Source organism: Nostoc sp. (genome assembly GCF_036916975.1).
In the GTDB taxonomy this organism is placed as follows: Bacteria; Cyanobacteriota; Cyanobacteriia; order Cyanobacteriales; family Nostocaceae; genus Nostoc.
The window spans coordinates 1-57,671 of record NZ_JBALFF010000093.1; the positions used below are offsets into that span (position 1 = coordinate 1).

Sequence of the window (57,671 nt, forward strand, 5' to 3'; positions counted from 1 at the left end):
CTGCCCTTACTGCCCTTACTGCCCTTACTGCCCTTACTGCCCTTACTGCCCTTACTGCCCTTACTGCCCTTACTGCCCTTACTGCCCTTACTGCCATGCCCTTACAACTGGCGATATAATGTTGTACCGCATCTGAATGGGAAGCGCTGTAATTCTAGTTCCCCTTCTCCCATCTTTGGGAGAAGGGGTTAGGGGATGAGGGCTATCAGGGGATGACGGCTATCAAGGTTTTTGCACCTGACGGGATGCTCCGATTTTTAAGGGTGTCACTAGGCAACAAGAACTTATTTAAAGTTTATTGGAAGGAAATTCCGAAATAGGCAATTTAAGAGTTGTATTTAAAGCATGTAACTTAATTTAATGCAAACAGACTACATAAATTGCAAATTTACTATTTCAAGAAAATAGTTTTAAAAAATACTTGGTTTACTGCCATTAGCATGATTGGTCTGTAATATTCACCCAATTTATTCAGATAATCATCCAAAAAAATAGATGGTGCATCTTTCAACTCCCGTTAATCACTAATCAGCAGTATTTTCTACATTGGAACCTTTCCTATGATCGCCCTAACAAAGACATTAGTAAAAACAGTAGCTGAACCACAAAAGCTAGATAGTATTGATTTACATGACTCGAAGCGAGCGGATTTTTTGCAAGAAGTAATTGAAGGTTTAGAAGACGGTATCTTAATTTTAAGCCAAACTGGTGAAGTAGTTCATGCTAATGCATCGGCTCGTCGTGTTTGTTATCAATTTAATCAAGGCAACTTCAACCAAAATTTTGTCCCTCCAGTCATCTGGAATCTTTGTGAATCGTTATTTAATAGTCGGTATTTGTTTTCTGATAAACTTCTCATTCTGTCGGATGAGATTGTCCTTGATAAGTTTAATATTTTTCGGATTAGGGTGAGACTGTTAGATTTAGAGGGGTTTGAAGTGCCTTGCTTATTGGTGACTATAGAAAATCAATATGAATCTCTGAAAAATGTAGCACTCACTGAAGTTAAAAAATTTGACCTAACGCCGCGAGAAGCTGAAATTTGGTTTCTCTATAGAAGCAATTACAGCTACAAAGAAATTGCTACTAAGCTTTACATCACTATAAACACCGTGAAGAAGCACATGAAAAATATTCACACCAAGCGCCAAGCAAATATGTCTTATGGTTGAATAGTACCCAGAAGTGTTGAATAACAATTTTGCAAGCGATAATTCTTATTCAATGAGTGCGGAATTAGGTTGCCAAGCGTTGCCGAGGTACGAATTATTTAACGTGTTACTCTCTAATTTTTATCCAAGTTTTAATTAGGGAGAGTCAGGACTTTTTTGCAGGCGTAACAAGCTATTGTAAACCTGCCGTTTTAAGATATTGTTATTTTGTAATTCTATAGTAATCTTGTTGAACTGATCAATGCTCAAACCATTATCTTGGACAATTTTTTGAGAGCGGTTACAGTAATTCACTGCAATATCTTGAGCCTTCCGGGGAAGACCATTTATGCTGTTAGAGTCGTTGCAAACAATCTTGGGAATTTCTCCATTACCAATAAGTTTTTTAATTTCTTCAAAGGCATTTTGACGGGCTGGTTCCATTGCTAGCACGGCTTGAGCGTAGCTGTCGATTTGAGTATTGTTAACTATTGGTGTTGGAGTTTGACCATAAGCTTTTGAACTCAATAAAAAAGCGTTGGAAATTACACCCACAGTGGCGATCGCGCCGAAAAAGAATGATTGGGAAAGGATTCGCTTTCGGCTAGATCGGGAAAATAAATCAGAAATGTTATTCATAATAGTGTGTGACACAGAGCTACATCAGGGATATTATAAGAACGTTGAATTATTTTCGGAGTTGGAAGTTCCAGCAACTGCTCTAATACATCAAGCTTTTATATTTACTTGTCAATTCCCTCGGCATAATTGACAAAGTTCGATGACTTTAGTCTGGAGTGTTGGGATTTCTGATGCTCCTTGCTTGAGACTCACTTCTAATTCCAGTAATAGGGGTAAGCAAGAGATTAACTGTTGTACAGAAAGAAGCTTGATTTCTTGCTGTAAGAAGTAGATCCGTTTGGGATTACCGATATCAGCAGCACTAGCGATCGCTTGTTGATTGCGCTCCCCACTTTCTATCATAATCTTCACGCACAGCCATGTGCGAAATTGTCCAATCAATGTGGCAACTATGCGTAATCCCGGCTCGGAAGCATTGCTCAAATCTGCCAGTGTCGTCAAAGCTTTAGGTGTATCTCCTGTTCTGATTGCTGCCGCTAATTGTAGACTATTTTGGGTAGTATTTCTTACTAACTTGGTAACAGTATCTGTGTCTAAAGGCTTGTTGCTACCTTGGGCATATAGCCGCAGTTTCTCTAACTCATTGTAGAGCAACCGTGTATCATTTCCTACAGATTCTGCCAACAACTGGGCAGTATTGGCAGTTAGTTTTACGCCCACAGTCTGAGCAGCTTGATTAACAGATTGCACCAGCAATTCGGTTTTCCAAGGGGGAATCAGGGGAAATTCTCGGAATTCGGTAGCAAATTGTTTTAACAATTTTGTGGATTTGAGGCGTTCATCTGGCTTGTTGCGGCTGGTGAGCAATAAAAATGAGTTATCGGGAATGACTCTTAGCGATCGCACCAGTTCTGCTAACACATTCTCAGGACACTGCTGGCACAAAGTAGTATTTATCAGCCATACCAAGCGCCCACCAGCGCCAAAAGTGGGTGTCATGACCTGATTTAACCCCTGGATAGCAGCATCAGCTTGATCTGGGGTGAATGCAGTGTAATTAAAACTAATCCATTGGGGATCGAGGACGCGATCGCGCAGCATAGCGATCGCCTTTTCCATAGAAAAATCATCCTCACCCCAGTAAACATAAATTGGCATAGACTAACCTCGTACTACATGAGGGAGGGGCATAGGGCATTGGGCATTGGTGAAGAGTTAATATTTATAACTCCTAACTCCTAACTCCTAACTCCTAACTCCTAACTCCTAACTCCTAACTCCTAACTCCTAACTCTCCACTCCCCACTCCCCACTTTCCACTCCCAAAATTAAATACTTTTAAAATCATTCTGTTAATCAAGGCAATTTTCCCTAAAATCTATCAAGTGAGAGCATGAGGCTATGAAGATTGGACGACAACTATCAAACTTACTTAAATCGGTTAGCACGGCTGACGCTGCCAGAAGCCTACAGATCCCAAGTCCAGCATATCCAGGAATCTTCTAAATTTCAGCCAGATTCTGGGTTGAGACAAGCAGCGTCCTTTCCTGGCTATACGCTAATTACCCCGCCAGCAGGAGAAGAATCGCAAAATTCTGCTTTCTATGACAAATTACAGGCTTACCAACAGGAACTTTTGCAGTTGCCTGTAAGCCGTGATTTGATTGTGCCTCTACCTCCTGCTAGCTTCCATATAACTTTAGCGGATTTAATTTGGGACAATGCTTACCTTGACGCTTGCGAAAAAAATCCCAAATTTGACGAAGAGTTACACTCATGTTTAGCAGAAACCTTTCAGCAATATCAACAATTGATGACAAACAGGAGTCATCCGATTAAATGGCAAATGCTGGGACTGATACTGATGCCAAGGGCTGTAGCCGTTTGTTTAGTACCAAAAGATGAAGGTTGTTACGAGGAAATTATTAAATTTCGCCGAACAATTTATCAAAATCCCAAGTTAATTGCTTTGGGTATTGAGCAGCATTATCACTTTACAGCCCATGTTACATTAGCCTATTTTGGGGAGGTTTCATCTGACTTAGACCGCACAAATTTCAGCACCATGCTTTCTCAATTGAATGATCAATGGCTGTTAAATTTGCCAGAAGTTTTGATCAATCGCGTCGAATTGCGAAAATTTGAGAACATGACAAGCTATTATCGTGAACCAGACTGGCCGGCTTTAGATTTCTAAGTCATTAGTTGGTAGTTAGTAGTTAGTAGTTTTGACTCACTGACTACTGACTACTTATTATTAGTTATATCTTCCTGAAAATGAAACATTTTCTAAATAATTTAGAATTAAAACATATAGATTGCCAATGCTCTAAATAAAATCTTCAGCCTAAAATTCCGGTTGCTGATAAACAAGATAAATAGCTTCTAAAAATACATCAGGTGTAACAGCTTCTGGCAAGTTTTCTAAATTAATAATGTCTTTAACTTGCTCGGCTAGCTTTAGAGATAGTGATGCTCTTGCCTTTAATGACATTGCACTACGTCTTTGTAAATACTCACGAATCACAGCAAAATCATCTGGCATCAATTGCGATAAATCAGCACTTTCGATTAACTGTTCATGAAGTCCTTTTGCTTGTTCGGAAATTGTCAATGTCGCAGATGCAGTAGGTGTTTGGGCTTGAATTACAATTGTGCCAGCAGCCAAATCACCTAAACGCTTTTCTCGACGACTCAACATAATTAAAAAAGCGCCAATAAACAAAGTTTCATCAAAGGGTCGCAGTACAGCCCGTAGCGTTGCTTGTTGTAACCCGATGAGTCTACCATCATCTCGAACCACGCGAATTTTAGCAACCCGTTTACCAGGGGTTTGTCCAAACCATAAAGTTTCAAAAATTACAAAATATCCTACGTAAATAATAAAACTAGCAAGAAATGCGATCGCTATCAACCATAAAGTCACTGCGGTACCGAAAATATCTACCCAAAAATCTCCTAACAGGGCTGAAACGATAGACCAAGCTAGGAAAAATGCCACTAAAATCACAGCCAAAACGTGATAATCAATGAGCAAAGCCCAGGCACGATTTCCGATTCCAGCAAGAGTGAATTCTAATTCTACGCTTTCTGGAGTATTAAATTTAACATTATTGAACAGGTGCATAGTCGTTTTTATACTGGGGTCTAAATTTTGCGATCGCGTAACTTCAAGCCTAACCCTTCACGACGACTTCGCAGGTCATAGTAAATAACAGCTTTAATTGCTTGCCAGAACGGTACTACTAATGTGGCACTTAATAAAGTTAGAACTAGGCTTACAAGAAAAGAAAGTATGGCGTAGGTCAAGTTTTCTTTGCTCAAAGGTTTTAAATAACTCTGAATAATACTGCTTACAATACTAAATGGCAGTTGAATCGGTAGCGTAATTAAATAAGAAATAAATAAAATTCCTACAATTCGCCATCCCTGTCTTTTTGTTAAATCCCAACTGCGGCTAATCGTTGATATACTATCTACATTGTCCTCAATAGCCAAGGGAATTTCAACCACGAAAAACCGAGCCTGTAACCACAGTAAAAATGTAAACAAGACTAAGATTGAAATGATTGTTAACAGTAATCCAATAAGTATAAAAGCGGAATTTGAATTATTGCTAATTGCCGCACTTGTAGCAAACAAACCGATAGTCATTCCCCAAAAAATAGAAAAAGGAATTATTAAAACAACTATCAAAGCTGTCCCAATAGCAAACATTATTAAACCCAAGATTAAAAATTGCCATAGGCGAGAATTTACAACACGGCGACTCTCTTCAACACTTTCCGGTTGATTCACCAATTCTCCAAAGGCTAACCGCGAGATCATTGCTAAAATTGATGCACATTTCGCCCATCCATAAATCGGCACTAATGCCCAGATATAAGCAGTTAATGCCAGTTTTAGATACAACTTTAGATGAGAACGATACAGTCGCATTCCTGCACTCACTACATTCCCAATACTCAGTGGTTGTATAGGACTGGAAGATCCAAAATTTTCAGACATAATGGCAAATTTAAATTGAAATTACGGAAATGAATTTGAAGCTATCTTAAGCTAAGTTAAACTCAGTGTTCCTAAAATTCATGAATATTCAACGTTGGATTGCGCGACGAGAACCAAATTGGCAGCGTTTGGATGCCCTATTAAGGCAGATAGAAAAAAAAGGGTTAAAGTCCTTAAGGGCAGCAGAAATTAGAGAGTTAGCGAGTTTGTATCGTTCAGTAGCGGCAGATTTAGCCCGTGCTCGCACTCAGCAAATCGGTAATACTTTGATCCAAAGTTTACAATCTTTAACAACTCGTGCTTATACGCAGATTTACCAAGGTTCGCGGCGACAGGAATGGCAGGCAATTTTAAAATTTTACCAATGGGGATTACCATCTGTAGTTCAGAAAACATTTGCATATATTGCTACTGCAACGGCGCTGTTTCTACTGGGGGCATTAGTGGCTTGGTGGTATTCTTGGCAAAACCCCAGCTTTATGCCTTTGATCGTACCTGAAAGTTTGATTACCAAGGTGCGAGATGAGCATAAATTGTGGATGGGGTCAATTGTCGGCGTTGAACCTCTGGCATCTAGCAGTATTATGATCAATAATCTGTCGGTGTCCTTTGGGGCTGTTGCTGGTGGCATGACTGCTGGGTTATACACAGCCTATTTGATGGTATTTAATGGCTTATTGATTGGTGCGGTTGGTACTTTAGTGGGTCAAAATAATCTGGCTTATCCTTTTTGGGCGTTTGTGTTACCGCATGGTTCCTTGGAATTACCCGCCATTTTTTTTGCTGGGGGTGCAGGATTTTTATTAGCAAGAGCAATTTTATTTCCTGGTAAATATCGGCGTGGGGATGCACTAAAATTTTACGGTTCTCAGGCGGTGCAGCTAGTATTTGGGATTGTACCAATGTTGGTTATTGCTGGTGCGATCGAAGGCTTTTTTTCGCCTAATCCCAGCGTACCTTATGCAATTAAATATTTAGCAGGCATAGGATTATTTATACTTTTGGTAATGTATTGTAGCCGCAAGCAAACATAAAATAATTTAGATGTTGGCGGATTGGTAAATTGAAAAATATTTTAGAATAAGGTAAAAACTAACGATGTAAAAAAAGATTATAAGTTGAAGCTAGGATAATCATGGTACAAACATCAAATAAAATATTCAGCCTAGAAGAGTTTCTCACATTACCAGAAACTAAACCGTATTGCGAATACATAGACGGTAAAATAATTCCAAAACCTATGCCTCAAGGAAAACATAGCACTATTCAAGGAGAACTCTGTCCCACAATCAATTCTGTTATCAAAGTCCAAAAAATAGGTTGGGCTTTTCCAGAATTACGTTGCACTTTTGCAGGACGTTCTATAGTTCCTGATGTCGCTGTATTCTCTTGGGCAAGGCTTCCTGTAGACGAGAATGGTGATATTGCTAATACATTCGCCGCAGCACCCGACTGGATAATCGAAATTCTCTCCCCCGAACAAAGCCATACAAAAGTTACAAAAAAAATCTTACACGCTCTCAATCACGGGACTCAAATGGGTTGGTTAATTGACCCTGATGAGCGATTCATTGCTGCTTATCCTGCAAGACAACAACCTCTACCTTTTGAGGAAATTGAGTCTATTTTACCAGTGCCAGAATTCTGTCAGGGTTTACAGTTGACGGTAGGTGATATTTTTGGATGGTTAAAGGTGACTACGTAACAAATATTTAGTTCAAGTCAACTTACTATTTTTACACTGAAATATGCCAAGACGCACAAATGATATGCCAAAACGCATCATCACCGAACTATCTGATGAACAAGAGGCAATGCTTCCTATTTATAGAGACAAGTGGCGCTCGATACAAATATCAACTGAATCAATTAAGCAAGAAAAAGTCGCAGCAGTAATCAAAGCTGCTTATGCGGTGAGTGATTATCCTGAGCCTGAGATATTATTCTATAGCAGTCCTATGACGGCAATTGAGAAAATTCTTACTATTGAGAACTTTAAGGCGTATCTAGGGCGCGATATCCACATGAAATTTCTTAAAAGAGTAGAACATCACCTTATACATGGAATAAGTCAACAACTTGACGAGCATCTCTTTATCAGGTTGCGGAACCAAGTTCAACACCCTGAATTTCCGTACTACTCAACTCATAGTCATCCACTAGTTTCATACTTTCCGTACACAGGAAGATGTCTGAAACATCAACTAACTGTTGATATCGAGAAGCTTGAACTAGAATTTACTGATATTGTATACTTTACAAACAACCTCACTACACCAGCAGAACGGGCAATTGGGGGTTGTATGTTAGATTTTTGTATCTCAGTTCTTGAGCTTCAACATGATAAGAAAAAATGGAATGTACTTAAAGACTTGATGCAGCATTGTGGTTTGATGTTCCAATTTGAAAAGGTTTGTATAGTCTGCGATCGCCCTTGTAAGTTGTCTTTTGACGAAGAAAATATGCTTCATGCTGAAGGGGAACCTGCCCTTCAATTTGCTGATGGCTATAGTGTTTATGCTTGCCACGGAAGACATTCTTATGAAGAAGAACGAGAGCGATATTATGAGGAAAAAGATTCTGATTCTGTGTAGATGCACAGTATAGTTTACTGATTTTTGACTATTTAAATTAAACATAAAGTTTTCATCAGCAACCTAGACTACTTAATCAAATCTCAAGAAGCAAAAAATATTTAAAATTAATATTTAAACACATTTTAATTATTTCTTTATCATTTGTTAAATAAAATTTAACTATAAAAAATGTAGCCTATCTAAGGCTGAAATAACAGCAGTAAAATATTCCTTTAATCAGGGTTAATATGATTTTTTCGACCACCATCTTGAATCGTATCGTCGCTACTTCAGTGGTGACAACTTCTATTGCACTTAGTCCATTTTTAGGTGCGATCGCACAAGCTGAAACTTTGAACGGTGCAGGAGCAACTTTTCCGGCTCCGCTTTACGAACGCTATGCTCGTGAAGTAAAAAACAAGTATCCAGACTTGAGAATTAACTACCAAGCAATAGGTAGCGGCGGCGGGATTCGTCAAGTCACTGCTGGAACCGTTGACTTTGGTGGTAGTGATGCTGCAATGAAAGATGATGAAATCGCTAAAGTCAAGAACGGTGTAATTTTAGTACCCACAGCAGGCGGTGCTGTTTCGGTTGTTTACAATGTTCCAGGTGTTAATAATCTCAAATTATCCCGCACTACACTACCGGCAATTTTCTCAGGTCAAATTACCAAATGGAATGACGCAAAAATTAAAGCTGATAATCCGGGTGTCAATCTACCAAATCAAGCAATTAAATTTGTTGTTCGCGCCGATGGTAGCGGTACAACTTTCATTTTTACTAACCACTTAAGTGCTACTAGCGGTTATTTTAAAGGCAGAGTTGGAGTTAACACTGCTCCCAAATGGACTCTGCCAAATGTCCTCAAAGGCAAAGGTAACCCAGGCGTAGCTGCTTTAGTATCTCGTACTCCTGGTTCTATTGGTTATGTTGAATATGCCTACGCTGTCAAAAACAATTTGAAATCAGCGCTGATACAAAATAAGAGAGGAGAATTTGTTGCTCCTTCTTTAGAATCTGCAAACGCAGCTTTATCAACTGTCACCTTCCCAGACAACTACCGCGTTTTCGTAGGAGATCCAGGACAAGGTTATCCCATCGTCGGTCTTACCTGGATTATGGTTTACAAACAGTATGCTAATGCTTCTAAAGCTGATGCTATTAAGAAATGGATTAATTGGGTATTGAAAGATGGTCAACAGTATAACGATGACCTTAACTACACCAAAATTCCATCTGATGTGGCAAATCGGGTACTTCAGACAGTGAATAACTCTGTGAAGCCTTAATTTACAATTTTTAGGACTTATCCATCAGAGATCCCCCCAACCCCCTAAAAAAAGCGGGCTAAAAGTCTCTTCAAGTTGGGAGTATCCCAATGAGTGCTTAAATCTTTTCCCTCACCCCCAGCCCCTCTCCCTTCAGGTGGGAGAGGGGAGACATAATTCTAGTTCCCCTTCTCCCATTTTTGGGAGAAGGGGTTAGGGGATGAGGGCTATCAAGGGAATGGCACCTGACGGGATGCTCGCCTTCAAGTTCTCCAATTAATCGGGGAATCTAAAACTTTAGGAAACTAAACGAGTAGTTTTAAAACACGCTCTAGGGTGAATCAAAGTTTTAGGTTTTCAATGCCATACGGTTCAGTTAAGGCTAAAACCCTTTGTGAAATTCCATTTTTTTAACGAACCACAGAGGCGCAGAGAACACAGAGAGAATAAAAAATGCTTAACTGAACTGTATTGGCTTAAGCCCTTGATATTACTACTTTACTCTCCTAATAGTTTGAGTTAAAACTCACTCTACTAGTAATAACAAAAATCTATTTAATTGATTTGTAATGGCAAATTCATCAGATGATTTAAATCTAGGCGATGAAAATTTCAATCTTACAGCTATTGGCGGCACAAATCTCTGGTTTGACCAAGGTTTTACACGGCTAGTATACTTTTTTGCCGTGATTACTGTTGCAGTGCTATTTTTGATGAGTTGGGTAATTTTGCACGAAGCTTTACCAGCCATTAAGCAGTTTGGATTTGGGTTTTTGTGGGGTCAAGATTGGGATACAGGTAATCAGATTTTTGGTGCATTACCCTATATTTATGGAACTTTAGTAAGTAGTGCGATCGCTATTTTATTCGCTGTCCCAGTTGGAATAGCAGTAGCCTTAGTCACGAGTGAAAATTTCTTACCTTCATCGCTGCGAACAACCTTAGCATTTGTTGTTGAATTAATTGCAGCAATTCCCAGTGTGATTATTGGTTTGTGGGCGATTTTTGTCTTTATTCCAGTTCTAGAACCTCTGCAAAAATGGCTAGCCAGCACTTTTAAATGGATACCACTATTTAATACAGAAGACCCTTCTGGGACTAATATGTTGACTGCTGGAATTATTCTAGCCATCATGATTTTGCCCACAATGGCAGCAATTACTCGTGATGTTTTAATGGCTATCCCTAAAGAATTACGTAGCGCATCTATGGCTTTAGGTGGTACTCGTTGGGAAACAATTTTTCGGGTCTTGCTACCATCTGGATTTTCGGGAATAGTGAGTGCAGCAATGCTCGCCTTGGGACGTGCTTTGGGTGAAACAATGGCTGTCACTATGGTGATTGGTAACTCTGCTCAAATCACTGCTTCTTTACTCAACCCAGGTTATACAATTCCCTCTGTATTAGCTAATGAATTCGCCGAAGCAGAACCGGGTTTACATATAGGCGCTTTAAGCTATTTGGCGTTGATTTTGTTTGGGTTAACTCTAGCTGTAAATATTGGCGCTGTCCTCTTGGTTAAATGGGTTGGTAGGAAAAATAAATAGCAATTTTTTAATAGAAATACCTCAATTTAATAAGACATTTATCAATCAAAATTAATAAAAAACATGAGTGGTTATATTCAGTCTGAAACTGATGAATCTTTGGCGAAAGAATTATGCAGTCCTCTGGCAAGAGAGCGAGTAACATTTACTTATGCAATGAATGCGATCGCCTTTGGTTTTACAGGTCTAGCACTCATTCCTTTATTATCAATTTTGTGGGAAATTTTCGTTCGGGGAATATCTGGATTGAAATCGGAAATGTTTGTCAAAGCAGTTATTGATAATGGCTTTGGCAATGCCATTTTAGGAACCATAATTATGGTGATAATTGGTGCTATTTTAAGCATTCCTACAGGGATAATGACAGGAATTTTCTTGGCAGAATTTGGTCAAACCAACTCAATCGCTAGTATTGTTCGTTTTATCAGCAGCATTCTAACAGGCGTCCCTTCAATAGTTGTAGGCGTATTCGCTTACGGTGTAATAGTTTTGGTAACTAAAGGATTTAGTGCGAGCGCAGGTGGTTTTGCTTTAGCCGTAATTATGCTACCTGTAATTATACTGACAACAGAAGAATCCTTAAAACTGATTCCCACATCTCAACGTCTAGCCTCTGCTGCTTTAGGCGGAACTCGCTTTCAAACTACCCTTCGCATTGTTGTTACTGCTGCAATTCCTGGAATTACTACAGGCATTTTATTAGCTGTAGCTCGTGCTGCTGGTGAAACAGCACCCTTAATTTTTACTGCTTTATTTAGTCTAGATTGGTCAGAAGGATTGTTAAGTCCCACAGCTTCCTTACCAGTATTGATTTTTAACCTCTACAACGACCCAGACCCGCAAAAAAACCAATTAGTCTGGACTACTTCTATAGTTCTACTCGGCTTAATTTTATGTGTGAATATTTTCTCTCGCTTAGTCATTAGGCAAAGAAGATTGAAGTAAAATAATTTTTTATATTGTTTTGCATTGTAGCAAAGCATGACCTTACGAATTACGAATTAGCATGAGTAACTTAATCCCAGCTATCAAAGTTAAAAATATCAGCTTTTACTATGGCACAACAAAAGCGATTGAAAAGGTGTCAATAGATATTTATCAAAAGCAAGTAACTGCAATTATTGGCCCTAGTGGTTGTGGTAAATCTACCTTCATCAAAATTCTGAATCGCATTAGCGAATTAGAAGGTCCTGTGAAAGTTGAAGGAGATGTAGAATTTTTTGGTCAAAATATTTATGCTCCTCGTGTCAACATCAATCGGTTACGCCGCCAAATTGGTATGGTGTTCCAAAAACCGAATCCTTTTCCCATAAGCATTTACGAAAATGTTGCCTACGGGATGAGGATAGCAGGCAGGTATTCAAAATTAGAATTAGATGAGATTGTGGAATCTGCACTTAAAAGCGCTGCTCTTTGGGATGAAGTGAAAGATAAGTTGGATAAATCAGCATTAGGGCTTTCTGGTGGTCAACAACAAAGATTATGTATTGCCCGTGCTTTAGCAGTCAAGCCAAAAGTTCTGCTAATGGATGAGCCTTGCTCGGCTCTTGACCCCATTGCTACCATGAAAGTTGAAGAACTGCTCCATAGTTTGCAGTCTGAGTTGACAATTGCGATCGTTACCCATAACATGCAGCAAGCCGCTCGCGTCTCTGATTTTACGGCTTTCTTCAGCACCGATGAAAGTCGCATAGGTCAAATGGTTGAATTTGGCGCTACAGAACAAATTTTTAACAACCCACTAGACACCCGTACCCGCGACTACATTTCAGGGCGTTTCGGTTAAGTCCTCACGTTAATATAAATCTTTACTAACAGCTTATCTGCTGTATGGCTACTGTATAACTACGTAATTCCCATGAATATCTCCTTTTGACGGTAACATAGTGAAACAGCGTTGCTGATTTGTACTACTTTACTTCGTCAACTTTTATTTCACACGTTTTGAGAATATGAGTAAACTAACTCCAGCCATCAGAGTCAAAAACTTCAGCTTCTCTTACGACACTCAAAAGATAGTTGAAGGCGTGTCAATGGATATTTACCAAAACCAAGTCACGGCAATTATTGGTTCTAGTGGTTGTGGCAAGTCTACTTTTCTGAAATCGTTAAATCGCATGAGTGAATTAGAAGGAGAACTGAAGGTTGAAGGAAAAGTAGAATTTTTTGGACAAAGTATTTATGAGCGACGTGTCAACATAAATCGCTTACGTCGTCAAGTCAGTATGGTTTTTCCCAAGCCAAATCTTTTTCCTATGAGCGTTTACGATAATGTTGCATACGGGGTGAAATTAATTGGATGGCATCCAAAAGTAGAATTAGATGGAATCGTTGAATCTGCCATCAAAGCTGCCGAACTTTGGGATGAAGTGAAAAATAAGCTGCACAAATCTGCTTTAGAGCTTTCTGGCGGCCAACAGCAAAGACTATGTATTGCCCGTGCTTTAGCAGTTAAACCGAACGTTCTGTTAATGGATGAACCTTGTTCAGGTCTTGATCCTGCTGGTAGTATGAAAGTTGAGCATCTGATCCATAACTTACGCTCTGAGTTGACAATTGTGATAGTTACTCATAATTTGCAGCAAGTTACTCGCCTATCTGATTTTACGGCTTTCTTTTATAGTAATGAAAATCGTATTACTCAAATGGTTGAATTTGGTAGTACAAATAAAATATTTACTAACCCCGTGGATTCTCGCACCCGTGACTATGTTTTCGCCCGTGTTAGTTGAAGTTTTTCTTGTGTTGGGCAATTTAAAGTGATGTTGACAGTAGTTTTTGATACTGTATATTTAGAGGCAAGTATCTGCTCTAGACCACCTGAATCACAAAATGAAATGTCCTCGGTGCGAATCTACTTTATCTCGGAAAAATGGTCGTCGGAATGACAAGCAGAATTACCTCTGCAAAAATTGTGGTAAACAATTTCTTGAGCCTGCATTCCCTCGTTCCCTGGAAGATGAGTTGCTTGCTAACAGCAATGGATATACTAAAGTATCTATGTCCGAAAGTACAGAAGTTCCTTTAGTAAAAGACTTGCCAGAAGAAAAAATTACAGAGAAGAGTCAAGGCTCTTTTAGTCTTACATTAGCTGAAGAACTGCTACAAACTATATTATCACCTGATTGGCTAGAATCTGCTGCCTTCAACCAATTTATCCAAAAAATTCAACAACAAACTGAAATTAAACATCAATTAGAAACAGGAATCTCACTTCTGCTTTTAGATGCAGAAAACTTAAAATTAGATGTTAATTCCGAATTATTTTTAGCCAGTGTCTGTAAATATCCTCTCCAAGTTAAAATTGCATTTGCTAACTGGAGAAATCCCAGCATTGGCAAACAAGATATTGAACTATACAATCGTGGCTATCAGCTTGTCCATGTGCCTGGGGGTAAAGACAGTGCTGATGCAAAAATGATCGCACTTGGCGCTTGTGTCTTACGCTCTTATCCAACAGTTAAAGAAATCTTGGTCTGTTCTGGCGATGGAATTTTGAACCACCTCTGTAACGAACTTCAAAATCAAGGATTAATTGTTTATTGGGTACGTAGACAAGGACAAAATTTGCAAATAGAAAACCGGAATACTGGCAATTTAACTCATTATTCCTTACCTATGGCAACAGAAGTTCCATCTTTTGAACAAGTGGTTGATAAAATTCAAGATTTAATCAAAAGTGAACAGGAATCAATCAATGCTCGATTAAACAGTTTAGTGGCTGTTGCAACTTTATTTGAAGAAAGATGTGATATCAATATTAAACATCATTCAAAGCAACCAGAAATTCAAGAAATAATCCCTGTTATAGAGAACTAATCTGCACAATCTCTTCAAAAAGAAGAAAAAGAAGGCTCTGCAGAAATTTCTAGTGGAGAAACATTAAATAAATTACTATTGAAAATTATTCAAGATATACAAATCAAATCTCCACAAACTCAACTATCTGTATCAAAGCTAGGTTCAGAGTTGCAGAAAATAACCGGAAAATCTCCTAATTCAATTATTAAAAAATTAAAGTTAGGTTCCACTTTTACCAAATATCTACAATCATCTCCCACATTTACATTAAAGGCGAGTGGCAAGGAATATCAGGTAATACCGCTGAATAAGTAAGTAGGCAAGATAAAACCAAGCTATGTAACGAAAAATAAAATCTCTGTATTTGGCTCGTAGTTGCGCTTTAGCGCTAAAGCCCAACTACGAGCCAGTGATGATTATTTGCGCTCACTTATTTAAATACTTTCTGGATGTTTACGTACACGCTGAGTCTGTAATTCAGTATTATGTATAAAGATGTAAAGAAATGTAAATAATCCAATGCAGGATAAAGTCGTTGTTGTTGTCGGTGCTACTGGTGGCATTGGTTCAGCGTTAACACACAAACTTGCGCCTACTGGAGTCCGGTTAGTACTGGCTGCCAGAGATGCGGTTCGTTTGACAACACTGGCTGCTGATTTACCAGGGCAAGTTTTGAGCGTTCCCACCGATATTACTGACCCGCAACAGGTAGATAGTTTGATAGAAAAGGCGATCGCTGAGTTTGGTCAAATCGATATTTTAGTGAATGCCGCCGGTGCTGGTATACTCAAGCCTTACAACAGCTTAGAACCTGCTGATTTAGACAAGATGCTAGATGTTAACTTAAAAGGCAGCTTTTACACCACTCAAGCGGCTGCTGAAGAGATGCAAAAGCGCAAGTCTGGTCACATCTGTAACGTGGTTGGAATTCTGGGCAAACATTCGATGGGAATGGCCGCGGCTTATTCTGCTTCTAAATTTGGTGTTGTCGGTTTCAGCAAGTGCATGGCAGAGGAACTCAAGCGTTTTGGTATCAAGTTCACGCTATTCTACTTTGGTGGGGTAGATTCTCCTTTCTGGGATAACGTCAACCTAAAAGTAGACCGGAAAAAAATGCTTAGTCCTGAAACTGCTGCCAATGCGATTTTCTTTGCCCTTTCTGCCGAACCGCAAGCTGTGCCAATGGAAATTAACATTCAACCTGATAGTCATTTGTTTTTTTAAAGTGCGAGTACACCTACATAATTCTTGCCTGGTAAAGACGTGAAAATCTAGCAAAAAAGGCAAAATTTACAGATATATAAACTGTTATGCTGGATTTTCAATATCTATGAAAATTGATCACGTTCATTTCTATGTAGAAGACGCCAAAGTATGGCGGGATTGGTTTGTACACCATCTTGGTTTTCATGCAGTAAGCGATCGCAGCATTTCATTTCACACTTGTACAGAAGTGGTAAAAAGTGGTGCCGTCTGCTTTTTTCTATCTTCACCACTGTTACCTACAAGTCCAGTAGCTGAGTTTCTGCGTCAATATCCACCTGGTGTGGCAGATGTCGCTTTTGCGGTCGAAGATTTAGAAAGCGCGATCGCACTAGCTCAAAAACACGGTGCTACAATCCTACAACCCACCCAGGAACGCCAGGTGGGTACAGAATTCCTCAAGTGTGCCAAAATTGCCGCCTGGGGTGGACTGACTCATACTTTGATCGAAAGGTCATTGGTCATTTGTCCGTCGTCATTTGTAACTAACACAAATGACAAAGGACAAATGACAACAGACAACACTTTTACGGCCATAGATCATGTAGTATTAAACGTCGCAGTTGGTGAACTGGAAAATGCTGTGGCTTGGTACGAAAAAATCCTAGATTTTCAACCCCAGCAAGCTTTTAAAATTAAAACTAATCGCTCTGCTTTACACAGTCAGGTGATGGTTTCGCGCAACGGTAGCGTCCAATTGCCAATTAATGAACCGGCTACCAAAAATTCCCAAATTCAGGAATTTCTTGATGTCAATCGGGGACCAGGAATTCAACATATTGCCTTGCGGACGACTAATCTTGTGAGTGCGATCGCTAAATTTCGTGCCAGTGGTTTATCCTTACTCTCAGTTCCCCAAACCTATTACACGCAACTAAAACAACGTCCAGGACTCACCCTATCACCTCTAGAACTAGAAGCGATCGCTCAACAAGAAATTCTGGTGGATTGGCAAGAATATACTTCTTTAGAAGGAGGAAATACTGCACCCTTATTACTACAAATTTTTACCCAGCCAATATTTGAACAACCGACATTTTTCTTTGAGTTTATAGAACGCCGTTACCAAGCTCAAGGTTTTGGTGAAGGTAACTTTCGCGCCTTATTTGAAGCCATTGAAAGCGAACAAATCAAACGCGGTACGCTGCAATGATGGAAGCAATTAAGGAGCTTGGCAATCCTGCGGTTCCGTTGCATGTTAAGCCCTTGCTGACTTTATCAGAAGCACAAAAATTATCTGGTTTGAGTCGGCAGTATTTGATACAAGCTATACGAGAAAACCGCTTGAAGGGGGACAAGATTGGTAAGGCTTGGCGAGTTAAGCGAAGGGACTTGGAACGCTTTGTAGCTTCGCTTTTTTGAACTTACTTTACATCTAGCTCCGCCCATAGCCTCGATAAATGCGTTAATAAACTTCATCGTGGCTACCAATATCGACTAAAACAATCGTTTCATCTTGTATTAGAAATACCCAAATAATTCGATATTCATAGGTTAAGCTGCATGAATGAAATTCGCTGAGTTCGCCTTTTAATTTATGCGTTTTTAGTGATGTGTCAAATGGGTTAGTTTTTAGCTTTTCTAAGACTTCTCCATATTTATCAATTAAATGAGGGCGTTTTTTAAAGAATTTTCGTTCTTTACGGTTATAGTCATCATCTTTAACTAATTTCATCTTTTAAGTCTTCAATGTATGCTTTCACATCACCAATCTCACTAAAACTTGATAAATCGCCCTGCTTAATTTTCTGCAAGGTATTCAGACATAGATTTTTATCTATTTTTAAGTCTTCATCCTCACTAGATTGTTTTTCCATCTCACTGTTAATCCCAAGCCGAAAATAGTGAATTAGTTCGTATAGTGCCTGTAGTTTGGATTCGGGAATATATTGCAATTCGTTAATGATGTCATCTTGAATCATGATGAGTACCTAGTTAGAAAGATTATTCGGTTTGGCTGCAATAAGCGGTATGATTTTAGCCATGCAAGCTGAAAGTTAATGTTTTGCCGATCACAGAAAAAGTAGAAACTGCTCATTTCACCCCCTGTTAATAGATGTATAAATGGTGAGGTGCTAACAGGAATGTGACTGTAACCGAATTATCGGTGCTGTCATAAGCGGCATTTCTGATTGGAGCCTGAAACCGTGATTGTTTGGTAATCAACCAGAGCCGCATCGCCATGTAGATTAATAAGCTAAATGTAACTCCCAAGTTTTCCAGCAAACAGTCACGAAAGAATTACTGTTTAGGTCTTATACACCGGAATGTTTCACTTTGTGGGTGTACCTCTAAGATAGAAATAAGCTAAAAAACATTTAATTTGCATAATCGAATTAAATATAACTGCCGCGCTCTTAAATTATATCGTTGGTGGGATTAATATCTGGAACACATCACCAAAGCAAAAACCCACAGCGATCGCTAAATTTCGTGCCAGTGGTTTATCCTTACTCTCAGTTCCCCAAACCTATTACACGCAACTAAAACAACGTACAGGACTCACCCTATCACCATTCATGGAGCGAACTTTTAAAAGCTTCTTTAGATATAGACAATTTCAACACACAAGATTTAAATCAAACGCGGTACGCTGCAATGATGCCTGATTACAAAATATCAATTGAAATTCAGCCAGACTCAAAAGAAGTTGATTTTATTGACAAGCAACTTCAAGATTTCAATGTAGGCAAGATTGGAAATTACCAATATACCCCACTGTTTCTATTGCTTCGTGATTCAGAAGAAAATGTAGTGGGCGGCTTGGAGGGTTTTATCGGCTTGGGATGGTTGCATATCGCTAATCTCTGGGTTGCAGAGGAGTTAAGAGGTTATGGATATGGAAAAGCACTTCTTTTGGCAGCAGAGCAAGAGGCTATTAATCGTGATTGCTTAAACGCATATCTTTTTACTTACAGTTTCCAGGCTCCCAAATTTTATCAGCACTTGGGGTATGAAGTTTTTGGAGAGTTAGAAGATTTTCCTCCAGGTCATCGTCGATACTTTCTTAAAAAGAGTTTAGTTTAACTTGATACTCTCGAAAAATAGCCATACATCTGAGATAAACTTAATAAAAATTAACTTTTACCGCCGATGCTAAGACTTATTACTGACTTCGACGGCCCAATTATTGATGTTTCCGAACGGTACTACCGTGTTTATCAATTCTGCTTAGAGAAAACCCGTCGCCCAAACCAAGAAGTGCAAGAACTTGCGAAAGCGGAATTTTGGCAGTTAAAGCGATCGCGCATTCCCGAAAAACAAATTGCCTTCAATTCCGGGTTAGACGAAGCCCAAGCCCAAGAATTTGCCCAACTACGACGGCAAACTGTGCATACAGAACCTTATTTCAATTATGATACTCTCGCGCCTGGTGCTGTGGATGCACTGTTAAAAATTCAAGAAGCTGGAATTGATTTAGCAGTTATGACTATGCGCCGAGTTCGGGAACTAGATTATGCCTTCAAAAAACACGATTTGGAGAGATTTTTCCCGGAGAATCGTTGTTATTGCTTGAGTAACGACTACGTTAAAACTCGTGATATTGAAGATAAGCCCTTGTTGATGGCTAGGGCATTAAAAGAACTGCCCCCGGCTACTGATACTTGGATGGTGGGAGATACCGAAGCCGACATCACCGCAGCTAAAAATTATGATATTAAGGTGATGGCTGTGGAGTGTGGCATCCGCGATCGCACCCAATTGGAACTTTACCACCCCGACTTAATCGTTAAGGATTTCGGTGCTGCTGTAGATTTAGTCTTAACTAAACACCTTGTCTAAAAAGGCTTTCTAGCTGCAACAGATTGAATTAAAATAGGAGTCAAAATAGGTATTCTGACTCCTGACTCTCAAATTTTGAGAAGAACACACATAAACCATGTCTTCTTTATGAAACCTTGCTTACGGATATTGATTTACCGTAAAAAGCTACTAACCAACCACAACAATATAAACGTTACTACACTAGAAAACTGATTCGATGACAAATTCAGGAATGATATTTGTGGTGAAAGCCAACTAGCAACTAGTCCCCCAGCGATTAAGCCAATTATTAAACTGGCTAGGGTGAACAAAACTGCTCGGCCAAATTTACTTTCCTTGCGATTGAGAAAGTAAATACTAGCGCCTACCCCAACCACCAATGCTAACTGCAAAACCTGATCGCCTCCCTCTGGGTAAAACACACTGATAGAACTCAAACCCAGAAACCAAGCTCCTGGTAAGAATATATCAGCAGGTGTTGGCTGATCCAGCATCCGTTGCAGCCATGCAGGCGACTGCTCACGAGGCGTTGGACTTTCTTTAGGAAGCGATTGTACTCGCAACTCTGGAAACCGAATACGCTCAGGGACTTTAATTTTACCTTCTTGGCGCATCCGTAAGCGATCCATTAAAATCGCATCGTAAGCCGCTTCAATTACTTCTAAATGCTTGGCATCGGCACTATGTTGCTCGAATAGGCGATTACGAGCATCCTGAATTTCATCGAAGCTAGCCTCTTCTGATACCCCAAGTTTTTCGTAGGGATTTTGATCGCTCATGGGAGTTTGTTACTTCAGCCTCAGTCAGCGGCAGTCTTTTGTCGAATAAAAAACAGCTTTAGGTTTTGTTTTAATCGAAACTAAAGTCTCGACTTATTTTATGCCCTAACAGGATAGTAGCACGGGTTAGTTTAATCAACTTTGTAATTTTAACTATAGCCACTTTAACATATCGCTATAACTCCGTGTATACCCTCATGTCGTTGTCTAGTTCTGGCTCTAATCTAGAATTTGAACGGAGAATACCTAAAACACATAGTTTTTATGAAAATATCAACTTTACTGTTTCAAATTTGGCAACTGACTGTGCCTTAATAGAATTTTTTTAATTATACTGAATAATCGCTTGTGGTATATATCCGCATATCGATTTAGAATTGAGACGTTTTTAGTTACCACCTAACTGGGATCACGAACGTGTCTTGGTATTAAGAACTGTTGCGGCTAAAGTCAGAGCGCTTACATACTGTGGCTAACACAAGTTTCGCGTTCTTACCGCCCACAATCCTGATTAGAGTATTTCTTTTTGAATAATCAGGAATCTCATACCCTAGCCATGTAGATTCTTAGTTAGTCCTTAAGTGGCAACTGCGTTTTTACGCAAACCCTTTGTTAATCTTACGAATTTTTGTGCAAAGAAATGGTCATGGCTCCTGCCAAGATTCTTGTAGTTGACGACGATCCTGCGGTTCGGAATTTAATCCAACGCTTTCTGATTAAGCAGAACTATCAGGTGGAGGCTGCCGAAGATGGAAAGACAGCCTTAACTCTATTTGAGCAATTTAACCCTGATTTGGTGATTCTAGATGTGAATTTACCAGATGTCACAGGGTTTAACCTCTGCCAAGAGATGCAAAGTCGTAATGGTGTGTTTGTTTTGATGTTGACTAGCCGGGCTGACGAAGCTGACAAAATTCGCGGCTTTGCTAAAGGTGCTGACGATTATCTCACCAAGCCTTTTGGGTTAGGAGAGTTAGAAGTCAGAGTCGGAGCGATTTTGAGGCGTCAACGAGTGATAACTACTGCCGAGCAAAAACGCTTGGTATTTGAAAAACTTATGATTGACCCAGTGCGGCGGGAGGTAGCGCTTAATAACCAAGCAGTACCTTTAACCGCTCTGGAATTTGATTTGTTGCATTTTTTAGCCAGTCATCCAGGTCGAGTTTGGCGGCGTGCGGAGCTAATCCAAGAGGTATGGGACTATGAATATGTCGGCGACCAACGGGTTGTAGATGTCCATATTGGGCAAATTCGCAAGAAGATTGAAATTGATGCTAGTCAGCCAGCATTAATTCAAACTGTACGTGGCGTAGGGTATAAGTTTGAATCTCCTGCTCATCCCCAGCACTTGGAAGCTAAGTCCTAAGTTAACAGTCTAGAGTTTTTTAACTCTTGACTGTTAACTCTTGGGGAGGGATTAGTAAATTTCTTTGGCTTGAATAAAAGACAAGTTTAGACAATCAAAATAGGTAGATATTGCTCAAATACACACCAGGTAGTTATTTGAGATTTTTATTTATGCGTTTAAAACAGTGGACAACAAAGAGAGTCCACTGGAAAATATTTTTTTTGCATTTGTTTGACCGTTTTTACCAAAACTATTGATGATTTTTTTATTTTGAACAAGTTACCTGGGTTTAAGTCCCCCGGTTCAATAAAAAAGCAAGTAATGCGATTGGGGTTAAATTCCCATTACAAAACAAAATTGACGAATTACGAATTACGAATTAATTTAAGTCCCTTAATGGGGCACGGTTTGCCGTACCCGTATTAGGGCTTGATACCAGTACCTATGGGGTGTCTAGTAAATTAGCTGTTGCGGGTGAGTCAGTACAGGGTATTTCTACTGAGGAGTGGTGGAACAAAGTTTCCAGATAGACTCGAGCAGCACGGCGATCGCTATCTCCATTTTGGAGTAAAAACAATGATAAGGCCGCCGTCAATACTCTGTTTTCATCCCAATCGGGATGGGTTTCTAAGTAGTTTTTTAACGATTCGTGGAGTGTTTCGGGAATTTCTGTAAAGATGCTAACCGTTGCTTTCATGAGATTTTCCTCCTATGAGGATAATCAAGAGGGACAAGTTGCTTGCGCTGAAGCGGCTTAGGGCTACTTCACACGCTCTTTCGCCAGTCCGCCAATTTCCGCTCACATCTGATGGTAATATATTTTACCCATTTGATGCCAACGGTTGAACGGATTACAAAAGCAAGCCGAATCATTGTGCGCCAAGAGGGGGTGGGTTTGTCAATGCTGCGAAATGTTAAAAACGATTGTATAAAAAATAAATGCAAACGCTAGAATAGGTGTTTGAAGCTATTTTCCGTTACGTAACTTTACAAGAACTCAGTCCTTTAAGTTCCTTCCCACTGTTAAGCAACAATCCCCAGCAAGAGAGTAAGAAGCCCATTAGCTCGTAGAGAACCTGTGGAAAACTGCGAAAATCCCTGTGGAAACCCTGTGGAATGAGTCAGGAAAATAGCCGCCAATGATAAGAATTACAAAAATGTCATCAAGTCATGACATTCAAACTAATGAAATTAGCTTCGCAATCGCAGTTATCATCGTGGCTGCCCTCGATACATCCCCAGATATGGATTTTTGCAATTGGTAGATTTCTATCGGAAGTTGGTACCGGCTGTACGCTGTTTTACGCCCCCATCTTTTTTGTCAATCAAGTTGGTTTATCTGCAACCAGTGTTGGGGTAGCCTTGGGTAGCGCTTCGATTTCCGGCATTGTAGGGCGGATTGTAGGTGGTTCTTTGGCTGATTCTGAACACTGGGGACGCCGCCGCACTTTGTTGCTAGCCACGGCGATTTCCGCAATTGGTTCTCTGGTTTTAGCTGGAACCGATAATTTTACGATTTTGGTAATCGGTAGCTTGATTAGCGGTTTAGGGATAGGTTTTTATTGGCCGGCGGCTGAAGCGGTTGTTGCTGACGCCAGCCAGATTGACAATCGCCGCCAAACTTTTGCGATCGCTCGCCTAGCTGATAATCTTGGGTTAGCGATCGGAATTATGCTAGCTGGGTTTTTGATCGCCGTAATTGGGAGTTATCGCTGGCTATTTGTCATTGATGCAATCTCTTTTATGGTATTTTTTGGGGTTGTCTATGTGGGAATTAGTGAAACTGAACAACAGCAAATAGGGGAATCTGAAAAGATAGAACTTTTTGCTTCTTGGATGACAGTATTAAGAGATCGGCGTTTCCTAGTTTACATAGCAGTTAATATATTTTTTACAATCTATATTTCTCAAATCCACAGCACTCTGCCGCTTTACTTCAAAAACTTTGTTATAAAAAGTACTAGCGAAGGATTTGCTCAAACTACGATTAGTGTTCTATTTGCTTGGCATCTGGTGTTCGCTATCATCTGTCAGTTGCCTGTAACTAGCATCTTAAAACGCTGCTCACACTCACTCGCGCTTAGTGTTTCCGCTATTTTATGGGCAATTGGTTTTGGGCTGATTTGGGTAAGCGGCACTGCCCCATCTCATAATCTGGTTTGGGTAATATTAGCATTAGGAGTATTTGCGGTGGCGATTGTCTCCTATACCCCATCTGCTGCTTCTTTAGTGACTGAGTTAGCCCCAGAAAATCAACGCGGCGTTTATTTTTCCATTAACGCTTTGTGCTGGGCTGTTGGCTCATTTATTGGTCATCCCTTGGGTGGATGGGCATTAGATCAACCAGAAATTATTACCAATAGTTACTGGCTATATTTTATCTTGAGTGTAGCGATCGCTCTGGCAATTTTAGAATACCTGAATCGAATTTTAGCTGAGTAGGGACACACATCTGTGGGCTTATTCTCTCTATTGGCGACGTTCTTGTAACTTACGATACACAGATTTTAAATCAACTTGATGGTGAGCTAAGGCAACCAAAGTATGATATAGCAAATCAGCCACTTCACCTGCGATCGCATCTGCTTCATCATCCTTAAAGGCCATTACCACCTCGGCGGTTTCCTCACCAATCTTTTTCAAAATTTTGTTATCGCCACCTGCGAATAGTTTACAGGTGTAAGAGCTTTCTGTCGGATTATCGCGGCGATCGCATATTATTTCAAACAATTGTGACAATGTATCCCCTGGTGGCGGGGCAATTTTCCCTTCTATTTGGTGAAAGCAGCTACGTTCTCCAGTATGGCAGGCAATATCTCCTAATTGCTCTACCCCGATGAGCAGCGCATCACTATCACAGTCATAACGGATACTCTGCACTTTTTGGATATGTCCAGAAGTCGCTCCCTTGTGCCACAACTGTTGCCGGGAACGGCTCCAAAACCAAGTTTCTTCAGTTTCTAAAGTTTTTTGTAACGACTCCTGATTCATCCACGCCATCATCAGGACAGTACCATCCAAATAATCTTGGACAATTGCAGGCACTAGACCCCGTTCATCGTAGCGAATTTCCTCAACAGGGATAGCGTCATGCAGAGAGTGCGAATCGTTAGAAGACATACCAGCTAGTTTGCTCTAATGAGAATAATTCATGGATTCACGATACCATTCTCAAGAGGGCAACTGGCATATTTTTTTGAATTGAACTATTTTATCTAGCTCACCATACCAATGAATTGCCGAATTAAAAGCTGCTCGGTAAAGATCCTGGTATGCTTCAGATAATCGAGTTTGAATATCTAGAGGCAAGTCTTTATTCGACTTCCATAACATATTGTTATTTTTTTTTGGTTCAGCTATTTATATAGGATAGAAATTCTAAGTAGTTTTTGACCCTATTCTAAGATATAGCTTTTTATTGCCCACTATTTAGGAGAGAACCTTGGTAAATACCACAATTAAAACAACGAAATCACAAGAAGTTTTCGCTGCTGCTCAAAACCTGATGCCCGGAGGAGTCAGTTCTCCGGTTCGGGCCTTTAAGTCTGTGGGCGGACAACCCATCGTTTTTGATCGTGTTAAAGGGGCATATATTTGGGATGTAGATGGCAACCAATATATAGACTATGTAGGCACTTGGGGGCCAGCTATTTGCGGTCATGCTCATCCAGAAGTAATTGCAGCCTTACATGAAGCTTTAGAAAAAGGTACCAGTTTCGGCGCTCCCTCAGTCCTAGAAAATGTTTTGGCAGAAATGGTTATCGATGCCGTTCCTAGCATCGAAATGGTCAGATTTGTCAACTCTGGAACTGAAGCCTGTATGGGAGTTTTGCGGCTGATGCGGGCTTTCACAAAACGAGATAAAATCATCAAGTTTGAAGGCTGCTACCACGGACACGCCGATACCTTTCTCGTCAAGGCGGGTTCTGGTGTGGCCACACTTGGCTTGCCAGACTCACCAGGAGTACCGAAAGCGGCAACTAGCACCACTCTAACCGCACCTTTTAACGACTTAGAGTCAGTCAAAGCCTTATTTGAAGAAAACCGCGACGAGATTGCTGGTGTAATTCTTGAGCCAGTTGTCGGCAATGCTGGATTTATTGCACCTGATGCCGGCTTTTTAGAAGGATTACGAGAACTGACTCACGAGCATGGAGCGTTATTGGTTTTTGACGAAGTGATGACAGGCTTTCGGATTGCTTACGGTGGCGCTCAAGAAAAATTTGGTGTGACTCCCGACTTAACAACCTTGGGTAAGGTGATTGGTGGTGGCTTGCCAGTAGGAGCTTATGGCGGTCGCCGAGATATTATGTCAATGGTTGCCCCCGCAGGGCCTGTATATCAAGCTGGGACACTTTCTGGTAATCCTTTGGCGATGACTGCTGGTATTAAGACTTTAGAATTGCTGCAAAAGCCAGGTACTTACGAGTATCTTGACCGGATTACTAAGAAGCTAGCAGATGGTTTGCTGCAAATTGCCAAAGAAACTGGTCATGGGGTATGCGGTGGTCAAATCAGCGCCATGTTTGGCTTATTCTTTACCTCTGGCCCAGTTCATAACTACGAAGATGCCAAAAAGTCTGATACAGCCAAATTCGGACGCTTCCATCGGGGGATGTTAGAGCGTGGTGTTTACTTAGCACCCTCTCAATTTGAAGCTGGGTTTACGTCTTTTGCTCACACTGAAGAAGATATTGAGAAGACTTTAGCAGTTGCACGAGATGTAATGTCTAGCCTATAACCTGTTAAGGGATTTCCAAATCAAAAAGTATCCTTTACCTTTTGTGGGATGGGCAAAATGCCCATCCCACTGGCTGATTTATTTGCAAAAATACTCAATTTTGTGCAATCGGCATCAAAGAAACTTTTTAATAAGTTTGCCCTGTGCCGTCATCATTCAAGGAAGGTCATATCTTCGTCATAATTTCGCAATGGCTTCGTCAAGAGAATATGCAATATTTAACCTACATTAAGGGGTGGCTGCTTGCGCTATAAATAGCAAATATGCCATCATTTTCTGGGCATCTGACTCTGTATACTACTCGCGTCCTGCTGTACCAAAATTAATAGTGTGTTCAGGAAGGCCAAACTAGCTGGTGTTGTGCTGATGCATGATGGTAGTGGGAATAGCTCAACTTCAAGATCAAGTTTACTACTCGTGTAAATCATGAATAAAATTATCATGGCTTTGCTTTGTGGCTCAAGCTTTTTGGCTTTAATATTACTAACTGTCAATCCAGCTTTTGCTAAAAAGCTTTCTCCCCAAGATTTAGCCAATCCTACCTTAGCACCCACTGACGCACAGGCTGTTTCTGCACCCGTTTCACAAGAATATCCCCAAAACCCATCAATACGTTCTAATGAAATTAAACAGCTTGCCATGCAGATGTTTGGCTGTGCCTGCGCCAGTTGTCAAGCTAGGGCAAGTCAGATGATACTACAAGGTAGTCTGCCTGTACCTCAGTGATTTATCACAGTTGTTACAAAAAAAGCTGTCCAAAATTAACATCTGAACGGGATTTTTCTTATTAATACTTAATGCCAATGTAACGAAAAGTAAAATTTCTGTATTTGGCTCGTAGTTGCGCTTTAGCGCTAAAGCGCAACTACAAACCAGTGATGATTATTTGCGCCGACTTACTTAGTAGTCTGTCAGCTTTGAATTGAGGGGTAAACAAGTTCGTAGTCAGAACTTTAGTCCTAAATTTTTAAGGACGCTTTGTGCTTACTACGAACCCTCAAGACTAGCTTGACAGACTACTAGTCTGTTACAGATTGTACCTAAAAACTACAAGTCAGGAGGCAAAATCACCTGATCAATTGCATGGATTACACCGTTAGTGGCTGTCATATCTGCCTGTGTTACTTTAGCTTCATTGACAGTTACACCGGTCGTAGGATCAACTTTAACGTTGATTGCGCCACCTTCAAGGCTTTTAACTTCACCAGACTTCAAATCGGTGGACAATATCTTACCAGGTACTACATGGTAAGTTAAAATCTTGATCAATACTTCTTTGTTGGCTGGTTTTAACAATTCTTGCAAAGCATCTTGTGGCAATTTAGCAAAAGCTGCATCAGTAGGTGCAAAAATGGTTAAGTTATCTTTGCCTTGCAAAGCTCCAGTCAATCCTGCTGCTTTCAAAGCGCTAGTTAAGGTTTTAAAAGAAGGGTTTGACTCTGCCAACCCTAATAAGTTTTTACCTTGATTGTCGCTTGGCCCTGGTGGAGTTGTAGTAGGTGTGTTGGAGGGTTCAGTTCCTGGGGTAAGAGGGGTAGTACCTGGGGGGCGGGGTGTAACTGGAACTTCAGTAGGTGTAACACTACCACCACCACCACGGTTATAGGGCGGCTCGTTGAAAATACTTGGTTTGGGATTTGTTACACTACCTTTCTGCGCTACTTGTTTGGGTTTGGTATTGCCCTTTTCTATTTCTGAAGCAGCTTCAACAGGTGTGTATTGAGTATTTACTTGAAGACGTTGACCCTTGTTATAGGGGGCTTCGTTAAAAATACTGGGGTTAGGATTTAGTGTCTGTTTAGCTTCAGATGGTAAAGTAATAATCAGGCTTAAACTACTAAATCCTGCTATGCCTGCCAACGCGATCAGCAATTTGCTGTAATTTGTCTTCATAAATTTTGTTTGTTTTTGTCCACACATTACATAAAGATTTATAACATTTTGCTATACACAAAATCTAACTTAAGAGGGAAGTAAAATTTTTTCCCAGAAGATTTTGTGCTGGTCAGGTAAAATATTGAACGTCGGCTTAGGCTGGCAATTATGAAATATATTTAGCACATATTTTCTGTAATGAGTATATTTTTTTCTGACGCCAGAACAGTTAAAAAGCCTCATTTGCTGTAACGTCAACTCTCAAAACGTCTGAAAAACTTTACATCTACAAGGTATGAGTTACAATAAGCTGTGAAAAATATTTTATTTGTTAATAAGTAAATTTATATACCACACTCTATGTAAATAAATAAAGGATTAAAAAATACTGAATCCGATAATAAGTAGGTAGACGTAATTAAACATAAGAAAAAACCTCACCCTCAATCCCTCTCCAAAGTATCGGAGAGGGAAGCCGGAGGCAGGGTGAGGTTTTATATTTAATTTGACCCACTTACTTAAATAAGGCGATATCTTTGAATTAACCATTAATTATTTCAGCAAAAGCACAGAAATTAATTACGTAGATATCTTAACTTAGTCTAAACAGTGCCGGAAATTAAAGTAACTGCTGAAGACCTACAATTGAGCGCTTAACTTTATTGATATATGCCAAATTAAATTATTCTTCAATTATTTTATATTTTAATCAGAAAATAATCCTTTTTAAATCGATGATTTTGCTAAAAACCAGGCATAAGTTGAAGCACAATTTCAATTAAATAGACAAAAAGCAAATAATGTAAAGAAAAATTACTTTAACTAAAGATACAATTGTACAGTTAAGAAGTTGACCAGTTATAAGGTATACAACATGTTGGAATTATACCAATGGGAACTATCTCAATACTCAGAGAAAGTGCGCCTAATTCTAGATTTTAAAGGACTAGATTACCGCAAAATAGAGGTTACGCCTGGGATTGGACAAGTAGAACTGTTCCGGCTGACTGGTCAGAAACAAGTTCCGGTATTAAAGGATCGTAATAGATATATTGCGGATTCTACGGAAATAGCTAAGTATTTAGACTTAGAGTATCCCGATCGCCCAATAATACCGCAAGATCCCAAAAAACGGGGTTTAACTTTATTAATCGAAGAATGGGCGGATGAGTCCATAGGCATCAAAGGTCGCAAAGCACTATTTGCAGCCATAAGTCAAGACCAAAATTTCCGCAAGTCTTTATTACCCACCTCAACACCAGATATATTTAAAAGTCTGGTTGAAGGAGTACCGACTGACTTACTGACAGTGCTGGGTTCTGGCGTAGGTTACAGCCCAGATATGATCAAGTCAGCGATCGCATCTTTAAAACAAGACTTGGAAGCGGTAACGTTATTATTGGCAGATAGTCCTTATTTAACTGGAGATGAACCAACTTTAGCTGACTTGGCAGTAGCTGGGTTATCGATATTGCTCAAGTTCCCCTCTGGACCCTATCTGGATTTACCAGCTTCTATTAGAGGTAAAGGATTACCAATCTTTTCAGAGAATATAAATTATGAACCATTCTTTACCTGGCGCGATCGCCTTTACACCCAATTCCGCAAACCATTAATCACTACCACTCCACCAACAGGAAGTGCGCCAACTGCGATTCAGATTGACTAGGTAATTGGGGATTGGGGATTGGTGACTGGGAGATAATAACTCAAGACAAATGACCAATGACCAATGACAAATGACAAATGACTAATCAGATAAATTCGGCACAGCCATTAGGTTCGGTCATTCAAGGTTCTCTAACTGAAGGCTTAGAAGTACGATTGCATCCTGACATTTCTGTGGAAGATATGCGGGTGGGTAAGTTTCTTGTTGTGCAAGGGATGCGATCGCGCTTTTTTTGTATGCTGACAGATGTAGCATTAGGGGCTGCTAATGCCCGAATTATTGCAAGTCCCCCTAGTTGGGAAGACACTTTTTTACGAGATGTTTTAGCCGGAAGTGGTACTTATGGTACTATCAACCTCGCGCCGATGTTGATGTTCACTCCCGAATCGGAAGAATCTTTCTCCCCAACAAATGGCAAATCAGCAAATCCCTTTCTGCCATCAGTGACGGGTTTGGCTTCATTTGTGCCACAAAGCAGTAGTACAATGGAATTGTTGCCTGTTAAAACTATTCCTAGCCACTTTAGCCAAGTTTACGATGCCAGTGTTGACGATTTTCGCCGGGTATTTGGTTGGGAAGATGACCCCCAAAGGCGTAATTTTTCTATCGGTAAACCTTTGGATATGGATGTGCCAGTTTGCATCGATTTAAATCGCTTCGTAGAACGAAGTAATGGGGTTTTTGGGAAATCTGGTACTGGTAAATCCTTTCTAACACGGTTACTTTTAGCTGGCGTTATCCGTAAAAATGCGGCGGTAAATTTGATTTTTGATATGCACTCTGAGTATGGCTGGGAAGCCGTTGCAGAAGGGAAGAATGTAAGTACAGTTAAAGGTTTAAAACAACTTTTTCCCAGCAAAGTAGAAGTTTACACCCTCGACCCGGAATCGACAAAGCGCCGGGGTGTGCGTGATGCTCAAGAACTCTATTTGAGTTATGAGCAAATTGAAGTTGAAGATATTAAGTTATGTGGTCGAGATTTAGGACTTTCTGACGCAGCCTTAGATAACGCTAATATTTTGTTTAATGAGTTTGGTAGGTCTTGGATTGTCCAGCTGTTAAATATGACTGGTGAGGACATTAAGATGTTCTGTGAGGAAAAGCCGGGACACCCAGGTTCAATTAACTCTTTACAGCGCAAACTGATGCGTATGGATAATTTGAAGTATATGCGTGCGGTTTGTCCCCAGAATTACATTGATAAAATTGTGCAATGTCTGGAAGCTGGGAAGAATGTTGTGATAGAATTTGGTTCCCAGTCTAATATGCTCTCTTATATGTTGGTGACGAATATGATCACCCGACGTATTCATCAGCATTATGTCAAAAAAGCAGATAAATTCCTGCAAAGCAAAAATCCCAACGATCGCCCCACGCCATTGATGATTACCATTGAAGAGGCGCACCGTTTCCTTGACCCGGCTATTGTACAAAGCACTATCTTTGGGACTATCGCCCGTGAACTGCGAAAGTATTTCGTCACACTTTTGGTAGTTGATCAACGTCCATCGGGTATTGATAATGAAGTCATGTCCCAGATTGGGACTCGGATTACCGCTTTGCTTAATGATGAAAAAGACATTGACGCGATTTTTACAGGTGTATCTGGTGGTGGCGGACTGCGATCGGTATTGGCAAAGTTAGACTCTAAGCAACAAGCTTTAATTTTGGGTCATGCTGTTCCTATGCCAGTAGTAGTACGTACCCGTCCTTATGATGCAACTTTTTACGAAGAAATTGGAGAGCCAGCTTGGGAAGAAAAACCAGACGCAGAAGTATTCGCTGCTGCTGAACTAGCCAAAGCTGACCTTGGGTTCTAGATAGTCATTTGTCATTTGTTATTTTCCCAATTCTCAATGCCCCATGCCCAATTCGTAACATCCCTCCATTCTCACGGGAAATTAAGTTCGGTTATCTGGCTAGTTTTGGGCAACAGAAGAGGGGTTTTTCGCGTCACTATAGATATAGTAAGTAATTTCAAGGAAGTTTAATTTTTTTTGGCAAATCGGCAATTTTGAATTATAATTAGAGATTTTGTCGAAAAATACTTTACTATTTGCCTGATTTATCTTACTATAAAGAGTAAGTGGAACTCATACCGACTTCAGATTTACAGTTACTATTCGTAACTGCCTAGAAAAATTCTCAAAAACAATCAGTGTGCTTAATATAGAGATTGAAAATTTAAGAGATTGAAAATTTAGGGAAGGTAGGGGAACCTATCATTGGGAGTTTACGTCTCAAAAACGGCTAGCTAAATTGATAATTACTTTTGATAGCTCTCGATATTTCGTGATAGATGTACTACCTTTATCAATTTATTTTTAGTAAGAAAACATACATTGTGTTTACGGAGTAGAGGATAACGCACCAATGCCTACTGTCAACACCCAAACGGAAAACCTCAATACCAAATTCACGGCTGATATGGTGCGAACCTATCTGCGAGAAATTGGTCGTGTACCACTGCTAACCCGTGAACAAGAGATTGTCTATGGAAAGCAGGTGCAACAAATGATGAAGTTCATCGACGCTAAAGAAGCTTTGGCGAAGAAACTGCACCGCGAACCGAATATGTCAGAGTGGGCTGACCACGTTCAACAATCGGAAACCGAGATCCAACAAACGGTGGCGCAAGGGAAGCGGGCAAAGCAAAAAATGATCGAAGCGAATTTGCGCTTGGTCGTTGCTATTGCTAAAAAGTACCAAAAGCGGAATATGGAGTTTCTGGATTTAATCCAGGAAGGAACACTAGGATTAGAGCGGGGTGTAGAGAAATTTGACCCAATGAGGGGTTACAAGTTCTCAACCTATGCTTACTGGTGGATTCGCCAAGCGATTACTCGGGCGATCGCTCAACAAGGTCGCACCATCCGGTTACCGATCCACATCACCGAAAAACTGAATAAAATCAAAAAAGTGCAGCGTGAATTGGCGCAAACTTTGGGGCGATCGCCTACTCCAGCCGAAATTGCCAAAGAACTAGAAATAGAACCTGCTCAGATCCGCGAGTATCTGAACATGGCGCGTCAACCTGTGTCTTTGGATGTTAAAGTTGGCGATAACCAAGATACTGAGTTGCAAGAAATGCTGGAAGATGACGGACCATCACCAGAGTATTACACCAACCAGGAATTCTTACGCCAAGACTTGAACAATCTGCTAGCAGAACTGACTCCGCAACAGCGACAAGTTTTAGCCCTGCGCTTTGGTTTAGAAGATGGTAACGAAATGTCATTGGCGAAAGTGGGTGAGAGATTGAATCTCAGCCGGGAACGCGTCCGCCAGTTAGAGCATCAAGCTTTGGCTCATCTGCGTCGCCGTCGTGCCAATGTCCAAGAATACGTTGCTAGTTAAAATGAATGAGAGACGCGGCATTTCGCGTCTTTCCACCAACTTGGTGATGCGCCTCCTGAATTCAGGGGGCGATTTTTTTATGTTGATAACCTAATTACGCTAGGTCGAATGCGATATTGGGTAATTTATTTGTTGGAAGTCCCTTAGCGGTTATCGCAATTTAGATGCACTTTTTGATGAGGAGTAACAACACGTTGCAAAATCTAAACCTACTCAAAATTATAAATAGCCTTTAAGCATGATCGCACAATAATTTGAGATTTTTACGGATAGTAATTGTGTTGGGATGATTTACCCCTAAACTAAGTTCAGCAATTTCTAAAGCCTTTTGATACAGTGGTTCTGCTTCCAAGTACCGTTTTTGGGAACGGTAGAGTAACGCTAGGTTGTTGAGGCTAGCGGCGACAGATGGATGTTCTTCACCCAGGAGTTGACGCCTGAGTGCCAAAGCTTGGATGTAAAGGGGTTCGGCTTCGCTGTATCTGCCTTGGGAGTCGTAGAGTGCTGCTAGGTTATTGAGGCTAGAAACGACATCTGGATGTTCTTCACCCAGGAGTTGACGCTTGAGTGCCAAAGCTTGGATGTAAAGGGGTTCGGCTTCGCTGTATCTGCCTTGGGAACGGTAGAGTGCTGCTAGGTTGTTGAGGCTAGTGGCGACATCTGGATGTTCTTCACCCAGCAGTTTACGCTTGAGTGCCAAAGCTTGGATGTAAAGGGGTTCGGCTTCGCTGTATCTGCCTTGGGAACGGTAGAGATACGCTAGGTTGTTGAGGCTAGAGGCGACATCTTCCTCTAACCCTAATTCTTTTTGCAATTCCAGCGCTTTATAAGTATACTTAATTGCTAAATCTAATTCTTGTTGATAGTCCTGGGTTTCACCTCTATCTAATCTCTGTTTGTAAATGTTCGCCAATGTAATATACAAACTTGCTAATTTCGCGTCTTTAATTTCGCTTTGCTGTTCTATTTGCTGAATTAATCTTTGTAAATCTTCAATGGGTAAAAAATAGTCATTATCACTATTAAAATTTTCTAACTCCGTACTTGTTAATGCAAAACGGATCGCCTCAACTTCTCTCGCATAAATCACATTTTTAGTATGGGAAACAAACCGAAATACTCCATTACGCCAACTCCAAAAATCCGGCGCTTTTTTCATTAGATTAATCATCAATTGATGCGTCACCCACAGAACAATCGCAAAGGGAAATTTCCCCAAAGCTTCCCTTGTCCATTGCAAATAACCAAAGAACTTTTCTTGTGCTGATTGTTCTTCCCCCAGCCTAAGAAAAAGCAACTTTTCTGCACCCGTAACAGTTATCACTGCTGGTTGAAACTGTTCTAGACATTCTTCATTTTCTAAGAGTTGTTGAATAGCGGCTTTTAAATTAGGTTCTTGTTCGTCTAATGTAACCCTATAAGTACAAAAATGAGGTTTTAATTCTGTTTCATAGCGGTCAATTATTTTATTCCGAAAATCAGCATTATCACAAACACCAATGAGTAAATTAAATTTACCTGCTCCCGCTTCAATGGAGACAATTAAATCATCAAAAGCATCTTGATTTTTTTCTTCGGGGTTAAGATTTTTATTCTGATTATTCGCTGTCATCAATTAACCCCTCCTCACGCAATAATTCCACAACAATGGGATGAACATCATACCAATTTTGACGATTGCGATATTCAAGCACATAAAGCCCATGTAATAAATCGAGAAATTCTTGTTGTTTCGGGTCTTCTGGCTTGAAATTTTGATAAGTTGTTTGCAAAATTCGATAATCTACACTACCTAAAGGCATCGCAAAATCATTGCGAATATTATTAATTGCTTGGTCTAGAATTTCATCATTAATTATTACTTTATCTTCTGGTTGACGGCGAATTAACCGCAGACAAATCCGACAACATTCATTAGAAATACGAATTAATTCCCGCAACACACCACCACTATTTAAAACTATTTTTTCTGCTGTTGATGATTCCAGTAAATTATTTGAGATTCGTTTAGTCAATATTTCACAAAGAATCTTCAAAGTTTCTGAAAATGGTGTAGCATTTGCTAAATGACTCTCCCCTTTTTTAAATAACTTTAAAACAGGCATCACCACAACTTGGTCATTAGTTTCATTTTCAATAGTTGGTTTGAGTGCTGTTTCCCGCAAAGCCGCAATTGGGATAGTATAAATAATTCTAAATCCAGGCAAACAAAGAGCTTTAATATTATCTTTAAACAGATGATTTACTACTGCCAAATCAAGTTTATCTAAATCATCAAGAATTACTAATATTTGTTTTCTTGTAACCGCTTGAATTGCTGCGGCGATAATATTTAATTGAGCGATTAACTCAGAAATTTTGCGCTCAAATTCTTGTTTAAGTTCGTAACGGATTTTTGAGTCAACTTTTAATTTAAGACTAAATAATTTAAATATATTAAAATCTTTAGAAGCTTCCTGTTCAATATTGGTTTCTTCCGTGCGGACGCGGGTAGCAAACCATTTATCAATCGCCATTTTAGTAGAAGCAGGAATATCAATTTGACGCGCTTCCGCTTCTAACATTAAATTAACAGCAATAGAAAATAGGACATTAATATGATTTACGTCAGACATTTCTATAGTGTCAGCAATAGAAAATAAAACAACAAAATATTTATCTTTTATTCTCCGGCTAAATTCCGCCAACAAAGTAGACTTACCACATCCCCGATGTCCCATGAAAACAACCTTACCATCCGAATTGGGACTATCTTCAATCAGCTGGATCAATTCATCAATAGTATCTTCGCCATACTCTACCCGAAACCGTCGTAAATCATTCTCTTGAATTAAGGGTAACAGTTCCAAATTGCGGTAAGCTTCTTGAAACGACTTGAGTAAATCTTCAGTCATAGAATAGGGTAAATATAATTAACCTGTACCACAGTTAATTATCACCCATTTCCCCACAGATGGAAATCCAAACTGATCGTTCCTGGATAGAGAGATAATTTTATCCAAACCCCTACAACCCATGAAAATTGCAATTTAATTTGGTCACAATATTTACACCATTGTAACCCTTTCTCAATCTGATGCACTTTCACGTCTAGGCGCAGTCTTCCTCGATCTACGGGACTACCTGCAAGTACCAAAATTGCTTTGACTGTAGGACTATTACCCATAATAAAGTAAAAAAGTTATCATCAAAACTCAGTACTCAGCTAAGGGGTAATCCCAATACTGCGTAGGTTTTGAAGATTTGTAGGTTGCGTTGAACATTCGTGTTACCCAACATTTTCAAAGATTTGTTGGGTTTCGTTCCTCAACCCAACCTACATTGGAGTTATTTTTTAGGCAAAACCTATGCAGTATTGGGGGCAGGGCTATTTCATTCTATTTTTACGGCAGTTTTTAGGAATCTTTTTCAGAAAAATAAGAATTTAAACGCGATTTAAGTTGAGAACCGTAGTTTTTGCCCTCACCCTAAATCCCTCTCCCACATCTTTGAGAGGGACTTTGAAAACGTGACATTTTAGAATGAAATAGCCCTGGTATTGGGGGTAATCCTTTTCTATGAAAGCAACAAGGGAGCAATGCCTACGGCGGGTTACGCCTACGGAGAAATTGGCAGCACTTGGGAAGAGATTATAGCAAAGCTTGGGCGACACTTGCTGAAAGACCGATGAAATCAGTATTTTTATCACCAGAAAAATCTCAAAGGCAAGATACCAAAGAATTTAATGTTAACTGAGAAGGTTTAATTTGTGATTAACCTCACCCAATGGCATGAATCTATTGAATGAAGAATAAATACTCTAAGTGATGGTAATCTAAGCTTGTTGAGCTAAATTAAATAAAAAATTTAGTTTTTGACAGTTTTCTTTTTTGGACAATAGTAATATTAAGTTGTAAACAAAGTCTTTGACAATTAAGACTTGGTGATAATTTAAGTAAGTTATAACTAACTTAGTTCGTTTTGTAACAGGAAAAATAGGGTGCTTAACAACCTTCATCAGTTCTTATCTCCCCGTCAATGGGGAATTTCCCTCGCAGGCTTAGGCTTACTTCTCGGTTTGGCCTTTATCGGCAAGCAGACTCAAGTAGTACCGATTACAGATTCTCCATTATCATCGGCTCAGATTCATAAAACCAGCGAAAACTCTCTTTTGTCGCAGCTAAGAAGAGTTCGAGAGGAGAGAAGTCAACTTAATGCTGCTTCTGGAGATAAAGGTTTTTTTGGTCATAACGGAAAAACATTACCTACAACCACAGCGTTGGTTCCAGATTCTCAGGGAGCTACAAAGGACGCAGGAGTTTTACCAAAAGCTGATTTTCCGGTAAAAGATGGGATTTACCTTTATGGTCAATCCCCAAAATCAAACCAACTTGGTCAGGGTTATATCATATTTCAAAAGCAGCAGGATAAGATAACGGGTGCATTGTTTATGCCCCACTCAGAGTTTAATTGTTTTCAGGGTACACTCAACCGATCAGGAGAGTTGGCGATGACGGTTAATAGTTCGTCAAATGAAGCCAGCACTACTGGGTCTAATCAGGTAGCTGCAAGGAATAGACTACCTCAAGTCAGTGAAGATGAGTTAAGCAGTTATCCTTACTCGGTGGCTCTGCAAGACTTTTATCATTTAAGTTCTATCACTGCTAGCGATCGCCGTACATTACAAATGTGTAAGTAATCTTCAATTTAATACTCAATTCCTGGTTGCGCTTTAACACCTTGATCGCGGAAAGGGTGCTTAACTAGCGTCATTTCGGTTACGAGGTCAGCACGCTCTATTATTGCAGCAGGTGCGCCTCTCCCTGTAAGAATAACGTGCTTATCGGCTGGTTTTTGCGCCAAACCCGCTAAAACATCGTCTACTTCTAAGTAAGACATTTTCAGCGCGATATTGATTTCATCTAACAACACCATGTGAAAATCTGGGTTGCGAATATATTCTAATGATTTTTGCCAAGCGGCGCTAGCTTTATCGAGATCGCGATCGCGGTCTTGAGTTTCCCAGGTAAAGCCTTCGCCCATTGCGTGAAATTCTAACTGGTCTTCCCAATTACTGAAAACCCGTTTTTCTGAAGGTTCCCAACTCCCTTTGATAAATTGGACGATCGCTACTTTATACCCGTGACCTAGCGATCGTAACACCATCCCCAAGGCCGCAGTAGTTTTACCTTTACCATTACCAGTATTTACAATAATTAATCCTTTTTCTGGTACAGCTTGTGCTATGCGTTGATCCTGCACTTCTTTGCGTCGCTGCATCTTTTTGCGGTACTGTTCATCAGTCAAAGATGAAGACATTACCTGATCAATCAAGCGCCCAATCTCTTTATCTGGATTTAATTCTTCTGGTGTATCGTTTTTCATCAATTTTGTATGCACATAACTGTTAAAAGTTTCGACAATGAACTGAAATTCAGTTTATTCTCTGATTTTACTCAAATTACATAATTTAATATGTTCAGTAAGATTTTACGGAAAAATATTGATAGCTTGTTAACTTGTTTAACATCATTGGCAGACAACTAAGTAAAACTCTATGATATACAAACTCAGGTTATAATTTGAGTTCAATATTGCTATTTTAAATAAAATAATTAGGTTTAGTAAATCATTTTACTAATATTTGCTTCGGCAGACTGGTTAGTTAGGCTAAAGATTATCATTGAAATGATAATCTTTATCCTTCTAGTTGATCGTCCCAGGAATTTGATATGAATAGTAACACTCGTCTACAGATGATTTTAGCTGATACACCTATTGATACAGTATTAAGAGCGATCGCTCAACTAAATTTACCTAACTGGTGGTTAGCCGGGGGTGCAGTCCGAAACACTGTTTGGTATTCAATTTTTGGCAATGAGTGTAAATTAGGCATTAAAGATTTTGATATTGCATTCTTTGATATAGAGGGGAACCGTTCTCAAGAACTAGCAGCAAAGGCGACTCTCACAGAACAATTTCCTCATGAACAGTTTGATGTAAAAAATCAAGCTAGTTTTGCTCGTTGGCGGCCTGGTCGCACACCTTACACTAGTACAGAGGATGGAATCACAGATTGGCTGCACACTGCTACTGCTGTAGGAGTTCGGCTAGATGCACAAGACCAATGGCAATTTTTTACTCCCTACGGCTTAGATGACTTATTTAGTGGTATTATTCAACCTACGCCAGCACATATTGATAACCTAGATGCCCACACTAAGGCAGCTACATTTTTGCAAAAGTGTCCTTATCTGCGGTTGGTATAAAAGTTACAGTCGGTTTGTAGCCATTGGTTTGGGTTACAAGTAAATAATCCTAATCTCGGCGTTACCAAAGCTGTAAAGTCATTCTTTATTCTGTTTGATGTATGAGTAAAGAAGTTCGCTATCGCTGTGAGGATTTACAATTAAGCATGGACTATTACCGCCACTTCCATTACTTACAATAACGACAGTAATCCCGGATTTTGGACAAATCCCTAAACAACTGCTGCTAACAACCCGAAATTCTCCCCATAATCCCTCAAATTTTAAACGAGATTTTAACCAATTCTCTAAGTCTTCGGAAGCTGTTGAGCTTTTTGAGCGCTCGTTTGCACATTGTGAACACACAAGCACTAAACCAGACTCCCATCTGGGAGAAACACTCTTGATAGAAGTTTGTAATGGGCGAGAATTTATTAAGGGCGATGTCTGCTGAGAATTAGATGCAAACCTTTTGAAGATACGTTGCAGCAATCTTTTAATACGCTTGATCAGTTTTTTCATGGTTGAACTTTAGTTCAAGGGAGGGAGAGGTTTGTTGAAGAGGATAGTGGAAATTTCCTGTTTAGTCTGTTCTGGTAGAGCATTAAATAATTCGTAATTCGTAATTCGTAATTCGTAATTCGTAATTCGTAATTAAGTTTTGTAATGGGGATTTAACCCCAATCGCATTACTTGCTTATTTTTTAAACCGGGGGACTTAAACCCACGGACAGCAGTTAAATAATCAGCGTTTCTGAGCAATTTGCTGCAAGTATGCAATTAACTGTTCTCCTGCGCTGTCAATGTGTCGTTTTAGTAACCTGACAGCAGCTTTTGTATCCCGTTGGCGACAAGCATCTAGGAGTTGATAGTGTTCTTTTTGCGATCGCTCCTGATAATCCATCTGCGCTAATTGTACCCGAACATAGCGATCGCAATTAACGTGTAAAGTTTTAATCATTGTCAGCAACCGGGGACGTTCAGCAGTAGCGTACAGCGTCGCGTGAAATTCCCAGTTGAGTTTTGCCAACACACCTGCATCAGTTGCTTGATTTGTCGCTTCTAAAATCACAGCAGCTTTTTCTATATCTGTTTCCTTGAACTTGGGTATTGCCAACTGCATCGCTTTTACTTCTAAGGCGCTGCGAATTTCACAAATTTCTTGCGCCTCTTGTGCTGTCAACACCGATACCATCGCACCACGATTTAAATGCAGTGTCACCAATCCTTCTGCTTCTAACTGCTTGAGCGCTTCACGCACGGGAATCCGACTAACTCCAAATTGAGTGGCGATTTCATCCTGTCTCAGAGATTGTCCTTCCTGAAATATACCGCGCAGAATCGCTTCCCGCAAAGCATCGGCAATTAAATCTGGGGTACTGCGTTGTTGTTGCAGCATATTCGCTGCTAAATCATTTAAACTCATATTTTATATTGTATACAAAATGCGATAAATTGTATACAATATCCAAAGTAAGCTTTTGAAACATCCCTTCAATACTACGGGAGACAATTATGAGCATCGCATCTCAACCAGACCGAGTTATCATCTTCGACACCACGCTACGGGATGGCGAACAGTCACCGGGCGCAACCCTGAATGTAGAAGAAAAATTAGCGATCGCTCATCAACTAGCTCTCCTTGGTGTCGATGTGATTGAAGCAGGTTTTGCCGTTGCTAGTCCGGGAGATTTTCAAGCTGTTAAAACCATTGCCCAACAAGTCGGAATACCTGGTGGGCCAATCATTTGCAGTTTAGCTAGAGCGATTCGCCAGGATATTCACACAGCCGCCGAAGCCTTGAAGGGCGCGGCTCGTCCCAGAATCCACACGATGATTTCTACCTCTGATATTCACCTGAAATATCAATTGAAAAAGTCTCGTAGCGAAGTATTAGCGATCGCATCAGAAATGGTTGCTTATGCCAAATCGTTTGTAGACGATGTAGAATTTTCACCAATGGATGCTAGCCGCACTGAGCCAGAGTTTCTGTATGAAGTTTTGTCAAGAGCGATCGCAGCAGGTGCAACTACAATTAATATCCCTGATACCGTTGGTTACTGCACACCAAAAGAAATCGGAACTCTGATTCAAGGAATTCGAGAAAATGTTCCTAATATCGATGGGGTGATTCTTTCGATTCACACTCAAAATGATTTGGGTTTGGCGACAGCTAACGCTTTAGCTGCAATTGAATATGGCGTGCGTCAGGTGGAGTGTACGATTAATGGTATTGGAGAACGAGCAGGTAATGCAGCATTAGAAGAAATTGTGATGGCGTTGCAGGTTCGTAAAGCATTTTTCAATCCTTACTTTAGTCGTCCGGTTGATGCCGATACACCCCTGACTAATATTAGGACTCAGGAGATTTACAAAACCTCATCCTTGGTTTCCCAATTAACTGGGATGCTGATTCAGCCGAATAAAGCGATCGTCGGAGCAAACGCTTTTGCCCATGAGTCTGGTATTCACCAAGATGGGATCATCAAGCACCGTCAGACTTATGAAATTATAGAAGCTGCTGCGATCGGTTTGCCAGAAAATCGCATTATTTTGGGCAAGCACTCTGGACGAAATGCTTTCCGTACCAGGCTGAAGGAATTAGGGTTTGAATTGAATGAAGCAGACTTGAATAAAGCCTTCAATCGATTTAAAGAAGTCGCCGATAAGAAGAAAGAAATATCAGATTGGGATTTAGAAGCGATCGCTCGAGATGAAATGCAGATTCAAGTAGAAAGTGGCTTCCAAATCGAACACGTCCAGGTAATCTGCGGTGACTGCACTTGCCCAACTGCAACTATTACAATTGTCACTCCTGAAGGCAAAATTCTCACGGATGCGAGTGTAGGCACTGGTCCAGTGGATGCGGTGTATCAAGCAATCAATCAATTAGTGGAAATACCCAATCAACTAATTGAATTTTCCGTCCAATCTGTGACTGAAGGAATTGATGCACTAGGAACCGTTACAGTTCGCTTGAAACATCAAGAGCGGATATTTTCTGGACAAGCATCTGATACTGATATTGTGGTAGCCGCAGCTTATGCTCATATCAACGCCCTGAATCGTCTTTATCGTTATTTGCAAACTGATAAATCCGAGTTTCATCAGATAAACTCTGCTGTTGTCTCTGGGTAGGGATACAGGCATGAATCATGTAGAGACGTAAAATTTTACGTCTCTCAAATTAAATATAAAACCTCACCCTGCCTCCGGCTTCCCTCTCCTTAGTAAGGAGAGGGATTGAGGGTGAGGTTTTTTGTTATGTTTAATTACATCTAACTACTTAGTATTATGTAAATGTAAGACAAAAAACACTGTTTGCAAGAGAATTATGAATGAACAATTAGAGTTGAATGAATACAAGCAACAGATTGCCGATTTATACAGTCGCAGAGGCCAAACTTACGATCAGGGCGATTGGCATCCTCGAATTGCTCATCGCCTGATTGAACATGCACAGATTAGCCAAGGACAGCATGTTTTAGACATTGCAACGGGAACAGGTATGGTGGCGATTGAAGCAGCACAGCTTGTAGGTTTTGCAGGTAGAGTTGTTGGAGTGGACATTTCAACTGGAATGCTAGAACAGGGAAAGCGCAAGATTGAGGCGTTGGGGCTGAATAATATTGAGCTTGTACTCGCGGATGCTGAGAAACTGAACTTTCCAGCCAACAGTTTTGATGTTGTTTTATGTTCCTCAGCCCTGATTTGGATGGCTGATATTCCCAATACATTACGCTTTTGGCATCAATTGCTAAAACCTGGTGGACTAATTGGCTTTCATGCATTCGCAGACACCGCTTTTGTGGGTGGGGTAACTGTGCAAAAAGTCGCCGAAAAATATGGCGTTTCACTTGCATTAAGTAAACCAACAGGCACTATTGAAAAGTGTCATGATCTACTAAAAACAGCAGGCTTTGAGGCGATTGAAATTAAGTCTGAGCAAGATGGTAGCTATATTACCCTAGATAGCCTAGAACAGGCAAAGCTGATGTGCTTTGGAGGTTCTCATCCAGTACCTGGGCAATTTCCCAATCCCATGAAGCAACTCTCATCTGGGCAACTGGAAGAAGTTAAAGCGGAATTTGAAGCAGAGTTGGCAGCATTAGTTACGGAACAAGGCATTTGGAACGACGTCACAATTTTTTATACCTTTGGTCGCAAGCCAATAAGTAGGTCGGCGTAGATAATTATCGTTGGGATAAGGCAGTTATTGCAGGGGGCAGCGAAAAAAAGGGTTTTATTGTGCCAAATTATTTAGATTAACATAGTTGGGATCAGTAAATTCTCTATTGGGAGAAAAAGCTTGACAGCGAAATGCTTATATAGTATTTTTGTACTATAAAACTACTTACGTATTGCATAAAATTTTAACACTTTTGATTACGCCAACAGGAAAACAGAAAATAAATGAAGCTATCTAAGGTAGACTTGAGCAGTTTAGTTGCGATCGCTCACTCTAATGGATATTTGCAGTTGTTGCTCGATCGAGGCGACGAACTAGAGTTTTTGGAAATTCCAGCGCCAGTACAAGCTTATGAAGGATTGCAAGAACTGAACGAGGCGATAACCCAAACGCCTGCGCTACCCTTTGAAGAACCAATTGCTATGTTACCAGTTAGCTCATCAATGGCGATCGCTGTAGGCTACGATCGCGACGAACACATTTTGCAAGTTGAGTTTCAAAATGGAGGTGTTTATCAGTACTTAGGCGTAGACGAGGATACTTGGTCAGATTTACATTCCTCTGACTCAATTGGCAGCTTTTTCAATCAAGCGATTAAAAATAGATATGACTGCGATCGTCTAGATGGTGCAGATTATACTATTGACTAATAACTAATTATTTTAATCCTTATAAATAAATTTAGGCGCTTGTATCCTTCTTGTTTTTGGTCAAAATGAAAAGCTTTTTTTGATTTTTGATTTTCAGCCAAGCGATTGTACCTCACGTAAACGATAACTGTTATAGCAAGAGCAACTAAACATACCTAGCAGTATTTTCAGAGACAATAGAAAAAGCCCACATAATTACGATCGCAATTATGACAACTACACTTACCTCTGCTGTTAAACCAAGAGCCGAAGATAGTTTTGCCATTAGCTTTGCACCATTGTCTCTTGAAGAAATCTATGCCTTGTCTGACGATCCAGCCAACGGTGCTGTAGTTATAATGAGTGGCGTAGTTCGCAATCAAACTGATGGTAAACCTGTAATTGCTCTAGAGTATCAAGCTTACGAACCTATGGCATTACAAATATTTTATCAAATTGCTGCTGATATTCGCTTATCTACGCCTGATGTAAATCGGGTAGTGATTCATCATCGCACTGGACGTTTGCAAGTTGGAGAAATTAGCGTTTTAGTCGCAGTAGGTTGTCCTCATCGGAGTCAGGCGTTTGAAGCTTGCCAGTATGCTATTGATACCCTCAAACATAATGCACCCATTTGGAAAAAAGAACATTGGGAAGATGGTTCTAGCCGTTGGGTAAGTATTGCTGCTTGTGAAACATCAGCAGACAATTGTTAAATAATTCGTAATTCGTAATTCGTAATTCGTAATAGAGCCTCCGGCACGCTGCGCGGTTTTCATGCCCAAAGGGCTGTACGTAATTCGTCAATTTTGTTTTGTAATGGGGATTTAACCCCAATCGCATTACTTGCCGTTTTTAGAACCGGGGGACTTAAACCCACGCAACCAGTTAAAATTTGTGAGGTTATTAGAATACGCTCAATTTATCCAGCAATTAGCGTATGATCTGGATTTGCCCTCATCCCCCAACCTATCCCCCATATATGGCAAAAGATGAGCCAGAATTTCAAAGTCCCTCTCCCAGATTTGGGAGAGGGATTTAGGGTGAGGGCAAAATAGAAACATTTAATTTTTATTAAAAATATTTATATTTGCAAAACAACAATTTATGTTGCATTTGTTTACAGAAAAGGCATGACTCTATTGAGGTTTGTAAATAATTTGTATTTCTATAAGGAATATTCCTTTAGACTGATCTTCAACTGAGAAATGTGGGGATAAACACAAATGCATTCGTTAAATATATTTTGTCACGAATTTGTAGTTGCTGTTTCCTTTGTAGCTTGCATTATTGGACTAGTGTTACTGTGGGACGGCAAGCAGCAAAAAAATGATGTGGAAGAAACAGAGCGGATTTTATTTAGAATGAGCTTTACTTACTGGCTAGTTTACTGTGTAGCCTTTGGGATAGAAAAACTAGTTTTACCCGACTGGGAATCTGTGATCATGAGTTTGAGAATAACTACGGCTCTGTCATATTTCTTAACTTTTTCTTGCATTGTTAGTCTGCCACTACACAAATTTGCAGTCCACCGTGTTGAAGAATAGTTATGGGGCATGGGGAATTGGGAATGATTAAGATTTCATAGCGATCGCTAATGCCGTTTCCAATTCTGACTGCGCCATAGGGGTTAAAATAAAGACCTCTTGTACCGTCTTCCCCTGTCGTGCAATTACTTTATAGCCGCCCCGAATCGGTACTGACACGCGCAGTTGCATTTTCGGACAATGGCCTTTTGCCCGCCCAATCACTCCCGGCGTGACGGTTTGGATGTTATCCTGCTGACAAAGACGTTCTAAAATCGGAATTAGACCATCAAGGTGTGTCGAGTGATTCCAAACCAATCTGCCAGCTTTTTGCGAAGCCGCTCTGAGGGAATCTGCGGTGGGTTTGCCCATGATAATTAAGCTGCTTCTAGAGGTGCCATTGTCAAACCTGCTCGGTGCAGTTGCTGGTGATAGAGTTCCGCAGGTTCTTGAGGCCCAACCCAGACGATCGCTTGACCCTCATAGTGTACCTGATTAGTTAGATCCCATGCGCGATCGCCACTCATCCCCGGAATATATTTCATCAAACATTCACTCACATGTTGAAATGTATTAAAATCATCGTTTAATACAATCACTTTGTAATTCGGATAAGTCTTACGGGTAACTTGATCAGACCGTTCAGGAGCTTTAGTTGGTGCTGTGGCCATCCCGTAAACATCTGCTGAAAGTGTCATAACCATAGAACAATTAAGCAAGATAATTTTACAAAACTACACTACAAACAATTAGTTTAGTCGATTGTCAGTTGTCATTCGTCATTCGTCATTTGTCCGTTGTCCTTAACAAATGACCAATGACCAATGACCAATGACCAATGACCAATAACTATCTACCGCCAATTATCCCAGTTTTCGTTAAAAATGGATGTATCGGGGAAGGCTGTGGGGTTGCCATTTTGTTGCAAAAGGCGTTTGAGTGCTTCCAGTTGTGGCTCTTGGTTGGGTAAATCATCGACTAGTTGGTAGGGTGCGATCGCATTTTTAAGGGCAAAACTAGCAACAGTTCCCGCAGCTGCGCCAGAGGACCATTCAAAGGAATGGACTCGATAAGCAGCAGCAGCAATATGACTACTAGCAATACTTTTGCCTCCTACCAGCAAATTATCAATTTTCTGGGGAATCATTGCCCTCAAAGCAATTTGGAAGGGATAAGCTTGGGCTGCACCACGTCTTTCACCCGGACGTTCTGTATTACCAGGGGCTTCTGGGGGACTATTCACCATACAAGGATGGAAATCTATAGCGTAGTGACCAATACCCACAGCATCAGGGAAAATGGTAGAACGAGTCCGTCGCATTGCTTTTTCTGGTGGGACTTTACCTTCAATTACTGATACTGCTTCCAAACCTGCAAGTGCGGCTCGTAGCCTGCGATACATATCTGCTGGCAGAGTCTGGGAATAATACTTATCGTTGTAATCTCGGCGAGAAATATCAATTTCCCAAATACCAAAGCCAGCAGGTTGTCCCCAACTGGGGCGGCCAATGATGCGCCGTGCTTCGCGCATATAGGGATATTTCGACAACCCATGCACTGTCCCCATTGGGGAATTTAGCCCGGAAACAAAGCGGTTATTGCTTTGCAGCTGCTTTACACCCTGCCCCAACTTGGAATCTGTAATCCCAGCTACCAACCAATAATAGAAAGAGAGGGCATTTTCCTCAGCTTTGCGGAGGGTTTCTGTTCGCAGTCCCCCCATCCAACCACCTGGGTTTAACTGCCCAGTACTTTGTAACTGTTGGCGACTGTAAATCAGGTTATCTTGGGCTGTTCCAGGGCGGTAATCGTTACCCCAAGTCCAGTTTTGCATAGAGATGTCGCCTGGTGTAGGAGCAGTAAAACTTACACCACCGAATTTTTCTGGTTTCCCTTTCTTTGGATTCCAAATACGGCGGTAGGTGAAAACTAAATCAAAGTTAGCCAGTCGCGTTAATTCATAGCTGAAATATGGAGCGTATTCTAAATAAAATGGGGGCATTGTCTGCGGTTGCGGTTCCTTAGTTGCCTCCATTGCAAAGGTGTAGGTAAATCCTTGAGGGCAATAAGGGTTGTTGTTGGTGTCAGAAGCCGAAGGTTCTAGGTAAGAACGGGCATCAATACCCAATCGGTAGGGGACATCAGCAAGGGCAATAATTTCTCCAGTTTCGCTCGCGTCTACGACATACCATTTAGGAGCATCCCCTTTATCTGCCTTGGGGAGAAAACGGACAATAGTTTTGGTAAATCGAGATGAGTTTTCGTAGCTATAAGAATCTTCAATACTTTGAGATAAAGTAAAGGTATTCAGGGGTGGTGCGCCTTTTGCTGGTTGATGTTGGATTGCGATCGCACTATTAATTATTTTGCCATCAACAGCGATTTCTAAATCCTTAATTACCGTGTTAGGAAACCATTGCAACTTCCCTTTGCCTTGCTTCTCGGCATCTTTGAGCATCTTAACCAAAATGGCGTGAGCATCGCGGGGAAGAAAACAGGCTTCACTTACCCAACAGTCACCGGGGTTAAGTTTACCGTATTTGCGCCCAATCCGGTTTCGCAATTCTAGGTAGCCGCGAGAATAGAATTTGAGGGCCCGTTGAGTTGGGCGTTCGTCTAACGCAGATGTCCCTTGAGCAGAAATTTGTCCTCCCAGCCAGTCAGTAATTTCCGTGAGACAAACCGTTCTTCCGGCGAGTAACCCCTCGTAAGCTGTAGCGACACCGGAGAGTCCACCACCCACAACTAAAATCTCGCAATTGACTGTTTTATCTGGTGTTCTTGGTACTGTGGCGATCGCACCATCAAATGCAATTAAACTAGATATTAAATTAAGACTGATCAGTGATGTCAAGCTATAAGCGACTTTATGTCTACCCTTCATGGTTAAAAAACTGCTCCAAATCCTGTGTCACCTTGTAGAAGGTAGCATCCAGGAAATGATCATCACAAGTTTATAAGGGTAAATATATTTAAACGCAATTTTTACACTTAAAATACCGAGTATATAGGCTAAATTTACCTTGAAGTTATTAAAACTGATTTATAGCTTTTCCTAATATATAGTGAGGTACAGCTTAACCTCACCCCGATAAAGCTGTGCTTTATCTCCCCTCTCCTTAATAAGGAGAGGGGTTGGGGGTGAGGTTTTGATGCAGCAACCTACCCGTAAAAAAATCTGCCCAACTTCAATCCCTATCTAAAAGGTCAACCAATATATCGTGATTTCATCTATTTTTCTGAAATTAAAAACTGCTCTTACTAAAAGTAGACAAGAGCAGTTTTTAATAGCAAAGCCCAAAATAATAATTTAGGCATCTTCAAGCTCAAATTGAGCCACCGTAACGGCGTTAAAAGCGAAAGCTAAAACTAATGGCATCGGTGACTGAAACCAAAAGGTAAAAAGAACAGCTAAAATTGTGCAAATTACTGCCGACATCGACCACAATCGTTCTTCAAAAGTCAATCCCTTCTCGGCTTTAATCACTCTGAGAACGTGAACTGGAATTGGTTCCGGCATTACCCCACCCGGAGGGAAAGCCCAGAAGTTATTACGTCGCTCGACAAACAAATCTGTCCAGCCATTTTCTTGGCACCATGCCTCAATCCATTGAAGTGAGTAATGATTCATCATCGCGTTTCGGAGTTCGGTTTGTGGAAGTTGTGTACTTGGTGAATGTAAACTCTTGGAGATTCCTAAACAACTAACTAATCGCTATAAAATTAACGCTAATTATCGAATTTTTAAGCTTTGTTAAGCAGTTGAGACGCATATAATTACGCTCAAACCTTGCTTTCATTAATTAAAAGGCTAACAGTTGATGGGGGCTGTTAAATTTAAAAGAGAAAAAACTTTACTTGAAATATTGAAAGTCAAGAATTGTAAATAAGCCCATGAGTATTACTGCTTAAGAAAACTCTTTATATCCTGAAATTCAAATCTAAAAATGAAGAATTGTAAACTAATTACCGAGCGTAGGCTCAGTTAAAGGGGAAATGGAATTGCGGGTAAGGGCAAAAGGTAAATTTTTAATTAATTTTCCTTCTCAAGAAAGATGATTTAATTTTATAGACCTCTCTGAGGATAAGTAGACTCAAGGTGAAGCTAGGAGTAAAATATCTAAACAAATAAAAACTTACTTGATTCTGAGCAAATATATGTTGAGTATACTTTGGGGTATTGTTGTTGTACTGGTTGCTTTTTGGGGATTAGGACTGGCACTTCATATTGCCGGAAATTTAATTCATGCAGTGTTGCTTTTAGCGATCGCCCTTGCTATTTATAATTTTTTCAAATCGCGTGATGTGTAAATATAGTGGTTCCCGATCTGGTAAGGTAGGTTTTCAAAGTTACTAACCTTGTTAAAAAAGATTTGAATGTACCTCATCTGCTTAGAGGATGTTTGTAAAGTCTAATTTCTTACTAGCCGTGGCGATTATAAATCGCGGCTACACAGGCAAAACCCACCTCCGTGGGTTTAAAACTCTTGATTTTCTCTTAGTCCACGGAGGTGGACTTCGTTTGTGTAGTAGCGAATTATATTCGCCCAATACTTGTTCATTCATCCTCTTAGGAAACGCTAGATTGGGAGTCTTAATTAATACCATTTCACTTTAATAATGATACAAATACGCTAGTAAGGGGTAGGCAATGCCCATTGGTGTCAACTTAACGTAAAAGCTATGTCCCGCAAGGAACTTCACTTCCTTCTCTTATAGCGAAAGTCTTCTTTTAATGACTAAATATAGCTAAAAATCTTTAGTCTACTTCAGTAGACTTTAACTATTAGCCTTGAACTTTAGTTCTAGGCAGGTAAGTCAAGCCAAAAGTTTTGCTATGTTTTAGCTTAAATTGACACCAATGGGCAATGCCTAGCCCTTACGATAAATGTATATGTATCATGGTTTCTGTGAATTGGTATAAAATGATCCAGTCTTGCTAATATTCAAATGCGGTAATTAAATGCAGCGATTAGACAACAAATTGACTCTCGATATGTTATGGCGGCAAGGGTTGGCGTTGCTTCTCGGAATTATTATATGGTGCGTGGCTGATCCCGCACAGGCAGTAGACTGGACTCATCCGCTTTCATTTAGCAATGCAGAGTTGTCAAGACGTGATTTTTCTGGTGAAAGTTTGCAAGCTGCGGAGTTTTCTAACGCCAATATGGAACTAGCTAACTTTACAAAGGCTGACTTGCGGGGAGCAGTTATGAGTGCTTCGGTGATGACAAATGCAAATCTCCACGGAGCAGATTTAACTAATGCAATGGTTGATCAGGTAAACTTGACTAAGGCAGATTTGAGCGATGCAGTTTTCAAAGAAGCTCTTTTGCTCCGCGCCATATTTAATGATGTGAATATAGACGGTGCAGATTTTACAGATGCAATTTTGGATAAAGCGCAAATCAAAGAACTGTGTACTAAAGCCAGTGGTGTAAATTCCAAAACAGGCGTGCAAACTCGTGATTCTTTAGGATGTTAATGAAACGTGTTGGTGTAATTGGTGGCGGACAACTTGCCTGGATGATGGCGGATGCAGCACAGAACCTAGGAGTAGAATTAGTAGTACAAACTCCTAGTCAACACGATCCGGCCGTGTCAATTGCTAAAGAAACTGTTTTCGCCCCAGTTGATGATGCAACTTCTACGGAAATATTAGCTAACAAATGCGATGTCATCACCTTTGAAAACGAATTTGTTAACTTAAATGCTTTATCTATTTTAGCACACCAAGGCGTTTGTTTTCGTCCCAGATTGGAAGCTTTAGTTCCTCTTTTAGATAAATATCATCAGCGTTGCTATTTACGCGACTTGGGCTTACCTGTTCCTGAATTTTTCGCCATTGACGAGGGAGAAAATCTCAAATCAAAAATAGAATATCTAGGTTTTCCCGTAGTCTTAAAATCCCGCCGTCACGGTTATGATGGTCAAGGTACTTTCATAATTCATGATTTTGCTACTTTAGAGCAAAAGCTAAGTGATGAAACCAGAAAAACTTTAAATCAATCACTTTTCTTGTTAGAAGAATTTGTTCCTTTTGAAAGAGAACTAGCAATTATTGCAGCTCGTTCTGTAGAGGGAGAAATTGTCACTTATCCAGTGGTAGAAACCCAACAAGAACAACAAGTGTGTCGGCGGGTAATTGCGCCTGCTGAAATTACACCTAATCAAGTAGCAGAAATTCAAGCGATCGCACATACTCTATTAAATAGCCTAGAAGTAGTAGGCATTTTTGGAATTGAGCTATTTTTGGGTACTAATGGCAAAATTCTGGTAAATGAAATTGCACCCCGTACCCACAATTCTGGGCATTTTTCTATTGACGCTTGCGAAACTTCGCAGTTTGAGCAGCACCTAAGAGCCGTTTGTGGTTTACCTTTAGGGAATCCGGCTTTGCAGTGCGCTAGCGCACTGATGGTGAACCTACTGGGGTATGAAAATTCTCATAGCGACTACCAAAGCCAGCGTCAACAAATAGCCGAAATTCCCCAAGCGCACCTTCACTGGTATGGGAAGACAGAATCACGTCCTGGGCGGAAATTGGGACATGTCACCGTTTTGCTAGATAATCAGAATCGAGAATCGGCAAGTGCGTACACCAACGACATCGCCCACAACATAGAATCTATCTGGTATCCAAAGTAAATTTTTCATAAACTTTCGATGTTGAACACACAACATCTTTTGAAAAGCTATAATAAGTGAAGTTGCACTACGACGTTGGTGACTGCCATCAAGTTTTTTGATCTATGCCTTTAATGACAAGGGAGTCAAGTGTTCTCGTGGCAGTATACCGGGCATGTACCCGGAAACTTTAAACGAGGAATTTAGGTTCCCACCTGGATAAACCCAGGTCATAAACTTAGGTAAAACGGCGTCGCGGTAAACTTAAAATTATTAGCTCCTAAAGTCAGTTAGAACTTAGGAGCTTTAATTATTTAAATCAGTAAAGGTAATGGGAAAAATCAGAAATTTAAAACTAGAAAATAAAAAGTTTTAACCGATGCAAATTAAGCATGTTGGCTATTTTTCTTAATTTACAACTTATGCACTGTAAAAATTAATCATGGTATAAAACCCAGTCTAAAAAGAAGATAGTGCTACCCCTACCTCCTGAATTTTTACTAATGTTCATGAGCTTCTTCCAATTCATATCTCAAAATTATATCTGACAACTTATATGTTTTATCTGGACAAATTTCTTCAGCAGAACCCAATTTAATAAATCCAGCTTTTTCATAAAAGGATAGAGCTGCAAAATTATTAGTATTAGTAAATACCCAAAGCTGCTTAAATCCAAATTCTAATGCATATTTTTTTAATAGATTCATCATCACTGTTCCTAGCCCTTGCTGCCGGTATTTAGGACGTAAACCAAACCATCCAACCCATACAATATTGGGAGAGCTATTCACCATCTGGTAAAGACCCATAACACCTATAGTTTCTGTTTCCAGGGTTGCTAAATAAACTTGCCAAAAAGCGAGAGTTTTATGACGTTCTTTAATTTCACACCAACGAAGTACTGATAAACTAAATTTATCTCCAAATTCCAACTCTTTTAAAAGAGGAATAAAGTTTTGGATGTCTGTTGTTTGTATGATGGTTATGAAATTTCCTAAAGTCTGATTATTTATCTGCATTTGTCTTATCTCAAGGTAAGCTCATTTAATTGAATATTCAATTAAATTTTATCGGAAATTCTCGCTCATCCTCTTGAAAAAATCCCTCTCTGATAGAATGAAACAGTCATACTTTTTAAGGGGGTTAGGATATCTTATATCTTTGTCAACGAACGTTTACGCCTTCAGTTGACACCAATGCACATCTGTGCATCCACTACAAAGGACTTAAAATTTAGTGATACCTGGAGATAAAAACAAAATTTGTATAACTTGATTCTAAATTAGGTATCGTTCAGAGTTAAGATGACAAAATTATCTGAAATTGTGGTTAAAGCTACAGAAAATTGTCACAGCAACTAACTAATACAGTATTTCCAGCCTCGGTCTTCCGACTAGACAGTGGTTTAACGTTTATTCATCAAGAGATTCCCACTACTCCTGTAGTTGTGGCGGATGTTTGGGTGCGTGCTGGAGCAAGCCTAGAGCCAGAACCTTGGTTTGGGATGGCGCACTTTTTAGAACACATGATTTTTAAAGGTACCGCGACGCTACCCCCTGGGATGTTCGATTCTAAAGTTGAAAACCGGGGAGGCGTAAGTAATGCAGCGACAAGCTATGATTATGCTCATTATTGCCTTACCACAGCTGCCCCTTATTTAAAAGATACCCTGCCCTACTTGGGAGAACTACTGCTGAATGCGGCAATTCCAGAAGATGAATTTAGCCGCGAACGAGATGTGGTGCTAGAGGAAATTCGCTCTTATCAGGACGATTCTGACTGGAGAGGATTTCAAGCGCTGATTCAAAGCATCTATCCGCATCACCCTTATGGACGTTCGGTCTTGGGTACTGAGCAAGAACTGATGCAGCAATCGCCAGAAGCAATGCGCTGTTTTCACCGTACTCACTATCAGCCGGAAAACATGACGGTGGTAATTGCTGGGGGTATAGCCCAGCAACCAGCTTGGGAAATGGTAAATCATTCATTTGCTGATTTTGCCGAACGCTCTAATTGTCCGCAGTTTGAGAAAGTGACAAAGCCAGTAATAACCGGAATTCATCGTCAAGAACTGTATTTACCACGCATAGAACAAGCGCGATTATTGATGGCGTGGCTGGTACCTGGAGTAGAAGAAATCCGCGCTGGCTACGGTTTAGATTTATTATCAGTGTTATTAGCAGAAGGGCGGACTTCGCGTTTAGTGCGTGATTTACGAGAAGATTTGCAATTAGTACAGGGGATTTACAGTAGTTTTTCTCTACAACGGGAATCGAGTTTATTTACAATAACTGCCTGGTTGGAACCAAAAAATCTGGAGGAAGTTGAGTCCTTAATTTGCGCTCATTTGGATGATTTGCAGACTACAGGAATTACTGAACAGGAACTTGCTCGTACACGCAGGCTGCTATGTAACGAGTATGCCTTTTCTACCGAAACGCCAAATCAGCTTACAGGGCTTTATGGATATTACAATACCATTGCCCAAGCTGAATTAGCTGTGACATATCCCCAGGAGATTCAGTCTTTTGATGCCCAAGAACTGCAAAAATTAGCTAAACAGTATCTATCTCCAAAGAATTACGCGGTTACTGTACTTAAGCCCTGTTAGTCATTAGTCATTAGTCATTAGCAAAAGACAAATGACCAATCAGAAATGACAAAGGACAAATGACAAATGACAAAGGACAAATTAGAAATGACAACCTTGCTGCAAAAATCTCCTATCCATCGTACCGTATTGAACAATGGCATTGTCGTCCTGGTGGCAGAAAATCCTGCTGCGGATATTATTGCGGCGCGAATCTTTGTGCGTGCTGGTAGTTGTAACGAAAACCGAGAGCAAGCAGGGTTGGCACATTTGCTATCAGCAGTGATGACAAAGGGATGCGATGGACTTTCTAGCTTGGAAATTGCAGAAATTGTCGAGTCTGTAGGAGCGAGTTTAAGTGCAGATGCTGGCACTGATTATTTTTTACTATCTTTCAAAACGGTAACATCCGATTTTAGGGAAATTTTAACATTGGCAGGGCGGATTTTGCGATCGCCTACTTTCCCCGAAACTCAAGTGGAACTAGAACGGCGTTTAGCACTCCAAGATATTCGTTCCCAAAAAGAGCAACCGTTCAATGTCGCCTTTGAACAAATGCGGCAGGTAATGTACCAAAATCATCCCTACTCTATGTCAGTACTGGGAAATGAAACCACTATGAGCCGCTTAACTCGTGCGGATTTAGTGGAATATCACCAAACTTATTTCCGTCCAGATAATGTAGTAATTAGTATTGCTGGTAGAATTACACCCACAGATGCAGCAGCGTTGGTGGAAGAAGTTTTTGCTGATTGGCAAGCGCCAGCCCAAGCACTACCAATACTAAATTTACCTGAGATTAAGGTGGAACCGCAGGTAAAGATTAAGCCAGTCCAGACACAACAATCAATCGTGATGCTTGGGTATTTGGGAACATCGGTGAGTTCTGTTGACTACGCCGCCCTAAAGTTGCTGTGTACCTACTTGGGGAATGGCCTTTCTAGTCGCTTGTTTGTGGAATTGCGAGAAAAACGCGGTTTAGCTTACGAAGTATCCGCCTTTTACTCTACAAGGCTATTTCCAGCCTCATTTGTGGTTTACATGGGTACAGCACCAGAAAATACCAGCATCGCCCTAGCGGGACTGCGTACAGAAGTAGATTTGTTATCTACCACCGAAGTATCCGAAAGCGCACTCCAAGCTGCTAAAAACAAGATTCTGGGGCAGTACGCTTTAGGTAAACAAACCAATGGGCAAATTGCTCAGATATACGGTTGGTATGAAATTTTGGGCTTAGGAATTGATTTTGACACCAAGTTTCAAGAATTGATTGCGGCGGTGAGTGCCAAGGATGCCATTGCTTCAGCTTGTAAGTATTTAAAAGAGCCTTACTTGTCTTTAGTTGGTCAAGAAGAAGCAATTAATCGTGCGATCGCATAACTGAAAATGTAGAATCGTAAAATACAGCAGCTGTTTTTTAGACCAAGCGGCTGTACTATTAGCATGAGAATATTCTGGGAGTGAATTCCATGCAAAGCAGCCTGACAGCAAGTATTTTGAGTTACTTAAAATTACTAGATCCAACTGTAAATCGCTGTAGAATGGAAAAACGACCAAAGAGGTCTAAATCTTTCTCAGCCATTCAAATACTCTTGTTCTCCACTACGCCTCTGTTTATTACCTCAACGGCTCTAGTATCAATAGCAGCGCCACAAATTGCCCAAGTAAATCCTGAAGATAGCATCAACCGCCCTATCCTGAAAGTGGGTAGCCAAGGCGAACGCGTATCTGAACTTCAGGCAGCTCTAAAACTTTTGGGTTTTTATTCTGGTGCGGTAGATGGTACATATAGTGAGAATACAGCCAGTGCTGTTTCCCGGTTTAAACAAGCTGCTGGCTTAAATCCAGATGGCATTGTTGATGCCAGCACTTGGCAACGACTTTTCCCTAATCAACCAGTAGCAGCATCAACCGTTCCTTCATCCCAGCCAAGATTTAACTCAGCTACCAATTTTCCTGTTCCAACCCAGGCTAGCAATGTCAGCAACGTTGTAAATTCCAATCCTCCAAAAAAAGCTGTAACACAAGTTGCGACTAGCCCCGAACCAAGAGCTACTACCCCAAAAAAAGCTGTAACACGAGTTGCGACTAGCCCTGAGCCAAGACCTGCTACCCCAAAAAAAACTACAACTTCAAGCACACAAAAAACG

General features: G+C 40.3%; 55 protein-coding genes, 1 other RNA gene and 2 pseudogenes (1 of these 58 running past the window's edge). 37 read left to right on the forward strand and 21 right to left on the reverse strand.

The features are described 5' to 3' along the window. Positions 1–560 precede the first annotated feature (560 nt). The gene (locus V7K73_RS23085) at positions 561–1,172 is read left to right on the forward strand and encodes a helix-turn-helix transcriptional regulator (RefSeq protein ID WP_334883399.1); all 612 of its coding nucleotides are present in this window, start codon (positions 561–563) and stop codon (positions 1,170–1,172) included. A 135-nt stretch (positions 1,173–1,307) separates the two neighbouring features. Here V7K73_RS23085 and V7K73_RS23090 read toward each other — a convergent pair whose 3' ends face one another. Both V7K73_RS23090 and holA read right to left on the reverse strand, forming a co-directional pair. Next, positions 1,308–1,790, reverse strand: coding sequence for a DUF4168 domain-containing protein (locus tag V7K73_RS23090; RefSeq protein ID WP_334883401.1), 483 nt, complete (start codon positions 1,788–1,790; stop codon positions 1,308–1,310). A 111-nt stretch (positions 1,791–1,901) separates the two neighbouring features. Then, positions 1,902–2,891 (reverse strand): DNA polymerase III subunit delta, encoded by a 990-nt coding sequence (holA, locus tag V7K73_RS23095; RefSeq protein ID WP_334883403.1) that lies wholly within the window; start codon positions 2,889–2,891, stop codon positions 1,902–1,904. Between the two features lie 250 nt (positions 2,892–3,141). On the opposite strand from holA, the gene V7K73_RS23100 reads away from it, so the two are divergent. Continuing rightward, on the forward strand, positions 3,142–3,930 hold the full coding sequence (locus V7K73_RS23100; RefSeq protein ID WP_334883405.1) for a DUF1868 domain-containing protein: 789 nt from the start codon (positions 3,142–3,144) through the stop codon (positions 3,928–3,930). A gap of 150 nt (positions 3,931–4,080) precedes the next feature. On the opposite strand, the gene V7K73_RS23105 is transcribed toward V7K73_RS23100, so the two are convergent. Together V7K73_RS23105 and V7K73_RS23110 are read right to left on the reverse strand one after the other, a co-directional pair. Next, positions 4,081–4,860: an RDD family protein gene (locus V7K73_RS23105; protein WP_334883407.1), complete on the reverse strand. Its 780-nt coding sequence runs from the start codon at positions 4,858–4,860 to the stop codon at positions 4,081–4,083. Between the two features lie 20 nt (positions 4,861–4,880). Next, entirely contained in the window at positions 4,881–5,741 is an 861-nt protein-coding gene (locus tag V7K73_RS23110) for a DUF975 domain-containing protein (RefSeq protein ID WP_334883409.1), read from the reverse strand. Positions 5,742–5,821: 80 nt separating this feature from the next. On the opposite strand from V7K73_RS23110, the gene V7K73_RS23115 reads away from it, so the two are divergent. The 12 genes from V7K73_RS23115 (at position 5,822) to V7K73_RS23170 (ending at position 17,561) form a co-directional block, all read left to right on the forward strand. Then, positions 5,822–6,775: a stage II sporulation protein M gene (locus tag V7K73_RS23115; protein WP_334883410.1), complete on the forward strand. Its 954-nt coding sequence runs from the start codon at positions 5,822–5,824 to the stop codon at positions 6,773–6,775. Between the two features lie 101 nt (positions 6,776–6,876). After that, entirely contained in the window at positions 6,877–7,446 is a 570-nt protein-coding gene (locus tag V7K73_RS23120) for a Uma2 family endonuclease (protein ID WP_334883413.1), read from the forward strand. A gap of 43 nt (positions 7,447–7,489) precedes the next feature. After that, the gene (locus V7K73_RS23125; RefSeq protein WP_334883415.1) at positions 7,490–8,335 is read left to right on the forward strand and encodes a DUF6745 domain-containing protein; all 846 of its coding nucleotides are present in this window, start codon (positions 7,490–7,492) and stop codon (positions 8,333–8,335) included. Between the two features lie 230 nt (positions 8,336–8,565). Next, positions 8,566–9,609 carry a phosphate ABC transporter substrate-binding protein PstS gene (gene pstS, locus V7K73_RS23130; RefSeq protein WP_334883417.1) on the forward strand — a complete coding sequence of 348 codons (1,044 nt, stop codon included), beginning with the start codon at positions 8,566–8,568 and terminating at the stop codon, positions 9,607–9,609. A gap of 548 nt (positions 9,610–10,157) precedes the next feature. Continuing rightward, the gene (gene pstC / locus V7K73_RS23135; protein ID WP_334883419.1) at positions 10,158–11,135 is read left to right on the forward strand and encodes a phosphate ABC transporter permease subunit PstC; all 978 of its coding nucleotides are present in this window, start codon (positions 10,158–10,160) and stop codon (positions 11,133–11,135) included. 63 nt (positions 11,136–11,198) lie between these two features. After that, positions 11,199–12,080 (forward strand): phosphate ABC transporter permease PstA, encoded by an 882-nt coding sequence (pstA, locus tag V7K73_RS23140; RefSeq protein ID WP_334883421.1) that lies wholly within the window; start codon positions 11,199–11,201, stop codon positions 12,078–12,080. 61 nt (positions 12,081–12,141) lie between these two features. Further along, on the forward strand, positions 12,142–12,921 hold the full coding sequence (gene pstB, locus V7K73_RS23145) for a phosphate ABC transporter ATP-binding protein PstB (RefSeq protein ID WP_334883423.1): 780 nt from the start codon (positions 12,142–12,144) through the stop codon (positions 12,919–12,921). Between the two features lie 166 nt (positions 12,922–13,087). Beyond that, positions 13,088–13,867, forward strand: coding sequence for a phosphate ABC transporter ATP-binding protein (locus V7K73_RS23150; RefSeq protein WP_334883425.1), 780 nt, complete (start codon positions 13,088–13,090; stop codon positions 13,865–13,867). Between the two features lie 100 nt (positions 13,868–13,967). Further along, positions 13,968–14,954, forward strand: a complete 987-nt coding sequence (locus V7K73_RS23155; protein WP_334883427.1) for an IS1/IS1595 family N-terminal zinc-binding domain-containing protein — start codon at positions 13,968–13,970, stop codon at positions 14,952–14,954. A gap of 501 nt (positions 14,955–15,455) precedes the next feature. Further along, complete coding sequence (locus V7K73_RS23160) at positions 15,456–16,160, forward strand: SDR family oxidoreductase (protein WP_334883429.1); 705 nt, start codon at positions 15,456–15,458, stop codon at positions 16,158–16,160. Positions 16,161–16,266: 106 nt separating this feature from the next. Beyond that, the gene (gene hppD / locus V7K73_RS23165) at positions 16,267–17,352 is read left to right on the forward strand and encodes a 4-hydroxyphenylpyruvate dioxygenase (RefSeq protein ID WP_334883430.1); all 1,086 of its coding nucleotides are present in this window, start codon (positions 16,267–16,269) and stop codon (positions 17,350–17,352) included. Then, positions 17,349–17,561, forward strand: a complete 213-nt coding sequence (locus V7K73_RS23170; RefSeq protein WP_334883431.1) for a helix-turn-helix domain-containing protein — start codon at positions 17,349–17,351, stop codon at positions 17,559–17,561. The genes hppD and V7K73_RS23170 overlap by 4 nt, the downstream gene beginning before the upstream one ends. A gap of 43 nt (positions 17,562–17,604) precedes the next feature. Here V7K73_RS23170 and V7K73_RS23175 read toward each other — a convergent pair whose 3' ends face one another. Both V7K73_RS23175 and V7K73_RS23180 read right to left on the reverse strand, forming a co-directional pair. Continuing rightward, complete coding sequence (locus V7K73_RS23175; protein WP_334883433.1) at positions 17,605–17,874, reverse strand: type II toxin-antitoxin system RelE/ParE family toxin; 270 nt, start codon at positions 17,872–17,874, stop codon at positions 17,605–17,607. Next, positions 17,861–18,121 (reverse strand): hypothetical protein, encoded by a 261-nt coding sequence (locus V7K73_RS23180; RefSeq protein WP_334883435.1) that lies wholly within the window; start codon positions 18,119–18,121, stop codon positions 17,861–17,863. Before V7K73_RS23180 ends, V7K73_RS23175 begins: the two co-directional genes overlap by 14 nt. A gap of 676 nt (positions 18,122–18,797) precedes the next feature. On the opposite strand from V7K73_RS23180, the gene V7K73_RS23185 reads away from it, so the two are divergent. Both V7K73_RS23185 and V7K73_RS23190 read left to right on the forward strand, forming a co-directional pair. Continuing rightward, positions 18,798–19,226 (forward strand): GNAT family N-acetyltransferase, encoded by a 429-nt coding sequence (locus tag V7K73_RS23185; protein WP_334883437.1) that lies wholly within the window; start codon positions 18,798–18,800, stop codon positions 19,224–19,226. Positions 19,227–19,292: 66 nt separating this feature from the next. Next, positions 19,293–19,982, forward strand: coding sequence for an HAD family hydrolase (locus V7K73_RS23190; protein ID WP_334883439.1), 690 nt, complete (start codon positions 19,293–19,295; stop codon positions 19,980–19,982). A 134-nt stretch (positions 19,983–20,116) separates the two neighbouring features. On the opposite strand, the gene V7K73_RS23195 is transcribed toward V7K73_RS23190, so the two are convergent. Next, positions 20,117–20,743, reverse strand: a complete 627-nt coding sequence (locus V7K73_RS23195) for a CPP1-like family protein (protein WP_334883441.1) — start codon at positions 20,741–20,743, stop codon at positions 20,117–20,119. A 646-nt stretch (positions 20,744–21,389) separates the two neighbouring features. On the opposite strand from V7K73_RS23195, the gene V7K73_RS23200 reads away from it, so the two are divergent. Next, complete coding sequence (locus V7K73_RS23200) at positions 21,390–22,109, forward strand: response regulator transcription factor (protein ID WP_069071980.1); 720 nt, start codon at positions 21,390–21,392, stop codon at positions 22,107–22,109. A 487-nt stretch (positions 22,110–22,596) separates the two neighbouring features. Here the strand turns inward: V7K73_RS23200 and V7K73_RS23205 are convergent. Then, positions 22,597–22,788, reverse strand: a pseudogene (locus V7K73_RS23205) (DUF2811 domain-containing protein); the annotation flags it as partial. Between the two features lie 488 nt (positions 22,789–23,276). Between V7K73_RS23205 and V7K73_RS23210 the strand changes: the two are divergent. Further along, the gene (locus tag V7K73_RS23210) at positions 23,277–24,533 is read left to right on the forward strand and encodes an MDR family MFS transporter (RefSeq protein WP_334883443.1); all 1,257 of its coding nucleotides are present in this window, start codon (positions 23,277–23,279) and stop codon (positions 24,531–24,533) included. 27 nt (positions 24,534–24,560) lie between these two features. On the opposite strand, the gene hisIE is transcribed toward V7K73_RS23210, so the two are convergent. Both hisIE and V7K73_RS23220 read right to left on the reverse strand, forming a co-directional pair. Continuing rightward, entirely contained in the window at positions 24,561–25,211 is a 651-nt protein-coding gene (hisIE, locus tag V7K73_RS23215; protein ID WP_334883445.1) for a bifunctional phosphoribosyl-AMP cyclohydrolase/phosphoribosyl-ATP diphosphatase HisIE, read from the reverse strand. 81 nt (positions 25,212–25,292) lie between these two features. Continuing rightward, a pseudogene (locus V7K73_RS23220) lies at positions 25,293–25,424 on the reverse strand (ChaB family protein); the annotation flags it as partial. Between the two features lie 109 nt (positions 25,425–25,533). On the opposite strand from V7K73_RS23220, the gene hemL reads away from it, so the two are divergent. Further along, positions 25,534–26,832 carry a glutamate-1-semialdehyde 2,1-aminomutase gene (gene hemL, locus V7K73_RS23225; protein ID WP_334883446.1) on the forward strand — a complete coding sequence of 433 codons (1,299 nt, stop codon included), beginning with the start codon at positions 25,534–25,536 and terminating at the stop codon, positions 26,830–26,832. A gap of 426 nt (positions 26,833–27,258) precedes the next feature. Next, on the forward strand, positions 27,259–27,558 hold the full coding sequence (locus V7K73_RS23230; protein WP_334883448.1) for a hypothetical protein: 300 nt from the start codon (positions 27,259–27,261) through the stop codon (positions 27,556–27,558). Between the two features lie 321 nt (positions 27,559–27,879). On the opposite strand, the gene V7K73_RS23235 is transcribed toward V7K73_RS23230, so the two are convergent. Further along, complete coding sequence (locus V7K73_RS23235; RefSeq protein ID WP_334883449.1) at positions 27,880–28,725, reverse strand: fasciclin domain-containing protein; 846 nt, start codon at positions 28,723–28,725, stop codon at positions 27,880–27,882. 856 nt (positions 28,726–29,581) lie between these two features. Between V7K73_RS23235 and V7K73_RS23240 the strand changes: the two genes are divergently transcribed. The 3 genes from V7K73_RS23240 to V7K73_RS23250 all read left to right on the forward strand — a co-directional run bounded on the left by V7K73_RS23240 (position 29,582) and on the right by V7K73_RS23250 (position 33,733). Further along, positions 29,582–30,376, forward strand: a complete 795-nt coding sequence (locus V7K73_RS23240) for a glutathione S-transferase family protein (protein WP_334883450.1) — start codon at positions 29,582–29,584, stop codon at positions 30,374–30,376. Between the two features lie 77 nt (positions 30,377–30,453). Continuing rightward, positions 30,454–32,196, forward strand: coding sequence for an ATP-binding protein (locus V7K73_RS23245; protein ID WP_334883452.1), 1,743 nt, complete (start codon positions 30,454–30,456; stop codon positions 32,194–32,196). A gap of 553 nt (positions 32,197–32,749) precedes the next feature. Beyond that, positions 32,750–33,733, forward strand: a complete 984-nt coding sequence (locus V7K73_RS23250; protein WP_334883454.1) for an RNA polymerase sigma factor, RpoD/SigA family — start codon at positions 32,750–32,752, stop codon at positions 33,731–33,733. 232 nt (positions 33,734–33,965) lie between these two features. On the opposite strand, the gene V7K73_RS23255 is transcribed toward V7K73_RS23250, so the two are convergent. Beyond that, positions 33,966–35,345, reverse strand: coding sequence for a tetratricopeptide repeat protein (locus V7K73_RS23255; protein ID WP_334883456.1), 1,380 nt, complete (start codon positions 35,343–35,345; stop codon positions 33,966–33,968). Next, positions 35,332–36,627 (reverse strand): P-loop NTPase fold protein, encoded by a 1,296-nt coding sequence (locus V7K73_RS23260; RefSeq protein ID WP_334883458.1) that lies wholly within the window; start codon positions 36,625–36,627, stop codon positions 35,332–35,334. Before V7K73_RS23260 ends, V7K73_RS23255 begins: the two co-directional genes overlap by 14 nt. A gap of 1,085 nt (positions 36,628–37,712) precedes the next feature. Between V7K73_RS23260 and V7K73_RS23265 the strand changes: the two genes are divergently transcribed. Further along, positions 37,713–38,411 carry a hypothetical protein gene (locus tag V7K73_RS23265; RefSeq protein ID WP_334883460.1) on the forward strand — a complete coding sequence of 233 codons (699 nt, stop codon included), beginning with the start codon at positions 37,713–37,715 and terminating at the stop codon, positions 38,409–38,411. 8 nt (positions 38,412–38,419) lie between these two features. On the opposite strand, the gene cobO is transcribed toward V7K73_RS23265, so the two are convergent. Continuing rightward, positions 38,420–39,097 carry a cob(I)yrinic acid a,c-diamide adenosyltransferase gene (gene cobO / locus V7K73_RS23270; protein ID WP_334883461.1) on the reverse strand — a complete coding sequence of 226 codons (678 nt, stop codon included), beginning with the start codon at positions 39,095–39,097 and terminating at the stop codon, positions 38,420–38,422. A gap of 347 nt (positions 39,098–39,444) precedes the next feature. Between cobO and V7K73_RS23275 the strand changes: the two genes are divergently transcribed. Continuing rightward, positions 39,445–39,981 carry a nucleotidyltransferase family protein gene (locus V7K73_RS23275; RefSeq protein WP_334883463.1) on the forward strand — a complete coding sequence of 179 codons (537 nt, stop codon included), beginning with the start codon at positions 39,445–39,447 and terminating at the stop codon, positions 39,979–39,981. 78 nt (positions 39,982–40,059) lie between these two features. Here V7K73_RS23275 and V7K73_RS23280 read toward each other — a convergent pair whose 3' ends face one another. Together V7K73_RS23280 and V7K73_RS23285 are read right to left on the reverse strand one after the other, a co-directional pair. Further along, positions 40,060–40,482 (reverse strand): (2Fe-2S) ferredoxin domain-containing protein, encoded by a 423-nt coding sequence (locus tag V7K73_RS23280; RefSeq protein WP_334883465.1) that lies wholly within the window; start codon positions 40,480–40,482, stop codon positions 40,060–40,062. Positions 40,483–40,705: 223 nt separating this feature from the next. Then, entirely contained in the window at positions 40,706–41,386 is a 681-nt protein-coding gene (locus V7K73_RS23285; RefSeq protein WP_334883467.1) for a GntR family transcriptional regulator, read from the reverse strand. Positions 41,387–41,475: 89 nt separating this feature from the next. On the opposite strand from V7K73_RS23285, the gene V7K73_RS23290 reads away from it, so the two are divergent. The 5 genes from V7K73_RS23290 to V7K73_RS23310 all read left to right on the forward strand — a co-directional run bounded on the left by V7K73_RS23290 (position 41,476) and on the right by V7K73_RS23310 (position 46,325). After that, positions 41,476–43,098, forward strand: a complete 1,623-nt coding sequence (locus tag V7K73_RS23290; protein ID WP_442936787.1) for a 2-isopropylmalate synthase — start codon at positions 41,476–41,478, stop codon at positions 43,096–43,098. Between the two features lie 196 nt (positions 43,099–43,294). Then, positions 43,295–44,149: a class I SAM-dependent methyltransferase gene (locus V7K73_RS23295; RefSeq protein ID WP_334883468.1), complete on the forward strand. Its 855-nt coding sequence runs from the start codon at positions 43,295–43,297 to the stop codon at positions 44,147–44,149. Positions 44,150–44,373: 224 nt separating this feature from the next. Beyond that, complete coding sequence (locus V7K73_RS23300) at positions 44,374–44,799, forward strand: KTSC domain-containing protein (RefSeq protein ID WP_334883470.1); 426 nt, start codon at positions 44,374–44,376, stop codon at positions 44,797–44,799. A 209-nt stretch (positions 44,800–45,008) separates the two neighbouring features. Further along, the gene (locus tag V7K73_RS23305; protein ID WP_334883472.1) at positions 45,009–45,494 is read left to right on the forward strand and encodes a molybdenum cofactor biosynthesis protein MoaE; all 486 of its coding nucleotides are present in this window, start codon (positions 45,009–45,011) and stop codon (positions 45,492–45,494) included. Between the two features lie 510 nt (positions 45,495–46,004). Further along, positions 46,005–46,325, forward strand: coding sequence for a hypothetical protein (locus V7K73_RS23310; RefSeq protein WP_334883474.1), 321 nt, complete (start codon positions 46,005–46,007; stop codon positions 46,323–46,325). A gap of 27 nt (positions 46,326–46,352) precedes the next feature. Here the strand turns inward: V7K73_RS23310 and V7K73_RS23315 are convergent, their stop codons facing one another. The 4 genes from V7K73_RS23315 to V7K73_RS23330 form a co-directional block, all read right to left on the reverse strand. After that, entirely contained in the window at positions 46,353–46,676 is a 324-nt protein-coding gene (locus tag V7K73_RS23315; RefSeq protein WP_334883476.1) for a DUF2103 domain-containing protein, read from the reverse strand. Positions 46,677–46,681: 5 nt separating this feature from the next. Beyond that, positions 46,682–47,008 (reverse strand): ATP-dependent Clp protease adapter ClpS, encoded by a 327-nt coding sequence (gene clpS / locus V7K73_RS23320; RefSeq protein WP_334883478.1) that lies wholly within the window; start codon positions 47,006–47,008, stop codon positions 46,682–46,684. Positions 47,009–47,157: 149 nt separating this feature from the next. Beyond that, on the reverse strand, positions 47,158–49,188 hold the full coding sequence (locus tag V7K73_RS23325) for an FAD-dependent oxidoreductase (RefSeq protein ID WP_334883479.1): 2,031 nt from the start codon (positions 49,186–49,188) through the stop codon (positions 47,158–47,160). A gap of 426 nt (positions 49,189–49,614) precedes the next feature. Beyond that, complete coding sequence (locus V7K73_RS23330; protein WP_334883481.1) at positions 49,615–49,938, reverse strand: hypothetical protein; 324 nt, start codon at positions 49,936–49,938, stop codon at positions 49,615–49,617. A gap of 524 nt (positions 49,939–50,462) precedes the next feature. On the opposite strand from V7K73_RS23330, the gene V7K73_RS23335 reads away from it, so the two are divergent. The 4 genes from V7K73_RS23335 (at position 50,463) to ssrS (ending at position 53,197) form a co-directional block, all read left to right on the forward strand. Beyond that, a complete protein-coding gene (locus V7K73_RS23335; protein ID WP_334883482.1) occupies positions 50,463–50,615 on the forward strand; it encodes a lmo0937 family membrane protein in 153 nt (50 codons plus the stop codon). 685 nt (positions 50,616–51,300) lie between these two features. Further along, positions 51,301–51,789, forward strand: coding sequence for a pentapeptide repeat-containing protein (locus V7K73_RS23340; protein ID WP_334883546.1), 489 nt, complete (start codon positions 51,301–51,303; stop codon positions 51,787–51,789). After that, entirely contained in the window at positions 51,789–52,952 is a 1,164-nt protein-coding gene (locus V7K73_RS23345; protein WP_334883484.1) for a 5-(carboxyamino)imidazole ribonucleotide synthase, read from the forward strand. Before V7K73_RS23340 ends, V7K73_RS23345 begins: the two co-directional genes overlap by 1 nt. 61 nt (positions 52,953–53,013) lie before the next feature. Next, a non-coding RNA gene (ssrS, locus tag V7K73_RS23350) (6S RNA) lies at positions 53,014–53,197 on the forward strand. A 234-nt stretch (positions 53,198–53,431) separates the two neighbouring features. Here the strand turns inward: ssrS and V7K73_RS23355 are convergent. After that, a complete protein-coding gene (locus V7K73_RS23355; RefSeq protein ID WP_334883486.1) occupies positions 53,432–53,950 on the reverse strand; it encodes a GNAT family N-acetyltransferase in 519 nt (172 codons plus the stop codon). Positions 53,951–54,276: 326 nt separating this feature from the next. Here V7K73_RS23355 and V7K73_RS23360 point away from each other — a divergent pair, with 326 nt between their 5' ends. The 3 genes from V7K73_RS23360 to V7K73_RS23370 form a co-directional block, all read left to right on the forward strand. Beyond that, positions 54,277–55,542 (forward strand): M16 family metallopeptidase, encoded by a 1,266-nt coding sequence (locus V7K73_RS23360; RefSeq protein WP_334883488.1) that lies wholly within the window; start codon positions 54,277–54,279, stop codon positions 55,540–55,542. 87 nt (positions 55,543–55,629) lie between these two features. Next, the gene (locus V7K73_RS23365) at positions 55,630–56,901 is read left to right on the forward strand and encodes a M16 family metallopeptidase (RefSeq protein WP_334883548.1); all 1,272 of its coding nucleotides are present in this window, start codon (positions 55,630–55,632) and stop codon (positions 56,899–56,901) included. An 89-nt stretch (positions 56,902–56,990) separates the two neighbouring features. Next, positions 56,991–57,671: the 5' portion of a peptidoglycan-binding domain-containing protein gene (locus tag V7K73_RS23370; protein ID WP_334883490.1), read on the forward strand. The gene runs 339 nt beyond the window's last position; 681 of the gene's 1,020 nt are visible here — the first part of the coding sequence; it begins with the start codon at positions 56,991–56,993; the stop codon falls past the right edge of the window.

Bases quoted from the DNA above. Each gene is read 5' to 3' on its own strand.
- V7K73_RS23085 (WP_334883399.1), top strand. From the start codon at position 561: ATGATCGCCCTAACAAAGACATTAGTAAAAACAGTAGCTGAACCACAA.
- V7K73_RS23090 (WP_334883401.1), bottom strand. From the start codon at position 1,790: ATGAATAACATTTCTGATTTATTTTCCCGATCTAGCCGAAAGCGAATC.
- holA (WP_334883403.1), bottom strand. From the start codon at position 2,891: ATGCCAATTTATGTTTACTGGGGTGAGGATGATTTTTCTATGGAAAAG.
- V7K73_RS23105 (WP_334883407.1), bottom strand. From the start codon at position 4,860: ATGCACCTGTTCAATAATGTTAAATTTAATACTCCAGAAAGCGTAGAA.
- V7K73_RS23110 (WP_334883409.1), bottom strand. From the start codon at position 5,741: ATGTCTGAAAATTTTGGATCTTCCAGTCCTATACAACCACTGAGTATT.
- V7K73_RS23115 (WP_334883410.1), top strand. From the start codon at position 5,822: ATGAATATTCAACGTTGGATTGCGCGACGAGAACCAAATTGGCAGCGT.
- V7K73_RS23120 (WP_334883413.1), top strand. From the start codon at position 6,877: ATGGTACAAACATCAAATAAAATATTCAGCCTAGAAGAGTTTCTCACA.
- V7K73_RS23125 (WP_334883415.1), top strand. From the start codon at position 7,490: ATGCCAAGACGCACAAATGATATGCCAAAACGCATCATCACCGAACTA.
- pstS (WP_334883417.1), top strand. From the start codon at position 8,566: ATGATTTTTTCGACCACCATCTTGAATCGTATCGTCGCTACTTCAGTG.
- pstC (WP_334883419.1), top strand. From the start codon at position 10,158: ATGGCAAATTCATCAGATGATTTAAATCTAGGCGATGAAAATTTCAAT.
- pstA (WP_334883421.1), top strand. From the start codon at position 11,199: ATGAGTGGTTATATTCAGTCTGAAACTGATGAATCTTTGGCGAAAGAA.
- pstB (WP_334883423.1), top strand. From the start codon at position 12,142: ATGAGTAACTTAATCCCAGCTATCAAAGTTAAAAATATCAGCTTTTAC.
- V7K73_RS23150 (WP_334883425.1), top strand. From the start codon at position 13,088: ATGAGTAAACTAACTCCAGCCATCAGAGTCAAAAACTTCAGCTTCTCT.
- V7K73_RS23155 (WP_334883427.1), top strand. From the start codon at position 13,968: ATGAAATGTCCTCGGTGCGAATCTACTTTATCTCGGAAAAATGGTCGT.
- V7K73_RS23160 (WP_334883429.1), top strand. From the start codon at position 15,456: ATGCAGGATAAAGTCGTTGTTGTTGTCGGTGCTACTGGTGGCATTGGT.
- hppD (WP_334883430.1), top strand. From the start codon at position 16,267: ATGAAAATTGATCACGTTCATTTCTATGTAGAAGACGCCAAAGTATGG.
- V7K73_RS23170 (WP_334883431.1), top strand. From the start codon at position 17,349: ATGATGGAAGCAATTAAGGAGCTTGGCAATCCTGCGGTTCCGTTGCAT.
- V7K73_RS23175 (WP_334883433.1), bottom strand. From the start codon at position 17,874: ATGAAATTAGTTAAAGATGATGACTATAACCGTAAAGAACGAAAATTC.
- V7K73_RS23180 (WP_334883435.1), bottom strand. From the start codon at position 18,121: ATGATTCAAGATGACATCATTAACGAATTGCAATATATTCCCGAATCC.
- V7K73_RS23185 (WP_334883437.1), top strand. From the start codon at position 18,798: ATGATGCCTGATTACAAAATATCAATTGAAATTCAGCCAGACTCAAAA.
- V7K73_RS23190 (WP_334883439.1), top strand. From the start codon at position 19,293: ATGCTAAGACTTATTACTGACTTCGACGGCCCAATTATTGATGTTTCC.
- V7K73_RS23195 (WP_334883441.1), bottom strand. From the start codon at position 20,743: ATGAGCGATCAAAATCCCTACGAAAAACTTGGGGTATCAGAAGAGGCT.
- V7K73_RS23200 (WP_069071980.1), top strand. From the start codon at position 21,390: ATGGCTCCTGCCAAGATTCTTGTAGTTGACGACGATCCTGCGGTTCGG.
- V7K73_RS23210 (WP_334883443.1), top strand. From the start codon at position 23,277: ATGAAATTAGCTTCGCAATCGCAGTTATCATCGTGGCTGCCCTCGATA.
- hisIE (WP_334883445.1), bottom strand. From the start codon at position 25,211: ATGTCTTCTAACGATTCGCACTCTCTGCATGACGCTATCCCTGTTGAG.
- V7K73_RS23230 (WP_334883448.1), top strand. From the start codon at position 27,259: ATGAATAAAATTATCATGGCTTTGCTTTGTGGCTCAAGCTTTTTGGCT.
- V7K73_RS23235 (WP_334883449.1), bottom strand. From the start codon at position 28,725: ATGAAGACAAATTACAGCAAATTGCTGATCGCGTTGGCAGGCATAGCA.
- V7K73_RS23240 (WP_334883450.1), top strand. From the start codon at position 29,582: ATGTTGGAATTATACCAATGGGAACTATCTCAATACTCAGAGAAAGTG.
- V7K73_RS23245 (WP_334883452.1), top strand. From the start codon at position 30,454: ATGACTAATCAGATAAATTCGGCACAGCCATTAGGTTCGGTCATTCAA.
- V7K73_RS23250 (WP_334883454.1), top strand. From the start codon at position 32,750: ATGCCTACTGTCAACACCCAAACGGAAAACCTCAATACCAAATTCACG.
- V7K73_RS23255 (WP_334883456.1), bottom strand. From the start codon at position 35,345: ATGACAGCGAATAATCAGAATAAAAATCTTAACCCCGAAGAAAAAAAT.
- V7K73_RS23260 (WP_334883458.1), bottom strand. From the start codon at position 36,627: ATGACTGAAGATTTACTCAAGTCGTTTCAAGAAGCTTACCGCAATTTG.
- cobO (WP_334883461.1), bottom strand. From the start codon at position 39,097: ATGAAAAACGATACACCAGAAGAATTAAATCCAGATAAAGAGATTGGG.
- V7K73_RS23275 (WP_334883463.1), top strand. From the start codon at position 39,445: ATGAATAGTAACACTCGTCTACAGATGATTTTAGCTGATACACCTATT.
- V7K73_RS23280 (WP_334883465.1), bottom strand. From the start codon at position 40,482: ATGAAAAAACTGATCAAGCGTATTAAAAGATTGCTGCAACGTATCTTC.
- V7K73_RS23285 (WP_334883467.1), bottom strand. From the start codon at position 41,386: ATGAGTTTAAATGATTTAGCAGCGAATATGCTGCAACAACAACGCAGT.
- V7K73_RS23290 (WP_442936787.1), top strand. From the start codon at position 41,476: ATGAGCATCGCATCTCAACCAGACCGAGTTATCATCTTCGACACCACG.
- V7K73_RS23295 (WP_334883468.1), top strand. From the start codon at position 43,295: ATGAATGAACAATTAGAGTTGAATGAATACAAGCAACAGATTGCCGAT.
- V7K73_RS23300 (WP_334883470.1), top strand. From the start codon at position 44,374: ATGAAGCTATCTAAGGTAGACTTGAGCAGTTTAGTTGCGATCGCTCAC.
- V7K73_RS23305 (WP_334883472.1), top strand. From the start codon at position 45,009: ATGACAACTACACTTACCTCTGCTGTTAAACCAAGAGCCGAAGATAGT.
- V7K73_RS23310 (WP_334883474.1), top strand. From the start codon at position 46,005: ATGCATTCGTTAAATATATTTTGTCACGAATTTGTAGTTGCTGTTTCC.
- V7K73_RS23315 (WP_334883476.1), bottom strand. From the start codon at position 46,676: ATGGGCAAACCCACCGCAGATTCCCTCAGAGCGGCTTCGCAAAAAGCT.
- clpS (WP_334883478.1), bottom strand. From the start codon at position 47,008: ATGGTTATGACACTTTCAGCAGATGTTTACGGGATGGCCACAGCACCA.
- V7K73_RS23325 (WP_334883479.1), bottom strand. From the start codon at position 49,188: ATGAAGGGTAGACATAAAGTCGCTTATAGCTTGACATCACTGATCAGT.
- V7K73_RS23330 (WP_334883481.1), bottom strand. From the start codon at position 49,938: ATGATGAATCATTACTCACTTCAATGGATTGAGGCATGGTGCCAAGAA.
- V7K73_RS23335 (WP_334883482.1), top strand. From the start codon at position 50,463: ATGTTGAGTATACTTTGGGGTATTGTTGTTGTACTGGTTGCTTTTTGG.
- V7K73_RS23340 (WP_334883546.1), top strand. From the start codon at position 51,301: ATGTTATGGCGGCAAGGGTTGGCGTTGCTTCTCGGAATTATTATATGG.
- V7K73_RS23345 (WP_334883484.1), top strand. From the start codon at position 51,789: ATGAAACGTGTTGGTGTAATTGGTGGCGGACAACTTGCCTGGATGATG.
- V7K73_RS23355 (WP_334883486.1), bottom strand. From the start codon at position 53,950: ATGCAGATAAATAATCAGACTTTAGGAAATTTCATAACCATCATACAA.
- V7K73_RS23365 (WP_334883548.1), top strand. From the start codon at position 55,630: ATGACAACCTTGCTGCAAAAATCTCCTATCCATCGTACCGTATTGAAC.